This is a genomic window from Pedobacter riviphilus (assembly GCF_014692875.1).
In the GTDB taxonomy this organism is placed as follows: Bacteria; Bacteroidota; Bacteroidia; order Sphingobacteriales; family Sphingobacteriaceae; genus Pedobacter; species Pedobacter riviphilus.
Map to the genome: position 1 here is coordinate 3,285,622 of NZ_CP061171.1, position 57,671 is coordinate 3,343,292.

Here is a 57,671-nt window from a genome sequence, read left to right on the forward strand (position 1 = left end):
AATGATGGGTGTAGGAAACGAAAACTGGGGACCACAGTACCTGGAAAGGCTAGCGATTTTCACTAAAGCCATAAAAGCCAAATATCCTGATTTTAAACTGATCAACAGCTCTGGTACCGATCCCCAAGGCGACCGCTTTGACTTATTGAATACTACTTTAAGAAACAATAATGCAGATTTTATCGATGAACATTATTACCGCCCTGCCGATTGGTTTTTGAAAAATGCCGGCCGCTACGACAATTACCCACGCAACGGTTCGAAGGTTTTTGTAGGCGAATATGCTGTACATGCCAATGGTAATATTACTGGCAGCAATAAGAACAACTGGCAAAGTGCATTGGCATCGGCTTCGTTAATGACTGGACTTGAACGCAACGCAGATGTGGTACAAATGGCCTCTTATGCACCACTCTTTGCCCATATTGATGCCTGGCAATGGGCACCCGATATGATCTGGGTAGATAATTTAAAATCGTATGGTACACCAGATTATTATGTTCAGAAACAGTTTTCTACCAACAAAGGAACTGATGTAGTTTCGATTACGCTTGATGAGAAGAACATCACCGGCCAGGATGGCCTTTATGCTTCTGCTGTAACTGATCAGACGAAAAAAGAACTAATCATTAAAATTACCAATAACTCCGATCAGGCACAAAACATCGATTTCGACCTTGAAGGAAAATTAAAACTAAAAAGTAAAGGTATCAATGAGGAAATAGCGAACAGCAACCTGAATCAGCTCAATTCTTTCGAAAATCCTGAAGCGGTAAGCCCACAAAAAAATACAGTTAACCTAAAAGGCAAAAAGCTCAACATCACTTTAAAGCCTTATTCTTTTAATGTTATTAAAATCCCATTTAACCAATAGATTTAACGAGATCATGATGAAAAAACTTCTCTTATCTGCAACACTTTTCTGCAGTTCTATTTTAGTGCAGGCACAAAAAGAAACCCAGCTAACCATTAAACCTGCGGGCGATCAAGTGGTGAGCAAGCACATTTACGGTCATTTTTCAGAACATTTGGGCCGCTGTATTTACGATGGCTTTTGGGTAGGCGAAAATTCAACTATCCCCAATAAAGGAAGAATAAGATTAGATATTGTAGAAGCATTAAAAAAGATAAAAGTACCCAACCTGCGCTGGCCAGGTGGCTGTTTTGCTGACGAATACCATTGGAGAGATGGTATCGGCCCTCGAAACCAGCGTCCAAAAATGGTTAATACCAATTGGGGCGGGGTAACTGAAGACAATAGTTTTGGTACACACGAATTTTTGGATCTCTGCCAGATGCTCGATTGCGAACCTTACATCGCAGGAAATGTAGGCAGCGGAACTGTTGAAGAAATGGCCAAATGGGTAGAATATCTTAATTTTGATGGGGTAAGCCCAATGACGGCCATCCGCAGCCAAAATGGTAGAGAAAAACCATGGAAAGTTTCTTTCTGGGGCGTAGGTAACGAAAGTTGGGGTTGCGGTGGCAACATGACACCAGCTTATTATTCTGATTTATACCGCAGGTATGCCACTTATGCACGCAATTATCCAGGTGCTCCGCTAAAAAGAATTGCCAGTGGAGCCAATTCAAGCGATTACAACTGGACTGAAACCTGTATGAAAAATATTGGTGACCAAATGTGGGGATTAACCTTGCACTACTACACACTTCCAACCGGAAACTGGGGCAAAAAAGGGTCAGCTACTAAATTTGATGAAGCACAATACTTTTCGACCATGAAAAACTGCTTGCATATGGAAGAACTGGTAAGCAAACACGCCGCAATAATGGATAAATACGATCCTAAAAAGAAGGTTGCTTTAGTGGTTGACGAATGGGGAATCTGGACCGATGTAGAGCCTGGTACTAACCCTGGTTTCTTATATCAGCAGAACAGTTTACGTGATGCTTTAATTGCAGGTACTACTTTGAATATCTTTAATAATCACTCAGATCGCGTTAAAATGGCCAATCTGGCGCAAACAGTAAACGTTTTACAGGCTTTAATCTTAACTGAAAAGGACAAAATGATCCTTACGCCTACTTATCATGTTTTTGATCTCTACAAAGTACATCAGGATGCCAAATATTTACCAATTGCCTTTACCAGTCCCGATTATGTTGTAGGCGATCAAAAAATCCCAGCCTTAAACGTTTCTGCTTCGCAGGATGCCAGTGGTGCTATCCATATTTCTTTGGTCAATTTAGATCCGAACAAAAAAATTGCGTTAAGTACCGTTTTAGATGGTTTGAAATGGAGCTCAGTTACAGGACAGATTTTAACCTCAGCTAAACTAACCGATGTAAACACGTTCAACGATTTGAACAAGGTGCACAATGCAAACTTTACAGGTGCAAGAAAATCAGGCAGTTTATTAAAAGTAGAATTACCTGCTCAATCTGTTGTTGTTCTCGAATTAAAATAAACTTATGAATACAAAATAACCAGCAAAATGCTGGTTATTGCTTTCTCTATTCAAATGGTTAAGGAGTAAACCAGATACAAAACTGAAAATCAGCCCTTAACATGATGCCTTTGGGCGGTTTCGTAATTGCTGTAGAACAAAAACAAAACAATGAAAAAACTAATATACCTTTCCATACTGCTGTTATCAACAGTCTGTAATGCCCAGGTACAGTCTAAAAAAGACGTTTATCTCTTTGCTTATTTTAAAGGCAATGGTGAGGATGGTTTACACCTTGCTTATAGTAACGATGCATACAATTGGACAGCGCTTAAAAACGATCAATCGTTCCTTAGCCCTACTGTAAGCAAAGATAAGCTAATGAGAGATCCCTGCATTATACGTGGGGCTGATGGCTTATTTCACATGGTTTGGACAGTAAGCTGGAAAGATAAAGGCATTGGTTATGCCAGCTCGAAAGACCTGATTAACTGGAGTGAACAACAGTTTTTACCCGTTATGATTAAAGAAGATGGCGCCAGGAACACATGGGCTCCCGAAATAACCTACGATAGCAGTACCAAAACCTATATGATTTATTGGGCAACCACCATTACAGGCAAATTTAACGAAACAGCTTCGACAGCAGAAAACGGCTACAACCATCGCTTATATTATGTTACCACTAAAGATTTCAAAACCTTTTCTGAAACTAAACTGCTCTACGATCCGGGCTTTAATGTTATCGATGCTACTATTGTGAAAGAAGGTAAACAGTTTATCATGTTTTTAAAAGACGAAACCCGTGAACCTGCTCAAAAGAATATCAAAATAGCCTATGCCAATCAGTTAACTGGCTCTTACAGTAAGGCAGGAAGTCCAATTACCGGAAATTACTGGGCTGAGGGACCAACAACCTTAAAAATCGGCAATAACTGGATGGTTTATTTCGATAAGTACCGCGATCATAAATATGGGGCAATCCAATCTGTAGATTTAAAAAACTGGACTGATGTTTCAGATAAAATCTCTTTACCAAAAGGTTTAAGGCATGGCACCATATTAACCATCAAAGAAAAAGAACTTGAGGCTTTATTAAAGCAATAAGGGTTAAGAAAGCGAAGTAATACCTGATTCTACGTGGTCTGTGAGGACACAGACCACATAAAATAAATCTACTTCAGCAACCTTACTTCATATATATTGGCTATAGCAGATCCCTGATCGGCAACGAATTTCACTTCTAAATCTGTTTTTAACAACGTTTTCGGAATTTGATATTCCTGCGTATAAAAAACATCGCCCTTGCTCCCATCTAACTTTACATTTTCAACAGCAACGCCATTGATCAGGATAGAGAAGTTTTTATTCTTTTCCTTTCCGAAATATGTTAAACTCAGCTTGGTGCCTAATAAATCTTTGTTCTTTAACACATAACTAAACCATGCTTTCCCATTTCTAAAATGCCTTTCCCGATAGGTTCCATTATCGGTTTGCTCACCTTTAAAATTATGATCCGATTCTGGCTGTTGCTCTCCGGTATTAATCAGATCGATGGTTTTCTGTTCCATTTTCATCTTTTCTTCTTCAGCCAACTTAATCGCCATCGCGCGTTTCGATAATGCTTCAGGACTACTGTAGGGAAAATAAACCACATAGCGCTTTTCGGCCAGGCTGTAAAAAGGAACTAATTTTAAGGATTTGTATTTGGGTTGATAGATTGCATTTCGAGCATTGAAAGTAAAACTGTTTTTATCAATCAATGTAATTTCGTCTGCTAAGGCATTTTTAGCTCCTGTAACGAGTGGTGCATCGCTAATCGGGAACAGTGCTCCCGAAGCAATATGCCCCATCCTGCTGCCATCAGCGGTTAAATTAGGCTGACTTAAAGTATCCATTGCCGCAGCAAGTACAATCGGGCCATGCAGAAAAGCCACCCAATCAGAACCATCAGGCATAAATTCAGTAGTGGTGTGCATCGGTAATGAAATATTAAGCACATCGCCAGCAGCCCAAACACGGTCGATACTGGCATAACCGTTTTCATCACTTTTTACCATTACCTTTTTTCCATTGACCAACACGGTCATTTTTCCCTTTTCTATCCAGGCTGGCTGACGGAAATGTAAAGCAAAACGCTGTTTGTTTTTTAATTGAAGTTTGAGTGTCGTATTTTCCGCATCAGGAAAAAGCGTTTGTTGTGTAAGCTGAATACCTTTTTCTTTCCAATTTAAAGTAGAAGGGATAAAAAGATTTACATAAAGATCATTTCCACTGTGTGCATAAATTAATTCGCCATATTTACCATGGCTCTCCAATCCCGAACCTACACAGCACCAGAAACTTTCCTGTGGACTTGAATAGGTACGGTAATGTCCTGGCCGCATTGGTGTAAAATATACAAAACCACCTTCTGGCCTTTGCGAAGAAAGGATGTGATTATAAAGTGTACGTTCGTAGTAATCAAGGTAAGTGTTTGAAGGAGCTGCTAAAAATAACTGTTTAGTAAGCTTCAGCATATTGTAAGAATTGCAGGTTTCAGGTCCTTCGCGCGATTCTGTCATCGAAGAAAAATCATTGGCTGGATGAAAATGTTCTCTAACGCTATTTCCGCCAATGGCTACGGTTCTATGTTCCACCACTGTTTTCCAAAAGAAAGCAGCTGCATTTGCCCAGGAAGGATCTTTGTCCAGCAAGGCAATCTGTTCAAAACCAATCACCTTAGGAATCTGCGTGTTTGCGTGCAAACCATTCAGCGCATCCGTATTTTTTAATAGTGGCTTTAAGATAGATTGATCTGAAAACCGTTTGGCCAACTGAAGGTACTTTTGGTTGCCCGTTATCGCGTAAACATGGGCGAAAGTTTCATTTAATCCGCCATGTTCGCTCTTTAATAATTCCTGTATTTGCTGATCGGATAAATTGGAGACCAGATCTACGCACCAATCCGTTAGTTTAATAAGCATCTGCTTTGCTTTTGTATTGCCTGCAACTGCGTAAGCATCGTAAAGCCCGGCATAAATTTTATGGATATTGTAAAGGGGCACCCATTTTCCATTTAGCGAAAAACTGGATGATTTTATATTTCCGGCTTTAATCTCTTTCCAGATATCCTTGCCTCCTGGGATCCCCGCCAAATACCCATCACCATTTTTAAGCTGACATTTATCCAGTTCGGCAATCATATATTCCAACCGCTCTTTTACTTTTATATCTCCGGTAGAAGCATACATTAAAGCAAGGGCCGATAAATAATGTCCGCCGATATGCCCATCTAAACCTGTGTTTTCCCAGTTTCCGTAAGATGCTGCCTTAGGCTTTAGCCCCGCTTCTCTTAAATATGGCGCCAGAAGTCTATCCGCATCCAGCGATAGCATATACTTTTTATCGGTTTCCTGAGCCTGTTTAAAAGGTCCTTCGAGTAATCGAACTTCTGTTAAATTAAATGGCTGCAAACTGGTTTGCCCAAATGCCGCTGCACACACCGATGCAAATAATACCGCAATAACTATTTTTTTCATTTCTATCTCTTTAATTACCATCTGGTTTAACCACACTGCTTTTCGGACTTTCTGGCCAATGCCAATTTGCCGGGTTATCTGGTTTTGCAGGATCAAATTTTGGTAGATCATCTACCAAATATTTGGCAATTCCCAATTGCTGCTCTTTAATGCCTAAAATAACACATTGCGCAATTTCATAAGCGCCATAAGGATTAAAGTGCGTATTATCGGCCAAAGCTTTATCCTGACCAGGATAACTGTTTGCTGGGTAATGAACAAAGGCTTTTTTAGATGCTTCTTCACCCAGGGCATTAAATAAAGTCGATGTCATGGCATTCAGATCGATTAAAGCCACTTGCTCTGCGGCGGCTACCTTTCGTGCTGCAGCAGGGAAATCACCAAGAGAATTTATAATTTTCCCCTCAGGGCCAAAAGATCTTCTGCTGGTTGAGGTTACCACCACCGGGATTCCGCCTTTTTTCTTCACTTTCGAAATGAATGTTTTTAACCTTTCGGTGTAAGATTTATAAGCGCCATCGTTTGGTCCTTTATCTTTTTGATCGTTATGTCCAAATTCGATAAACAGATAATCACCAGGCTTCATCACACTTAAAATCTTCGCTAATCGCTTGCTCCCCAAAAACGAGCCCAGTGTTAGGCCCGATTCGGCATGATTGGCAATGGCAACCCCTGGCTTAAAAAACCGCGGGATCATTTGCCCCCACGATGCCCAAGGCTCATCATCCTGGTTCACCACAGTTGAGTTCCCGGCTAAGAAAACAGTAACCTGGTCTTCAACCTTCGTAATTTCGAGTGCCTGTAGTGCCGTTTGATGGTCAAATTCCAGGGTCAGTTTATCATCCCAATCGAGTTTGGTAAGTTCGCGTGGTTTTAACGAAACCAGTTGGCCGTCAGCAATGTGTTTATCTTTAACGTTTACGATAAATGTTTTGGCTAGCGATTGCCCTGCAGAGGTTTTCACATTTTCGAGCATCAACCTTCTCGATTCTGCTTTTACTGTGCTTAACGCAGGGCCTTTCGGATCGCCAAGTGTAACTGTTATTTTGTAATTTCCTTCAGGAACTGCAACCGAAAAATAAAAAGGTTTATCACTTTTCACCAGATCTGATGTTAAAAAATTCTTCCCGCCATAATCTACCCCTCAACTTTCGAATCAAAATCGAAACCATAACCCTTTTCTTTACTGTAAGCATCGTTAGGTAAAATCTGTATATAGCCTTTGGCAATCTTTCCTGGTCCGAAATCGAATTTGTAGCTGTTTCTTTCCTGTGCCTGCGATAGATTGACCATTAAACCAAGGAAAATAAATGGTTTAATAAACTTTTGAATGCTCATATAGTTTGGATTTGCTGCACGGTCTGTTTCAACAGTCTTATTTATTCAGACCATTTTCTCATAAAATTTGAAATCTGGTTAATTAAACGTCGTATAGACGGTTATAATACAAATATATAAAAACAATTCCCATTTAAAGGATATTGAACAGTTGATTTAAAATTTAAGCATTTTCTATTTTAAAAGACCATCTTCCCCAACACAAAAACAGCAAACACACAATATTTACTACTAATTAAACATACACAATAAAGTAATTTAGAATACTAGTAAAATTTCGGCAATTTTGAATTAAAAACCCTTAGCAAAAACAAATACAATTGGATAACATTAAAAACACTATTCTTCAGATCAAAACGAATTAAAATTTGACACTTTTTTAATAAAAAAACAAAAAAAACATCAACACAAAACATAATAAATCAACTAATTACAAAAATAATTCATAAATTAACCCATTATTAATATTAACCCAATGTAAGGCCGCTTCTTTTGTATATGAAATTAAAATAAACCATATTAAGAAGCATAATTAAATACATTAATGAGAATTTTGTTCATAAAATTCATTTTTTAATGAAAAAACAAGGCACTTTTCAAGCGCCTGTTCAGTTCATTCATTTATAAATTTTTGAAACAATTTGACTTAACCAAGTCGTATATTAGTCTAATTAATCATACACACTAATTGCAGCGCTAAAAACCTGTGTTATTGCGTATTACGGTGAGCATAAAGAACCATTATGCCTCACTTAAATCATCCACCAAACAGAAGATTAGAATCAAAATCTAAAGCCATGAACAAACACGCCATTATTGGAGTAACTCCCTTCGAAATCCCTGACAGTAGATTGGTTTCCAATTTACAAAAAGCAGATTGCTTTCCGGTTCTCAGTCTTGGACATAGTAAAAATGAAGCTGAAAAAGCCCTTCAAGCCCTAATAGAAGTAGGCATATCAGATTTCGGTGTTAGCATCAATTCAACAGAATTAGCAAATATTGATCTTCCAGCACAAGTAAGCTTAATTATTGCACCTTATGATTTCGTGCTGAAACGTAAAACAACTGCAAAAATTATCTATCAGGTTTACGACCTTCAATCGGCATTAGCTGCCCAGGCAAACGGTGCGGATGGAATTATTGTAAAAGGAAATGAAGGTGCCGGCCGCGTAGCATACGAATCTTCTTTTGTTCTTTTTCAGCGGATTATTAAAGAAATTTCTTCCATTCCGGTTTGGATTCAGGGGGGCGTAGGTATTCACACGGCAGCCGCTTTAATGGCACAAGGCGCAGCGGGAATCATTTTAGATAGCCAACTTACCTTATTTCCAGAATGTTCAGCTCCTGAAGATTTAAAAACTATTTGTGGTAAGTTAAGCGGAACTGAAACCAAACTGATTGATAATTGCCGCATATTGGCCCGTCCCAATTCACCGGCATTGGCAGAAGATATAGATTATAATGATCTTCAAAAGTACTTTAAAGGTTACGACCTGGAAACCAATTACCTTCCAATGGGTCAGGATATTGCCTTATCGATTGATCTGGTAACTAAATACAAAAAGCTCGATAAACTGGTTTTTGGAATAAAAGAGGCCATATATGGCCATTTAAAACAAGCCAAAGCCATCAATGTAATAAAGGCAAACAATTCGTTGGCCAAAGATTTAAATATCACCTACCCTATTGCGCAGGGCCCTATGACCAGGGTAAGCGATGTTGCTCCATTTGCTGATGCCGTTTCGGAAGCTGGAGCCTTATCGTTTATTGCCTTATCCTTATTAAAAGGAGCATCGGCAAAAGGCCTGATTGATGAAACTAAAAAATTGGCAGGCGAAAAAACCTGGGGGGTAGGTATTTTAGGTTTTGCACCACAAGAGCTTAGAGATGAACAACAGGAATATATCTTAAATGCAAAACCTCCTGTTCTGTTAATTGCCGGTGGAAGGCCTTCGCAGGCTAAACCTTTTGAAAAAGCGGGCATCAAAACCTTTCTCCATGTGCCCTCTGCCTCGCTTTTAGATATGTTTTTAAAAGAAGGTGCTAAACGCTTTGTATTCGAAGGTCGCGAATGTGGTGGTCACGTCGGCCCACTATCTAGCATGGTATTGTGGGAAAAACAGATCGAACGTTTGTTAAAAGAAGAAAATCCGGAAAATATTAGCGTTTTCTTTGCCGGCGGTATCCATGATGCTTTTTCTACTGCATTTATTTCGGTAATGGCTGCTCCTTTGGCCGCTAAAGGAATGAAAATTGGTGTATTAATGGGCACGGCATACTTATACACCAAAGAAGCTGTTAGTACGGGTGCCATTTTAGATAAATTCCAGCAGGAGGCTATGCAGGCAAACGAAACCGTTTTGCTCGAAACTGCGCCAGGACACGAAACCAGGTGTTTAAACTCTTCATTTGCCACTTTCTTTAACGAAGAAAAAAAGAAGTTACAGGCTGAGGGAATGGATAAAAAAGAAATCTGGTCGAAACTGGAAACATTAAATGTTGGCCGTTTACGTATTGCTGCAAAGGGTATAGAAAGACGTGGCGATGAACTGGTAAAAATCGACGAAGCTGAACAAACTGACCTGGGCATGTACATGATCGGCCAGATTGCACCTATGCATAAAGAGGTGATGTCGTTGCTTGATCTTCATCAGGATGTAGCCAACGAAAACTATACGCACATTTTAAATGCCACACTTCCTGCACCTCCTGTTAACAAGGCAAAAGCACTTGATGTGGCCATTGTAGGTATGGCCTGTATTTTCCCGGGCGCTAAAAACCTCGAAGAATACTGGCGCAACATTATTTTGGGCAAGGATTCGGTAACGGAAGTGCCGGATGAAAGATGGAATAAAGAACTGTATTATAACCCTGATTCTACTGATGGCGATATGTCGCACTCAAAATGGGGCGGTTTTATACCAAGAATAGATTTTGATCCTTTAGAATTTGGTATCCCGCCACAGTCGCTTGCAGCTATAGAACCCACCCAACTACTTACCTTAATGGTGGCCAAACAGGCCATGCAGCATGCAGGTTATGCTGATGGTGGTGTAGACAATGAAAATGTTTCGGTAATTATTGGTGCCGAAGGTGGAAACGACCTCGCCAACAGCTATAGTTTTAGGGGCTATTACAAGCAGATGTTTGGCGATATGCCGGCTGAAGTAGATGCTGCCTTACCAAAAACAACCGAAGATTCTTTCCCTGGTATTTTGGCGAATGTAATTTCAGGCAGAATCACCAACAGGTTAAACCTGGGCGGCAGAAATTACACTGTTGATGCGGCCTGTGCTTCTTCGCTTGCTGCAATCGATCTGGCCTGCCAAGAGTTATTTTTAGAGAAATCGGATATGGTTTTGGCTGGAGGAGCGGATTTGCATAATGGTATTAACGATTACCTCATGTTCTCGAGTACACATGCCCTTTCTAAAAAAGGAAGGTGCGCCACTTTTGATGCTGAAGCAGATGGAATTGCACTTGGCGAAGGTATTGCCATGATCGTATTAAAAAGATATGATGATGCTTTACGCGATGGTGATACCATTTATTCTATTATTAAAGGTGTTGGCGGATCGAGCGATGGCAAAAGCCTTGGTTTAACTGCACCACGCAAAAACGGACAGGTAAATGCATTAGAAAGGGCTTATAGTCAGGCTGGGATTACACCTTCTTTGATTGGTTTGGTAGAAGCACATGGTACAGGTACTGTGGTAGGCGATAAAACAGAAATCAGCGCATTAACCGATATGCTCAACCAATCGGGTGCAACCGCCGGACAAACGCATTTAGGCTCTGTGAAAACGCAGATCGGCCATACCAAATGTGCAGCCGGTATTGCGGGATTAATCAAAGCATCATTATCGGTTTACCATGGCATTAAACCACCTACTATTAATTTAAAAACCCCTAACAGCTTTTATAATGCACAAACCAGTCCTTTCGCTTTCCATACCGAAGCTGGTTTATGGATGGAAGAAAAAAGATATGCTGGCGTTAGTGCCTTTGGTTTTGGTGGAACAAATTTCCATGCGGTATTAGAAAGCGCAAAAAATACAGAAGATAAAAATTCGATATTAAAATCGTGGCCATCTGAACTTTTTGTTTTCAGGGGCAATACCTATGAGGAAGCTAAAAATCGCGTAATCTCGGTAAAAAATCTCTTAGAACTGAACGATCAGATCGAATTGAAAGATATTGCCTATAGTTTAGCAACTGCAGATACCAAACCTGTTCAATTGAGCATCGTTGCCAACCACGCGGAGGATCTGGTAATGAAAATCGATCTTGTTCTATCTGGTGTAGAAAGTAAAGATACTTACCTTACCCAAAAACAGGATGGCAAGGTTGCTTTCATGTTCCCGGGGCAGGGAAGCCAGCGGATAAATATGGCAAGGGATCTTTTTGTGGTTTTTCCTGAAATGAGAAAACTGTTGAAAGCTTATCCTGAATATGAAAAAATCCTTTTCCCAAATACTGTATTCAATGATGCAGATGCGAAAGCACAAAAAGAACGCATAAAAGATACCCGCATGGCACAACCGCTATTGGGTATTGTTGATCTGGCCATTGCCAACTTCTTAAAATCATTGGGTATTGTGCCTGATATGGTTGCCGGCCACAGTTATGGAGAATTACCAGCACTTTGTTTTGCTGGCGCTTTTGAGGAAGAAGCCTTGGTTTACCTGAGTGCAGAACGGGCAAAAGCCATTTTAAATGCTGTTGAAAATGGAGATCCGGGTACCATGCTTGCCGTGAGTGCAAAACCGGAAGATCTTGCGCAATACTTGGGCGATATTGCCTCTGTTTATCCGGTAAATTTTAATGCGCCAACCCAATGTGTAATTGCTGGCAGCACTGAAGCCATCGGAAAATTAGCAGCAGTACTAAAAGAAGCCAAAATATCTTTCCGCCCGCTTGAAGTGGCCTGTGCTTTCCACAGTCCATTGGTGGCCAAATCGAAACAGCTTTACCAACAAGTGCTTTCTGGCGTAAACTTTAATGATCTAAAAATTCCGGTATGGTCTAACACCACGGCAAAAGAATACCCAACTGAAGCTGCCGCTGTAAAAGAACGTTTGACCGACCATTTAATAAAACCTGTCCTTTTTGTTGATGAGCTTAGGGATATGTATGCTGCCGGAGCCAGGGTTTTCGTAGAAGTTGGCCCTGGCAAGGTGCTAAGCGGATTAACCAAATCCTGCGTCGGCAAAGACGAAGTGATTTTACATACCGAAGATCAAGGTCAGAACAAACTCAGCAATTTACTGGGTACACTTGCTGGCTACATGGCTACAGGTCGCGAAATCAAGCTCGAAAAATTATTCGAAGGGCGTTCAGTTAAAATCATCAATCTCGACGAACCCTCAATTTACAAAAAAAGTCCTGCCATTTGGTATGTAAATGGTCAGCATGCTGTTCCATCAACAGGTAAACTTCCTGCAAATGGTGCATCCCCTATTACTAAACCGATTATCCTTATGAATAACACCTCTACACTAACTGAAAATCAACAAGTTAATAACTCATCCAAAGACTTGATGATGCAGGAGTACCTGCACAGCATGAAAATGCTGATCCAGGCACAACGTGATGTGATGCTTTCCTTTTTAGGACAGGCGCCCGCGATGTCTACGCAAATCATTAATCAGCCTTTAACATCATATCAGGTGCCTCAACCGCTTCGTACCGAAAATCAGATCACGGTCAAACAGGAAATACCACAAATTGAGGTAATAACACCTGTAGCTGCACAAAAAGATTTAAAATTGGTGCTGTTGCAGATCGTGAGCGATAAAACCGGCTATCCGCAGGAAATGCTGGGTATGGAAATGGATCTTGAAGCCGACTTAAGTATCGATTCGATCAAACGCGTCGAAATTATAGGTGCTTTACGTACCGAACTGGGTGGTTTTTCTCAACTGAACCTCCCAGAAGATAAAATTATGGAACAGCTTGCCGGGCTAAAAACCTTAAGCAGCCTGGTAAACTGGATTACAGAAAACACCGAACAACCAAAAGCGGTTAGTACACCTGCCATAGCAGTAGCTCCAACAATCCAGGCAGAACAGACAAAATTTTCATTAGATCAGTTAAAATCAGCCATTCTTGATGTAGTGAGTGAAAAAACGGGTTACCCTAAAGAAATGCTGGGCATGGATTTGGATCTTGAAGCTGATTTAAGTATCGATTCGATCAAACGGATGGAAATTATCTCCTCTTTAAAAGAAAAAATTGGATTTGGTTCACAAAGCGACCAAGCTGATGATTTAATGGAGAAACTGGCCGCTATCAAAACCTTAAATGCACTGGTTAACTGGATTGCAGATGTTGAAGCAGAAAGCTCGGAGGTGCTTACCGAAGCAAAAAAGCTTATTGAGGAGAGCATCGATGATCAAACGGTTAAAGAAAAATTATCCCGTTTAAGATTTGAGCTAACTCCTGCTGCACTTACCATTACCGAAGCAGCTATTTTAAAAGGCCAGCGTTTTGCCTTAACCGATGATGGTGGCGGACAGGCGATCAAAATCAAGAAAGTGTTGGAAAAACATGGTGCCATTGCCGATCTGGTGAGCTTTGAAGACTCATTGGATGGCTATCAGGGCCTCATCATCTTGAACATGTTCGAAGCACAGCAAAAAGTAGGCATTCTCGATCATTTCGCAACCATTAAAAAACTAAATTTTGATACCGTAAAATGGGTGTACCTGATTGCAGATACCAAACAGTATTTTAACGATCAATCTGATATTTCTTTCTTGAGAAATTATCAAGGTTATTCGGGCTTCTTTAAAAGTTTAGACCGCGAATACGAGCATACCAAATGCCGTTTCATTAGTCTCGAAACCAAGATGTCGCCAGATGAAATTACCAATATTACCTTAAACGAAATCCTGAATCCAGATAAACCTTCAGAGATTATTTACAATGACCATAAAAGGCATATTATGGAACTGGTACCGCAACCTTTAAGTACCGAAACGGATGCCCACATCCATTTGGATAAAGATGCGGTAGTGATGGTTTTAGGTGGTGCGCAAGGTATAACCGCCGAACTGATGATCCATTTCGCAAAAGATTATCCTTGCAGGTACATTCTGGTAGGCCGTTCTGCAAATCCAATCGCCTCTGCAAATGAAGCCAGCTCCTCGTTAAAAACCAAAGATGAGATCAGACAGTACTTAATTAAACAGGGAGAGATTAAAAAACCTGCCGAGATAGAACAGGAAACAAATAGGATTTACAAAAACAACCAGATTTTACGCTGCATTGCAACTTTAGAAGAAGGTGGATCGACGGTAGTTTACGAATCCTTAGACCTTAAAGATGAAGAAGCTTTAACCCGTTTGATTAATCAGGTTTACGAAGATTATGGTCGCATAGATGGCGTGGTACATGGTGCAGGTTTATTGGAAGATAAACTATTCAGCAGTAAAACCTCTGAATCATTCGGACGTGTTTTCGATACCAAAGTAACCCCATTAAGGGTATTGGCTGAACAATTAAGGCCAGAAACCCAATTTGTAATCCTTTTCTCGAGCATTGCTTCTGTTTATGGAAACCGCGGGCAAACCGATTATGCAGCGGCAAACAGTGTAATGGATAAATATGCCTGGGCCTTGAAACAGAAGATTCAAGGGAAGGTAATGGCCATTAACTGGGGCCCTTGGAAAGGTGCAGGTATGGTTTCGCCAACATTAGAGAAAGAATACCAACGGAGGGGAATTGCCTTGATCCCTTTACAGGATGGGATGGAAACTTTCCTGAACGAACTTAAATATGGTAAAGAAAGCCAGGTATTAATTATGGCCGGAAACACCTGGACATAGAAAATCGCATAACCAAACAGCAGATGAAGAAAAGCGATGTAGCAATTATTGGAATGTCATGCATTTTTCCGGGTGCGAAAGATATGCAGACCTTTTGGGAAAATATTATAAACCGGGTAGATTCTACACAGCAGGTTCCGGCTGATCGGATTGATCCCGTGCATTTCGACAAAAACCTGGGTGGCGTTGATCGTTTTTATTGCAACCGTGGTGGCTTTATCCCCGATCATCAATTCGATCCACAGCGGTTTGGGATTTTACCTTTAGCAGTTGAAGGTACAGAACCCGATCATCTCTTAACCTTAGATCTGGTTCACCAGGCGCTGGAAGATGCGGCAGTATTTGAAAAAAAGTACTCGCTCGATAAAACAGGGATCATTATCGGTAAAGGCAATTATGTAGGTCCGGGTGCAACCCGTGCGATAGAAATTGTAAGGACAGGCGAACAGATTTCGAGTATATTAAAAGACTTGATGCCACAACTTACCGAAGCTGAAATTGAAAAGGTAAAACACGAGTTTCAATTGCGCAAAGGTCGTTTTAGTGCTGATACCGCAATGGGATTGATCCCTAATTTAGTAGCCTCGCTGGTAGCCAATCGCCTTAATTTAGGCGGCTTAGCCTTTACTCTGGATGCTGCCTGTGCCAGTTCACTTATTGCAGTAGATCACGGCGTACAGGAACTGAATAGTGGCCGCTGTGATATGATTATTGCTGGCGGTGTACATTTAGGTCAGAATGCAGCTTTTTGGAGTATATTCTCCCAATTGGGTGCTTTATCCAAACAGGAAAAAATAAAACCTTTCGATCAAAACGCTGATGGATTGATTATTGGCGAGGGTTGTGGTTTTGTGGTGCTTAAACGCCTCGAAGATGCCATCAGAGATCAGGATAAAATTTATTCGGTAATTAAAGGTGTAGGCATTAGCAGCGATGGCAGTGGAACCAGCGTAATGAGTCCATCGGTTAAAGGCCAGTTGAAAGCCATTTCCGAAGCCTGGAAAAATGCAGAACTGGAAAGTAAAAATATCGGCTATTTAGAAGCCCATGGTACAGGTACACCACTAGGCGATAAAACAGAGGTAGAAACCTTAAAGCAGTTTTTCGGTCAGGATGCCGATCTGCCGAAAGCAGGTATCGGCTCTGTTAAATCAAACATCGGCCATGCCATGCCCGCAGCAGGTATAGCAGGCCTGATCAAGTCGAGTCTGGCTTTATATCATGGAATCATCCCTCCTACTTTACATTGCGATGAACCTGTATCGCAATTGGCCGAAACCCGTTTTTCTGCCGTGCAAAAAGCGATAGACTGGAACCAATCGGGTTTACCCAAACTGGCGGCCGTAAATGCGTTTGGTTTCGGAGGGATTAACGCCCACGTGGTGTTAACCGCTTACGATGCTCCAAAAAAAGATGAGGTATTGGTAATTGCGAGACCAAGTCATGAGGCTTTGATCCAATCGCTCGAAAACGGCGATTATAGCGTTGGGAGTGGAAATTTCCGCTTGGTATTGTTTAACCCTAGTCCTGAAAGAATCAAAAAAGCCTTAAAAATTGTAGCTAAAAATTCTCCCTGGAGAAATAAACAGGACATCTGGTACACCAATGCACCATTATTGGCGAATGATGGTAAAATAGCCTTTGTTTTCCCCGGTCTAGACGGGCTTGCTGGCGGCGAAATCAAATCGGTAGCTGATTATTTCAACATTAGTATCGACGAAAACGAGAAACAAGATGGCCTTTTAAGCGAAGCACTCAATATACTGAACAAAAGCAGTGTTTTAGATCAGGCTTTAAAACAATTGGGCGTTAAATCTGATATGAACGCAGGGCACAGCCTTGGCGAATGGCTTGCGGCAAGATCTTCGGAATTAGCGGAAGAAAGTTCGGTAATGAATTTACTGAGCGTACTCAACCCCGAAACTTTCGAATTGAAAGACTCGCGCTTTATTGCTGTGGGTTGTGGTTTAGATACGCTTCAGCCAATTTTAGAAAGTATTCCCGATTTATATCTTTCAAACGATAACTGCCCGCAACAGGTAATTCTTTGTGGCAGTAAAACTGCATTGGATGAATTGGTTCCGATATTGAAGGTGAAACAGATTTTTCATCAGATTTTGCCTTTTCAATCAGGTTTCCACTCTCCATTTGTGGCCGATAAACTGGGCTTGATCCTCGAAGGCATGCAGGATATGCAGTTCCGGAAAACCACTATTCCGCTTTGGTCGGCGACCACTTTAGAAACTTACCCTGAAGGCTTTGAAGCTATCCGCCAGTTAAGTGCCGAACACCTGATTAAACCGGTACGTTTCCGTGAACTCACCGAAAAACTGTATGCTGAGGGTGCACGCGTATTTATCCAGGTGGGTTCTGGTGGTTTAGTTGGTTTTATTGACGATACACTGAAAGGGAAAGATTTTAGCACCATTAGTGCCAATGTGCCGATCCGTTCGGGCATTACGCAGTTGCAAAGGGTTTTGGCCGCACTTTTTATTGAAGGAAAAGAAATTGGCCTAAATTATTTGGGCAACATCAAATCAACTCCACCGCAAAAAAACAAAGGCATTAAACTCGAACTGGGTTCACCGATTATCCATAACCTGCAAACGCTTAAAGGTTTAACCATTAAACAAGCTCAGCCCATACAACCCAAAACTTTTGTGGAGGCTAAACATCCCGTTTTACAGGCCTTTAATGAGAATGTACTGGAAATGATCAACATGCAGAGCGAAATGATCGATTTGTTCGAAAATGCTGCATTCCAGATTGATCGGCCAAGCAATTGGGCACCTGCTAAACCAATAAAACCTGTCAGACAACCCTTTAGCCAAAAACTTGATGTAAGCCTGGATAACTGTCCTTACCTTATCGATCACTCGCTATTAAGGCAACCAAAAGGTTGGCCAACGGTTGAAGATATGGACCCGGTAATCCCGATGACCATGATTTTTGAAGTATTTGCCGAAATCGCCAATGCACAGTCGCCGGAAGAAAAGGTACAGAAAATCATGAACATGCGGGTTTTCCAATGGATGAACGTGGTTAAACCTTTCCAGGAAACCGTAACTGGTGAGTGGAAAGACGAGCAAAGGGTTTACCTTAATCTGGAGCGTTTTGCAAATGCAGAAGTGCAGCTGGCTGCGCAGTTAAGTACCGCTCCAAACAGAACTTTCGATATTGGAAAATTATTGGATATCGACCGTACTGCTGCACAGATTTATGATGCACACATGTTCCACGGACCAGATTACCAGGGCATCAAAAAACTGACCGCAGTTGGTGAAAAAGGAATCACAGGCATCATCGAAGCATCAGGCGGAAAAGGCTCATTGCTTGATAATGCAGGTCAACTGTTTGGTTTATGGCTGCAGCTCACTTTAGAAAAAGATAGGATTGCTTTCCCGGTTAAAATTCAGGAAATAGAATTCTTTGGCGATATGGCCGACCAAAAAGGACAATTCGAATGTACCTGTGTACTCACCGAAATTAACGATGAATTTGCCACTGCAGATATCGTGATGAAAAGAGATGGCATTACCTGGCTCATCATCACCGGCTGGCAAAATCGCAGGCTCGAGATAGACGAACCGCTATGGAACGTTTCGATGTCGCCCCTCCATAACCGTTTATCAGAAGAAGTTGCACCGGGTGTTTTTCTTTTTGGCAACGCTTATTCGCGTGTGGTTTCATGGGATTTTATTCTAAAAAGATATTTTAACCAGACCGAGAAAAAACACCACAATAACTTACTGCCGAATAAAAGAAGAACCTGGATGATCAGCCGCGTAGCCGCAAAAGATGCTGTACGGAATTTATTGAATACACAGAAAAATCAAGCCTGTTATCCCATCACCTTCGAAATTTATTCGGATGAATACCGCAAACCTTATGTTAAGGGCGGCTTAACAGATAACATCAATATCTCCATTGCCCATAAGGGAACTGATGCCGTTGGTATAGCGCGTTTTAACGAACCGGTTGGTATCGATATCGAACATATTGAAGAACGGAGCGCGGGTTTCTTTGATCTTGTTTTTAACGATCATGAAATGGCTCTGTTAGAAAGCCGCGAAAAAATAGAATGGGCAACCCGCTTTTGGGTAGCCAAAGAAGCTTATGGGAAATACCTGGGCAAAGGCCTACAAGGCAATCCAAAAGCTTATACCATTGAAGAAATCAATGGCGAAGAATTACGCATCAACAACATCACAATCAAAACAATCAAACATAAAAATTATATCATCGGATGGACACTATAACTACAAAATTAAGCAGCGAAGAAATTTTCAACCTCATGAAACAATTTATCACCGAAGTAATCGGCGAAGAATTTGTTGAAGAAATGGATATCACCCCTGAAAGTTCTTTCACCAAAGATCTGGAAATGGATAGCATCGAAATTGTATCCTTCTCCGAAAAAATCAAAGCACACTTCGGTGATCAGATTGATTTTACTGGCTGGTTATCTTCAATGGACTTAGATCAGCTGATCAACTTAAACTTAGGCATGATCATCTCTTATATCGAAGAATGCCAATCATAACAGTAAACGGCAAATCGGTTCACGTTCAGGAGCTCAATAAAGAAGCTGCTGAAACCATCATCTTGGTTCACGGGATGTTCAGTAACCTATCTGTCTATTATTTTAATATTGCACCGCTTCTGGCCACAAAATATCATGTAGTACTATATGATCTAAAAAGCCATGGCATGAGCGAAAAGGCATTAACAGGCTACGATCTGCAAAGCATGACCAACGATCTTTTGGCACTAATGGAGGCATTAAACTTACAACAGGTGCATTTAGGTGGTTATAGTTTCGGTGGATTGATTGCCTTAAAAATGGCTATCCGTTTTCCTGAGCGGATCAACAAGCTTGCTGTAATAGAAGCACCGGATCCGAACGATGATAAAACAAGGGGCATCATTGATGAGTACAGCCGCGAGTTTTTGGAGCATTACGTCGAAAATTTTACCGATACCACCAAAGTGAAAATGGGCAAAAGGCAGATGGAGCGCAACCACCGCATGTACGAGTACCTCTTTTATCAAACATCGATTAAAACCGACATGGTGCTTGAAAAAGATTTTTTTGGCAGTAAGGCAATTGAAACGATAAAAAAGAGTACACTATTGCTTTATGGTACCGATTCCAATTGCCTTAGTGCAGGCAAACAATTAGATGGATTGATTGAAAATGCTTCGTTAATTGCTGTACCCGGCGATCATAATATCCCCATTCAGCAACCACTAGTTATTGCAGAATCATTATTAAACTTCTTCCAGGAAACATAAAACTAAACACAGATGGCAAAATTCGTATTTGTAGTTCCTCCCTTACCGGCCATATCAACCCAACTTTAAGCATGGGTGCAGCTTTACTGGATAGAGGCCACCGTGTAGCATGGATTACTTTAGATCAATCACTAGGCGATAAACTTCCTGAGGGCGGCGAGTTGCTCGCAATCAGCTACGACCAGAACGACCAGCAAAAAAAAGATTCAGAAAAATACCTCGATATCATCACGAAAAAGATTGTTTACGGCATTGATAGTATCAAATTCCTGTACGAAGAGGTACTGATCCCCTTAAACAGGCATAGTTACGAAGGCATTGCCGATCTACTCGATCAGTTTAAGCCTGATCTGGTGATTACCGATCATCAGATGTTTGCAGGTGCCATTGCAGCAACCAACAAAAATTACCCTTATGTTACTTCTGTTACTGCTCCGGCTGCTATAAAAGTAATGGATGAATTACCGAAAGTGCACGAATGGGAAGTGAACCAGATTGTAGCCCTGCAAAAAGAATTCGGTATCACCACGAGCAGCTCCATTGCCTGTTCTGATCTCGCTACATTGGTATTTACCTCCCGCGATTTTTTCGGGGAGATGGATTTACCTGAACATTTTAAATTTGTAGGACCTGTTTTTAACCGCCGCAAAACCTCTATTCCTTTTCGCTGGGAAGCATTTCATACCAGTCAGCCTAAAATATTGGTGAGCATTGGTACCACCTTCGATCACGAACATAAAAAAGCTTTTTTTGCCAAGGTAATCGAAGCTTTTGCAAATGAAGACCTCCATGTGGTGGTGGTTTCCGATCCCGCTTTATTTGAAGCATGGCCTGCTAATTTTACAGTACAGCGTCAGGTACCGCAATTGGAACTTTTGCCTCACCTAGATGCGGTAGTTTGCCATGGCGGACACAATACCGTTTGCGAAACCCTAATGAATGGCCTGCCCATGGTGGTTATCCCGATTGCCTACGATCAAAGCCATGTTGCCGGACGTGTTTTTAGGGTTGGTGCTGGAGAGCGCTTAAATTTTAACCGTTTTAAAGCCAGCCATCTTAAAGAAGCGGTAAATAAAGTGCTGCAGAACGATAGTTATAAAATCGCTGCAGAACAGATTAAAAAATCCTTTATTGAGGCCGGCGGAACAGAAAGTGCTGCCGATTTACTGGAAACATTAAGTAACAAAACATCAAACGTATTCATCAGTTAAATTATACATTATGTCAAAATTCCTTTTCGTTGTCCCGCCTTTTTTCGGTCATATTAGTCCAACATTAAGTATTGGCGCCAGTTTATTGGCCCGCGGCCATGAGGTAAAATGGTTGGGTATTACGCCTCTTGCACAGGTACATTTGCCAGAAGGTGGCGAATTTATTTATCCCGAAGAAGATTTGGCTGAGTATGCTGGTGAAATACAACGCATTTTAAAACGCCAGGATGATGGCCCTGCGTGTTCTGGTCCGGAGGTAATGAAGCTTGCGCTCGAAGAAACCTATGTTCCTTTTGCCAAAATGATGATGAAAGGACTGAACAACTTTGTTGACGCCTGGAAACCCGATGTAATTATTAACGACTGTATTACCTTTGCAGGCGCTTTAAGTGCACATTTAAAAGGCATACCATCTGTTACCACTACCCCAGTGCCACCAGATGTGATGGGCGATACAGCAAACAGCGCCCCTAAAATATTCGAGTGGCAGCAAAATCTGATTAAAGGTTTACAAAGAGAAGTGGGTATCTATAGTGATGATATCCATATCCATTCTCACCAGTTAAATATGGTTTTCACTTCACAGGCATTTGCAGGGTTTGAAGAAAAACCACCGCACATGCATTTTGTTGGTCCGGTAAAAGGCCGGCCAAATTTAGCCCCGTTCGATTGGGAACGTTTAAGTCAAGCCTCCACGCCTAAAATATTTGTATCACTGGGTACTTTATTGGTTGATATCCGTAAGGAATTTTTCCAGAAACTGATTACCGCCTTCGAAAACGAACCTGTAACCATTGTAGCCGCAACCAATCCTGATATTTTCGAAAAATGGCCTGATAACTTTATTGTAAATGGTTTTGTGCCACAATCAGAATTGATGCCGCATATGGATGCCGTAATCTGCCACGGCGGTTTCAATACGGTAAACGATACTTTTACCAATGGTTTACCAATGTTGATTACCCCTATTGCTTACGACCATTTTCACACTGCAAAATTAATTGAGCAGGCAGGTTGTGGTATAAGTATCCGTTACAAGCGTTTACGCATTAGCGATTTAAGAAATACCGTTTTTGAGCTTTTAGAAAACCCGAAATATCGCCAGGCCGCTCAAAAAATAAAAGAAACATTCATTGCAGCTGGCGGTAACGATAAGGCCGTGCAACTGTTGGAAGATTTTGCAAAAACAGCCCAAGCTGTGGAAACGGCTTAATGGATAGTTGTCAACTTTAACAATATGGTCGCTAAGGACGGTCGTCATGCTGAACTCGTTTCAGCATCTTTCCTGCTATTAAGATCCTGAAATAAATTCAGGATGACGAAGCGCGTAAATTCGGGATGACGAAACCTTTATAATACTAAAAAATGAAAAGAAAACTGTTATTTGGCGAAAGGATGTTATACGGGGATGGAAAAAGTCCGTTTAACATTGTAATACCTTTCAAAATCAGGGGAGAAATCAAGGAAGACGATTTAAGGTTTGCCTTATTCAAAATCCAAAAAAAACATCCCTGGTTAACCGCCGCAATACGTTTTGACGAAGATAAAAGGCCTTGGTTTGTCACCAATCTTACCGAAAATTTTAGAATCCCTATTCGCATTGTAGACAGGCTAAATGATGAGCATTGGGAGGAAGAATCTACCTATGAATGGAAAACCGTTTTTGATGCTTCAATTGCACCACTTTGTCGCATTACATGGGTTAAAGGTAAAGAGGTATCTGAATTTTTGATGGTTTATCACCATTGTCTTTGCGATGGCACTTCGGCGCTTTCTATTTTAACAGAACTGCTTCAACTTTTGGACAACCCTGATACCGATATTGGCAAAGAAATTCCAATTATGAGTGTAAAAGATGTGATTCCGAAAAAGGTATTGAACAGTTACCGCAACCGAACCAAAAACGGACTGATTGGCAAAATTGCCACTTTAGCGCTTTGGATTATCCCCATCAAGAAAATAGCTGTAGAGCGAAAAAAAGATTTTATGCTCCGCTGGAAATTTGATCAGGATTTCACTACACAGATCATCCAGTTTTGCAAAGCCAATCAGTTTACGGTAAATACGCTCTTAAGTGCCGCAGTTTTAACGGCCTTTAAAGAAGTGAGAAAAGAAAAAGCATTTAATAAAATATCACTTCCGGTCGATATCCGGAACTTTAATCCTATTATAAAAAAAGACCACATTTTTGCTTTCGGATTAATGATTGTACTTTCCCTGCTGCCAGAAAAAGACTTTATTGATAATGTGAAGGCCTTACAAAAAGATGTGAACGATAAATCGGCCAAGCTAAATCCATATAGTTTAATGATGATGATGGAAGCATGCCACCCGGCCTTAAAAAACTTCACCAATTTCTTAAAGTATGGAAAATCAAGTAACGATTGTATGTTTTCCAACCTGGGGAAAATAGATATCGAGTACCAATATCAAAACTTTGAGGTAGAAACCATATTCAGCCCTTCGGTAATGGGGCCATTAGGCAACACGACCACCATGATTGCCTCGACCTACCGCAATCAAATGGATTTTACCTTTGTGGCTAGCGAAGGTTATGTTCCTTTTGTAGAAGCAGAAGCCATAAAAGAAAAAGTAATAGCTATCCTTAAAGAACAGGTTGAAAAACCAATCGAGATTTTAACTGCGACCGCATGAAAAGAAGATTAATTTTAGGAGAAAGAATAATGCATGTAGATGCCAAAACACCATTAAACTGTGTTTTTGGCGCTAAGATTTCAGGCAAAATCATTGAAGAAAATTTGCACAAGGCACTGTTTAAAATCCAGCAGAAACATCCACTGCTGCAAATGAATATCGATGCTACAGGTAAAACACCATATTTCGTACGTAACGAAAACATCAGAAAAATACCGGTTAGAATTGCTGATCGTTTAACGGAGGAGGATTGGTTAAAACAATCAAAAATAGAGTGGTATAAACTTTTTGATGCCCCAAACGAGCCATTAGCTAGGTTAGTTTGGTTAAAAGGCGAAATCGAATCAGATCTTTTGCTCGTGCTTCCACACTGTATTTGCGATGGAACAACCATTTTAAATCTGATGCGTGAGCTAATGGCCCTGATTGATAATCCTGAACAAGATCTGGCTCCATATCCTTCATTTCTTTCTGTTCGCGACCTGTTACCAGAAGATTTTGTAATCAGCAAGGCGGGCCATTTTAAAGGGAAAATTTTTGCAGCGCTCGGTCGTTTGTTTTTCTTTTTTAAATCTACTTCAAACAATAACATAGAGAGAAGCAACTATGCTGTTCATTGGAAAGTTAGTGCAGAGGACACCAAAAACCTATTAATTAAGTGTAAGGAAGAAAATACTACTGTTCACGCCGCCATCTGTGTGGCCTTTATGGAAGCTTTTAAACATGTACAAGGCAGCAAAGCCCATGGCAAGGTGATCTGTCCGGTTGATATCAGGCGATTTGTGGAGGCCATAAAACAAGATACCATGTTTGCCTTTGCACCCATTGTGGAGTTAAAACTAGCGCAAGGCGAAAATGATTTCTGGACAAAAACCAGAAGCTTAAAAACCGATCTGGAAGCAAAAGTAGCAGAAATGAAAGTTCACGACTTGTTAAACATGAGCGAGTATTTCCATTCATCGGTAAATAAAATGATTGGCTTTTTGAAAACAACGAAGGGTACACACGATGTTACACTCAGTAATATGGGGCTTTTAAACATCCCTAAGGATTATCAGAATTTTTCTATTGAAACTATTTATAGTCCCACGGTTGCTTTTCCATGGAAAAACGCCAATACTTTAGTATGCAGCACTTTTAACGGACAGCTGGATTTCTCTTTTATGTCGAACGAATCGTTCCTTCGGGAATTTGAAGCCTGGCAGATCAAAGACAGGGTAATAGAATTGATTAAGGAAAATTTAAATGAGTTGGCCAATGTCTGATTACGTAGAGTATGACGAGCAGACAAAGGTTTCGAATTGGCGGAAATTTGTGCGCAAAAACTTGCTTTTACACCTTATTCCAAATACGGTATTAAATACTGTAGTGCCTTATTTTGCTTTTAAAGCACAAAATTCGGTACACTTATTTAGTGGTGAGCAAAATCTGGCCAGGTTTTTATTGCCCATGTCGTTATTGCTACCGTTTATGATTACACTTGATATTTTAAAGAAAATAAAAGAACTGCAGCATTCAGGCGCCATAAACTATAAAATAGACGAAAAAATTACGGGCTACCCTTTTATATTGAAAAAAGCAGGATTAAATGGTTTGTATAGTATTTTGGCTGTATTTGCTTTGATGCTTGCACTACACTTCTCTTTCCCTAAAAATCACGATTTCGGGATTACCCCATCAGCGATATGTGCAGGATTGTTAGCGGGTTTATATTCTATTACCTTTTTCTATCTCGCTATTAGAAGGTTTAAAGATGATGCGGTATAGTAATTGTATATCACTCATATTGATTTTATAAAATAAATTAACCCTCAAGGATGACACAGCGAATAATGAAAAACCATTATTCCAACCAAACCATTTGTGTAAAAGCACCATTGGTAGCAATATCCCAGGCCTCTACCCTTACCCAATGGCGGCCTTTTAAATTTACCGACCAACTAAAATTCTTTTTGCCAAAAGCCTGTGTAGCATTCAAATTAATACGGTTTCGGTAAACCTTTGCTCCATCGCCCGATACAATCTCGACAAAACTTAAAGGGAATGTCCAGTTGAGCTGCATATTTATCTTTGCTTTTCCGCTATTATCAACCTTCAAAGTCTCTCCTGCACCTCTTCCATTAACATTAAAACTCGGGATTAGTACCTCACCTGTCGACACAAAAAACTTCCCCTTTCGCATTACATCTAAAACTGGCTGCCAGCCATCGGCATAGTTGGGTACATTATCCAGCTGTAAATAATTCACGTTTAAGTGTGCATACATTTCATTTTGCTCGGTGATGGTAAAGATATCAGCCTCCGAAATAATGTGTTTTTTCAAACCCCAGTTGGCCATATCATCCATCAGGTTCAATACCCTTTTACTTAAGGTTGGTAAAGAAAGATCGCCGGGAATCGCTTTCCATGCAGCCCCCATAAAAGTCTCCGATTTAAAAAAGTCTTCTTCTTTATATTTGTCAGGATAACCGGTTGAAGCCTTTGTTCGGGCATGGGCTGTCCAGGCTAAACCATGTTCTTGTTCCAGTAATTTGAGCATTTCTGCTTTATCATTAATGCGGTAAACTTTACCATATTTCGGGTCCTTGGTTTCGAAAGGCAGTTCGCTTTTTCTAGACATAATCCAATAAATTGGTTTAGGAAAAAATGCCAGCCAGTGTCCACCATAAAAATTATTCACTTCTTCTCCCGGCAGCAATAAAAAATTAGGATCAGATAACCTTTTGGTCTGTTTAAATAAGGCATCTAATTCTTTTAAACGAACAGAATCTGGTCCTTTAGGATGTCCTGGTCCATGAAATTCGGCAAGTTTAACAATATTTAAACCCGCTTTTTTCAATACGTCAACAAATTCGGGCTTTTCTGGTACGGTTTTTCCGCTCAGCACTACGTCCGAAATAAACTCATTATGGAAATGGCTGGCCATTGTTTTATAACCAGCTAACGGCACGTAAGTATCGTTATGCGTAAACCTTTTAACCTCCTCTAAGGCTGTATCTGCTTTTCCGCCACTCAGTAAACAGAAAAAATTAAGGCGCTGTTGGGTATTTGGGGGTGCATTAAACCAGGGCACATAACGTTTATCTCCTAAAGGATCTTGACGGATACCGATGCCAAAATCGGGAATTAGATTTAAGTAGTTGCTCCCTTTCCAGGTAAATTTAAGGTTAAAGGCTTCATCTAAGGGATAAAAATATTGGTGCGGGGCAGGAAAAACAGCCAAACTTCCACCTGTATTTTCGCCAATAACTGTGCGGTATTTTACTTCTAAATTTTTACTTGGATCTGCTTGTGCTGCCTTTTCGCGCTGAAGATTTCCTTTTACGTCAGACCAAACCACGTTAGCCCAGGTCTCTTTTTTGCTTATCAATCCGGCATCGTATAAAATAGCAGTTGAATCTTTTGGGGTAGCTACCACAGCAGCTACATTAAACAAAGGGCTTCCGTTGTAAAATGTTATTTCCAAAGCACCATTAAATGTTTCGCATTGAACTCCATTTATCCGCACTACAGTTTGTGAGCCTTTCGTAGAAACACTGGTTGCACCTTTTGCAAACTTTACAATATTTGTGGTATATGGCCTTGTTGGAACCCGATCAAAAAAGACGTTCCAGCCTCCACTGTTTGAATTTAAGGTGCGTTTACCTATTCTCAACACAAATGCAGGATCGAGATGGGCAGCCACTTCTTTTAAGGCTCCTGGCTTACCTAACCGCAAACTTTTAAACAATGGTTTGCTATTGTCGAGGTCTAAAATTACTTTACCAAAGGCCCCTTTACCAGCAGGCCAGGTAAGCACGAGTTCTTTTTGATTGGAAGAAACGGTAGCACCGTTGATTTTAAATGCTTTTAGATTTACCTGGCTTTGCGCGTAAAATGCCGAAAAGCATATTATCAATAATATAGAAATACTATTTTTCATTCAACTTAATCGTTTTAGTAAGATATAATGCAAGATAACAATTAATACAAAACATAAAACAGTTGGCAAATAGTAATGCATTTCGTTCATTACTTATTTTATTTTAAAAAAATAAATAACATTACTTAATTTGATATAAAATTAAAACCAAACATTTTGCACCCTATACTCCTCAGAAATAACGTAAAAATCCTTGGCGAAGGTAGTCAGGTAATCGTATTTGCCCATGGCTTCGGCTGTGCGCAAAGTTCTTGGAAATTTATTACTGACGCTTTTCTTAAAGATTATAAGGTGATACTATTTGATTATGTCGGCTCGGGCGATTCAGACCTAAGCCAATACGACCAGCGAAAATATGCTACACTGGAAGGATATGCCTGCGATATAATCGATATTATAGAAGCGCTTGATTTGAACAATATTATATTTGTTGGCCACTCCGTAAGCAGTATGATTGGCATGATTGCCGCATTACAGATGCCAGAAGTATTTAAAAAACTAGTTTTTATTGGTCCTTCGCCAAGATATTTAAATGATCATGATTATATCGGTGGATTTAATATAGGAGACATTGAAACCATATTTGAGCATATAGCAGATGATTATGTGTCCTGGAGCAAACAATTGGCACCAGTGGTGATGAATAGCCCTTTAAAACCCGAATTAGCTGATTTTTTACAGGAATGTTTTGAGGCTACCGACCCAAGCGTGGCCCTGGCCTTTGCAATGGCTACCTTTAAGGCCGATTATAGAGACAAATTAAAAAACCTCGAAGTGCCAAGCCTTACCCTGCAAAGTTCGAACGATATTATGGCTCCCTTATCAGCCGGCGAATTTATCCATAAAAATACACCCGAGAATTTTTTGGTTGTCATGAAAGCCACAGGTCACTTTCCGCACATTAGCGAACCAGAAGAAACAATAAGAGAAATAAAAGATTTTATTGAAGATATCAGCTTAAAATCAGCATCAGATCATCTGTATACCCCCTAAAAATTTGCCCATCAATAGTAAAACAAGGAAGAAGTGCAGGTTATTGTTCTAAAAAATGCCTGCGCTTCTTCTTTAACCATTTTGCATGTCTTGACAATCAATTCTACCCGATACCCATATTAATCTGTACTTAAGCCACCTTCCTCAATAGATTGCAGATGCAGATTTAGCTAAGTGCTTAGTTATTACAGAAATGGCTGAAAGCATTTTGCGCAATACGTTTTAGTTTTTCATATTCTCCGGAAGGCTAAATTTCGATAAGCTTTGCTTGCACTTTCGTGTTCATTAGTCAATTTCAATGTTGGATCAATCTTTAAAGGCGACTTATTATACACCTGACGATTACACGGTCACCAAACGATTAAACAACTCATAATCAGATATCATTGCAAATAAAATCAAGCATAACTATAGAAAAATTTTTCGTAAATAAATAATGAACAAAATGAATAAATATTATATTTGCAAAAATTATTCCCCATTTTTCAACGAGCGTATTCCCTATTCGTCTAGGTTTTTCACCTTCTTAAAGACTAGATATAGTCGAAATAACCATAAATAAGTAGATTTTAAAGGATTAAACAAAAATCACAATCGTAAAAAATTAAAAAAAATAAAATGAACAAAATTAAAACAATTGCACTTGCTACACTAAGTATTTTATCGATTTACCATGCAAAAGCTCAAAATTTTAAGGAGCCTGTTAGCTTTAAACTTAAGAACGGCATGAATATCATTATTTCTGAAAATGACCGTTCACCAAAGGCATATACTAGCTTTACATTAGATACTAAGGCCTTTGAGGGCAAAAAAGATGGCATTGTGGAGTTGTTGAATGCGGTTTTAAACGAAAACTTAAATAAAAATTCAAATATTAGCTTTAAAGATAACAGCGGTAAGTTGGCTACATTAAATGCTGATCTTGAAAAAGACCTGTCAACAATGGCTTCTGTAATTCAAAATGCAAGCTTCGATCAAAAAACTTTTAATACAGCAAAAGCGAAGTTAATTGCCAGTATAAAATTGCAGGATTACGATTATGACCAAACGGTAAATGAAAATTCTATCAATGCATTAACCTTGGACGATGTTAAAAACTTTTATAGCCAGATTTCTCCTGACAAAACATTTTTAACCATTGCAGGAGATGTTGAATTAAATACGGCTAAAGCTTCTGCGAAAAAAGCTTTTGGCAACTGGAACCGAACTCAAGAACTTGCATCAACTGTGGCAAGGTAATATTAAAATTAAGTCTAGGCCCTTTGATTAGTTTCAGAGGGCTTTTTTTATGCCCAAAATGTTACAAGGGATCGGGTTTTAGCTATCCGTATTCCAGGAATCATTCAATATATTCGTTTTAATAAAATCATCATTTTCCGAAAAAACCGACTAATGAAAAAAATCTACACCCTTCTCCTTTTTGTTCTTTTAAGTTTATCTCTACAAGCTCAAGTTGTGGTTAACCGAAATCAGGATATCGATAAAATGGTTAAAGCGGTGAACCAGGATTCGCTAAAATCGTATATCAGTAAAATGATTTCTTTTGGAACAAGAAATACACTTAGCGATATTAAAAGTAAAACAAAAGGAATTGGAGCAGCCAGAAATTGGGTACTGAATAAGTTTAATCAATTTGCAAAGCAAAGCGATGGCAGGCTTACGGCATACCTGGATACCATTACATTTAAACCTGATGGCAAAAGAGTAGATCAACCTACGCTTTTAGGCAATGCTGTAGCCATGCTTAAAGGCACTGATACAAACGACAAACGTGTTTATGTGGTAAGCGGGCACCTCGATAGCCGTGTTACTGATGTAATGAACAGAACCAGTGATGCACCAGGTGCCAATGATGATGGCAGTGGTGTTGCCGGTGTAATAGAGGCTGCACGGATTATGAGTCAATATAAATTCTCTGCAACCATAATTTTTGTAGCTGTGAGTGGTGAAGAGCAATCTTTATTGGGCTCTGGTTTTATGGCGGCAAAAGCAAAAAAAGAAAACTGGAATGTAGATGCCATGTTAAACAATGATATGATAGGCAGCAACAACAGCAGCGAAACACAGATCATAGATAATACCAGGCTACGTGTATTTAGCGAGGGTTTACCCAGCTTCGATCTGGATAAAAATGCGAAGAGCATCCGTCAATTTGGTTTGGAGAACGATGGCAAAAGCCGCCAGCTGGCCCGATATGTTAAAGAAATAGGCGAGCGTTATGTAGATCAGCTAGAAGTTAAACTAATTTACAGAAACGACAGGTTTCTCCGTGGTGGAGACCATACCCCATTCGTAGAAAATGGCTTTACTGCGGTGCGCATAACCGAAATGAACGAAAACTTCGATCACCAGCACCAAGACCTTAGAACAGAGAAAGGTGTTAGGTATGGCGATCTTCAGGAATTTATGGATTTCGAATATTTACGTAAAAATACAGGTGTAAATATTGCTGTTTTGGCCAATCTGGCCAAAGCCCCATCAAGTCCTACCGAGGTAAAGGTTGATGTAAAAAACCTGAGCAACGCTACTTTTTTATACTGGAAAGCACCTACTAATGGTTCGGTAAAGGGCTATTATGTTTTGATGCGCGAAACCAGCAGTGCAGTTTGGGAAAAGAAATTTTTCACATCTGCCACCGAATTAAGATTACCCTATAGTAAAGACAATTATTTATTTGCGGTACAAAGCATCGGGAATGACGACACTGAAAGCCTACCGGTAGTACCAGCTATTGGCAGATAATAAAAACATTTAAGATTTGCCGTTGTTTAAACTCAAATTTAGCGCAATGAAATTTAAACCTCTGGCTTTTATCATTAATATAGCCATCACACTGGGTGTTGGTGCTTTAGGCGGATGGGCAACGGCACAATCGGTTAAAACCTGGTATCCAACATTAAATAAACCATCCTTTAATCCACCAAACTGGCTTTTTGCACCTGTTTGGACTACACTTTATATACTTATTGGTATTGCGGCTTATTTAGTGTGGATCAGACGCGATAAAATTGTTCATTTCCCGCGAACAGTGGCCATTTACCTTATCCAGTTAATTTTAAATTTAGGCTGGTCGTTTATTTTCTTTTACCTGCACGAGATAGGTTTTGCCCTGGCCGAAATTATTTTATTGTTGGTTATCATTATCATCAATGCATCCATATTCTATAAAATAAACAAATGGGCAGGTTTAATATTTATCCCCTATATCCTTTGGGTAACTTTTGCATCATTTTTAACCTACAACATTTTCATATTGAATTAATTTTAAAAGAAAACCCCTATTTTTAAGGGTGGTAACTTTTAAAAGATTTTTGCTGATCCTCTTCGTTCTGTGCTGTAACCAATTGCAGGCGCAAAAGGTAGGTCTTGTATTTAGTGGTGGCGGTGCGAAAGGATTGGCCCACATAGGCACATTAAAGGCTTTGGAAGAAAACCACATTCCTATCGATTATATTACCGGCACATCGATGGGCGGCATTGTTGGTGCCATGTATGCTGCAGGTTATAGCCCTGCGGAAATAGAAAAAATTGCATTGAGCAACGACTTCCAAAATTGGGTAAACGGGCGATACACCAGCGACTATACCTATTATTTCCAGAAAAATGCAGCCAATGCCTCTATGCTTACTGCAAAAGTGGCCATTGATACAGGTTTTCATTTTAGTTTCCGCTCTAACCTCATTAATGATATTCCCTTAAACTTTGCTTTCCTTGAGCTTTTTTCGCAGGCTTCTGCCGTTTCTAAAGACAATTTCGATAATCTTTTTGTTCCCTATCGCTGTATGGTTGCAGATGTACTTTCGCAAAAAAGCATAACGGTAAGCAAAGGAAGTTTGGCAGAAGCTGTAAGGGCAACCATGACGGTGCCTATTATCTACAGACCGATTAAATTAGATGGAAAATATGTTTTTGACGGTGGACTCTATAATAATTTCCCTGCCGATGTAATGGAAAGAGATTTTAAGCCCGATTATGTAATAGGCGCCAATGTTTCTTCTAAAACTTATAACGAGTACCCTAAAAACATCGATGATCGTTTAATGAACCGCTTTTTGGTATATATGTTTCTATCTAAATCAGATTCTACCATGATCGGTAAAAACGGCGTATACATCCAACCCGATTTAGCTACCTATAGTGTAACTAATTTTGCACCTGTAGAAGAGCTGATCAAAAAAGGATATGATGCAACAATGGCCGATATGCCAAGAATTAAAGCTTTAATCAGTAAAAGAGTGAGCGATAAAGAATTGGCAGAAAGAAGAGAAAAATTTAATGCGAAAAAACCAGATCTAAAGTTCAGTAACATTATCGTAACAGGTGTAAACAGTCAGCAGAAAAAATATGTAGAAAGGCTTTTCAAGAGCGATAAAACTACTTTTAACCTGCAAGATATCAAACGTGGGTATTATAAGCTGGTAGCCGATCAAACCTTCGAAACGGTGTATCCTAAAATTTCTTATCAAGCTGCAACAGACAGTTATACTTTTGAGGTAGTGGCACAGCCAAAAAAGAGCTTTAAACTCGAATTAGGTGGCAATATCTCTACAAGACCGATCAGTAATGTGTTTTTGGGTGCCCAGTACAATTACCTCAACCAAAAATCTTATACTTTTGGAACGAGTTTTTACTCTGGTCGTTTTTACGAATCGGTACAGGTAAATGGACGGGTAGATTACCCAACCAGGCTCCCCTTGTTTCTTGCCGCCGAATTAACCTATAATCACTGGAATTTCTATAATACCAGCCAGATATTTATCGAAAACCCGCGCCCTATTTACATCGAACAATCAGACCGGAAGATTGATCTCATGATGGGAATGCCTTTAAATTACAATACCAAAATTGTTCTTCATTCTACATTTATAAATAATAACGACCGCTATAGCCCAAACAATACCTTTGCCGTAGGCGATTTATTAGACCAAACCATATTCAACGGTTTCAGGGGCTCGTTAAACTTCGAAAAAAACTCACTGAACAGAAAACAATATGCCACCAATGGTCAAAGCTTTTCGTTAAGTTTTAATTACACTACTGGTCGCGAAAATTACAATCCGGGTAATATTTTCCGCAACACCCCAGGTTTTGTGAAAATTCCGGGTAGTAGCCGGCTACACCAATGGGGCAGCATTAAGCTCACCCAGGAAAACTATTTTTTACATCTTAAAAAATATACTTTGGGTTATATTGTGGAAGGTGTAATTTCGAACCAGCCCTTATTTAGCAACTATTACGCAACACTTTTAACTGCTCCGGCTTTTTACCCCCTGCAAGATAGCCGTTCGCTATTTCTGGATAAGTTTAGGGCAACCACCTATGCCGCAGGTGGAATAAAAAACATTTATAATGTCAAAAAAAATCTTGACTTTAGATTAGAAGGTTATTTATTTTTACCCCATAAAGAATTTGAGCTGAATAATTTTCAGGATATAAATTATGCAAAGCCCATTACAAAATTACGCTATGCTGGTACCGCTGGCCTGGTTTATCACTCCCCTTTGGGACCGGTTAGCCTAAGTTATAATTTATATAATGATGCTGTTAAAAGAAATGGTGTATTATTGCATATCGGTTATTTAATTTACAATAAACGTTCTATCGAATGAAACGAATCTTACTCTTACTTTCGCTGTGTTTAATCGGGCTTTTCAGCACTGCACAAACCGCAGCAATCAATAATTTTCTGGTAAAAGAGAATTTGCTTAAAAATAATAAACTGGCCATTATTGCAGCCGATTCGCTAAACAATCCTAACGAAAATATAAATGGAACGTATACCTTCAGTGTAAGTGGTTTTACACAGGTACTAAAGTTTAATGATGGCATAGCCGTGCTGCCTTTACCGATCGATAAATCTACCTTCGTTTATATTAAACATCAAAACGACTCCGGTACGCACAGCAAACTCGTGTATGTGTACAAAAAAGATACCGATTTAAGCCCGTATGCCATAAATAGTTTATGGCTTTTCATCATTCCGATCATACTGGTTATTATTGCTTTTGCCTTCCGCAAACTGATCATATTTGTGGTAATTGTATTTCTGGTATTTGTATATTTTAACCACAGCAATGGCTTAAACCTATCTACCTTTTTCGAAAGTATATTTGATGGATTAAAGAACCTCGTCTGACGTTTTTGAATTAATTTTTCATCACGAATCGTCATCCGATAGCTATAGTATGCGAGGCTGGACAAGCGCGAGCCGAAGCAATCTCATGCAATAATTTTTTTTTATTCTTTTTAGAAAAGCAATTCCTGTGGTGCTTCGGTTCTACCCGTCCCGCCCTTTGCTTAACCCCGATAAATGTTCAATAAGCTAAATTACGCTTAAACCGGGGTAACGCTGTCGGTCGGGTTTAGCTAACGTAGGTTCGTCTAAGCTCAAATGAAAATAGGCTCCTGGGCACACGAATTCCGGGGGGCGGTGGGTTTATTTTACCAGCAATAGCAGCACCGCATTAGGTTCTTAAGCCCGATCGAAGTGGGATCCTGATATTTTACGCTCACGCTCGTTTCCAACGAGTGTGAAAATAACAAATCGTTTTTTAAAGATTCATTATTACTTTTTTTTACTAATATTTTTAGTAAATTTGATCTGTGGAAAATCTATTTTTAGTGTGCCTAGTCCCACCTATTTCTATTGTAGAAGATATCGATGAAATTAGAACATACATATCGGAGAAGTTTAATGTGCATGAATCATTAAAACGGCCGGCACACATCACCTTATATCCACCGGTAAAACTATCAGCTTACAATGCAGAAAAAAGATTTTTTAAAGCTTTAACAGATGCATCTTTCAGTCAGCCCTTTACCCAGGTGCTCAGAAATTTCAGTTCATTTCCGGAGCATACCTTTTATCTCGATGTTGAACAAAACGATGGGTTAATGAGCCTAGAAAAACAGATAACCAAAGCATTACAAGCTTTAAAATTGATAGAAAAAAAAGAAAAATTCAATCCACATTTAACTTTGGCGTTCCGAGATGTAAAACCGCCCGTTTTCAAACAGATTTCTGCTGAATTTAAAGACCGGAAATTTAAGCGGGAATTTCAGGTTTCATCTTTTTCTGTTTACAAACATATGGATAAAAGATGGCAGCCCTTTAAAGAATTCCATTTTAAAGATCCCGGTACAAAACCTAAAACTTTAAGTCTTTTTGCTTAATTAAAACGGCATGCCTATGCCAAAGTTATATTGTAGGAAACGATAGGTATCGGGCCCATGTGTGGCGTTATAACTATTTTTAAAATCTCTCGCCCCAGATAAAAACTTACCGATAACCCATTGATCCGAACCTGTAAACTGAGGATCTTTGAGTTTCAGACCAACATCGAACCGAAATACAAAGTATTGTACATCATATCTAAGGCCTACACCTGTACCAATAGCCAGCTGTTGTACAAATCTGTTTAACTTAAACACGGTTTGCTCATCAAGTGTCGGGGTTCCAACGAGAATTGATTCGCCTTTACGGAGATTCCATACATTACCCGCATCAATAAAGGCTGCACCTTTTAATGTTGCACCAAAAAATTTCTTGGCCACGGTAAAACGGTATTCAAAGTTGGTTTCGATGCGCATGGTTCCAAGTTGATCGAGCCCGAAAAATGCTTTCCTCAGGGTATCACTCCTTAAAACACCTCTATCGTAATTTCCGGGGCCAATGGTTCTGGCCTGCCAGGCTCTTACGCCGCTCGATCCGCCAGCAAAAAACTGTTTCTCGAAAGGTATACCTGTTAACACCGAATTTCCATAGGCATAGGCTACACCTGCGTTTAAACGTGCTACAAACTGTCGCTCTCCACCTAAGTGTTTGTACCATCTTATGTCAACCTCGGGGCGCATATATTGGTTAAAAGGTAAACCCAATATCTTTGCAGCATTGTTCACAGTATCTTTTTTGGCACCCGTTAGTTTAGATATGCCCTGCAACATATTACCCGCAATATCCATTCCCGCCCTTAAATAAACAAAAGACCGGTATTCATTTAGCTTATTTGCATTTAAGGTATAGGTATATTTCATCCCAAGGGTTAAATCTTTACGCCCCAACAATGTTGAGTAATAAAGGTTATTCAATACGGTTTGAGCATCAACATTAGGGTCTAAATTGCCAAAACGGTATTCGAAATTCAATGGGGTAAAAGAGTGTAGCTTAGATTTGGTTTCAAACCAATCGTAAGTAATGGAATTGATAAAAATCCTTCTTACGGATACATCTTTCTGCAAAGCATAAATATAACTGCTTGAAAAAGTAGTATGCGGCATTCCATTACCGCCCAAAACCGGATTGTAGAAGGGAATCATCAACCTGGGCACCGTAATGCTTGCACTGATCGAAAAATCGCGCTGATAAATATCACTAAAAGGTTTAGCCCCGTTGCCTATTCTTGATTGCAAACCACCTTTCACCTGAAGTTCAAATCGCTCTGCTCCTCTGAAAATATTGTTGTTGGTATAGGTATTTCCGATGGTAAACCCTACTGTACCTCCATTAAACGGTACCTCTCCTTCCACGCGGTTAGTCATTACCTTTTGTGGAATAAGCTGGATTACAGCATTTACTTTATTGGAAGTACTGTCTCTTCTAAAGTAATCGATCTTTACATTTTTAAAAATATTGAGTTCATACAATCGATCGTAAGTAAGGTTTTCATTCCGGATATCATAAAGTTCGCCCTGTTTCAGAAAATCATACCTTAGAATCGGGTTTCTGCGGTAACGTTTGGAAAAATCGGTGAATATGACGCCATTAACCGTGTCTTTACTCAGTTTATAACGCACCGAATCAGGAAAACCATCAGGGTTAGGTGCAATAATCATGTGGGTATACCCAATATTAAACTGCTTATGCTCGCTTTCGTTTGGGTCGGTTACATTTAGGTTCAGATCAATTTTATTGGTTTTAGAAGTAGGTTCTGCACCATAAACGTCGAAATTTACATATGGCCTTAAGAAATAAAAATATCCGTTTTCTTTCATAATGCGGTAAATCTGCTCCCTTTCATACGTTAAAGAGTCTTCATCGTACTGCATTCCTTTGTGTAAATGGGTTATTTTAGCCTTATTCGATTCGTAAAGGTTTTTAATATTTCGATTTGGTATCGAATCTGAAAGTTTATCGATATAATAAGCAGGCCCAGGTTTTGCACTAAATACAATTTCGGCCTTTTTATCTGCAATCTTTATGGCAGAAGTTACTTCAGCCTGGCGGTAACCCTTACTTTTTAAAAACTTCTGTATCTGTGTTCTGGAAATTTCGACCAATGTGCTATCTAAAATAGCCGGTGGCGTACCAAATGGCTTAATATCACTGGTTTTATACCTACCATCTTTGGTATTGAACAAATTGTACAGAGGCACATTGATACTCAATTTCGATGCCGGCCTGATATCTTTCTGAACATAATTATAAGCCTGTTCTTCAAATTTAGCATCTATACTGTCAATAGTTACCTTCTTCACTATCGATTGATAGTCGGGAATGTACTTGGTTGATGAGCAGGCCTGAATTAAAACAATAATAAATAGTAATATTGCAGTGCTTTTCAGTTTAATATTTATTGAGTTTTGGTATGCTTTCAAAATCACAGATTAGTTTTATAAAATCGTTACATCAAAAAAAATACCGTAAAGAACATGGTTTATTTATTGTTGAAGGTATAAAATCCATAAAAGAATTTTTCCAATCAAGTTACCAGATCCATACTATATTTTACAACAGCGAACAATACAATTTGTTACCCAAATTGCCTGCAAATATAAACTTATTTGAAGTAAAGAACGCTGAATTAGACAAGATTAGTACGCTACAAACACCACAAGGCTTTTTAGCGCTCATTCATATCCCAAAAAATAAAGAATTAGCTTTAAAAGAGCTAAAAAATCAGTTCACTTTGGTTTTAGATGGTGTTCAGGATCCTGGCAATATGGGTACCATCATTAGAACGGCAGATTGGTTTGGTTTTAAAAACATCATTTGCTCAGCCGACTGTGTAGAAGTATTCAATCCAAAAACAGTACAGGCCACAATGGGCTCTTTAGCACGGGTAAATATTTATGAAACAGATTTACCAGCATTATTAGAAAAAAATACCATACCTGTATTTGGGGCGTTGTTAGATGGCGAATCGATTTACAAAACGCAATGGGGAGCTGAAGGATTAGTGATTTTAGGGAATGAAGGAAAAGGAATATCGGCAGAAGTAATCAAAAAAATAAATAAACCGGTAACCATTCCGAGAATTGGGGAAGCCGAATCGTTAAACGTGGCCGTAAGCGCAGCAATCTTTTGTGCTGAGTTAGTGCGAGTTCGAAATTAAATTGAGATATTATTTGCGGGCTAACTAATAATTGCTATTTTTGCAGCCTTGAATTTAAGGGTCGAGTGGCCGAGTGGCTAGGCAGAGGTCTGCAAAACCTTCTACAGCGGTTCGAATCCGCTCTCGACCTCCATTTGTACAAATAAAATAATTAAAAGGTTATTACCATGGCAGTTACCAGATTAAAAAGAAAAGACAGAAGAAATAAAAATACAGCTCACCAAGAGGTAGCATTTTTAAAGAGAGCAACTAACATCGAGTTAGGAAGCCGCTCTGCACAACCTAAAAATGATCAATTAGCTAAAAACAATGCTGTTTTAGCTACTTTGACAAAATAGTTTTTAGAAATTCTTCTTAAAGATTTAAAGCATCCTTCTGATCAAAGGATGCTTTTTTTATGTCCAAAAAAATGCGGATAATCTTTAAATTTGAAAACAGGGAAAGGCAAAACTATGAATCTTACAGAAACCCTATCAAAACTAGAATCGCTCGGCGAAGAGAAAGTCCGCGCCATGCACATTAAAAATGGCGCAAGAGAAAACATTTTTGGCGTTAAAATGGGTAACATTAGAGCAATAGCCAAAAAGATCAAAACCGATCATGAACTTGCACTCAAACTTTGGGAAACCGAAAATATTGATGCCCGGCTGTTGGCTATCCTAATCCTTAAACCAAAAGCACTATCGGCAGCAGAAATCGAGCAGATGGTATATTCAGAAAATTTTACCTGGGCTGCAGATTGGTTTTACAATTACATCGTTAAAGAATACCCTGATAAAGAACAATTCCGCGAAAAGTGGATGAATTCAGAAAACGTGATGCTGGCCCGTGCAGGCTGGAGCTTAACCAGCGGACGTATAACCAGAGAACCTGAGGGAATAGATATTCCGAGAATTCTTGATCGGATTGAAAAAGAAATGCCTAAAGTAGCACCAGAAATCCAGTGGACTATGAATACCGCATTGGCCCAGATTGGGATTAATCATCCTGATTATAGAGAAAGAGCCCTCGCCATTGGAGAAAAACTTGGCATTTACCGCGATTATCCCGTTTCTAAAGGCTGTACTTCCCCATTTGCACCCATATGGATTAATGAAATGGTAAGCAGGCAGAAGTAGTTATTTAGCCCGTAGCGAATGTAGTTAAGTTAAGGAGAAATATTACCAGCACAAACCTTTCATTACAAACCCGATAGTAGCGTAAAACCCGCAGGCGAGGAACGAGCCAAGGCTTTGAAGCGATAGCGGGACTATCACAACCCATGAAATACTGACATTCATTTCCAAAACCTGAAAATTAAAAATGATCTGGTTACAATGCTTTCAAACTAATCAGTTTAAAGCCTAGATTACACTTAAACTAACTCTTTACAGATACTTTTAATCAATCCAGGTCCCTCGTAAATAAAACCAGTATACAACTGAACCAGACTGGCGCCAGCATCCAGTTTCTCTCGTGCATCTTTAGCCGAATGAATACCTCCTACCCCAATAATCGGGAAAGCTTTATTTGATTTTTCTGAAAGATAACGGATCACCTCGGTTGAGCGTTCTTTAACAGGTTTTCCGCTTAGGCCTCCGGTTTCCGCTTTTAAATTCTGCTCTGCAGCCAGGTTTTCCCTGCTGATGGTCGTATTGGTGGCAATAATACCTGCAATTTTTGTTTCTGCCACAATTTCAATGATATCATCTAATTGTGCATCAGTTAAATCGGGCGCAATTTTCAATAAAATCGGCCGTGAAATATTATTTTTAAGATTGCGCTGCTGTAAGGTATTCAGAATTTTTTTCAGAGGTTCTTTTTCCTGCAGCTCGCGTAAGCCCGGGGTATTGGGCGAACTTACATTCACCACAAAATAATCTACTACATCAAAAAGACGGTCGAAACATTTAATATAGTCGCGTACTGCATCTTCATTCGGCGTAGTCTTGTTTTTACCGATATTTCCACCCACTACAATATCTGGATGTTTATCTTTTAACAAGCGCAAACGCTCGGCCATTACATCCACCCCCTTATTGTTAAAGCCCATCCGGTTGATTAAGGCTTCGTCATTAGGTAAGCGGAACATCCGGGGTTTATCATTTCCCGGCTGTGGCATTGGCGTTACCGTACCCACTTCGATAAAGCCGAAGCCTAAATTACTAAGTGGCTCTACATATTCACCGTTTTTATCAAATCCGGCGGCCAACCCAACAGGGTTTCTGAATTTTACGCCAAAAACCTCACGTTCCAAACCTTTAATATGTACATCAAAGCTGCTACGGATAATGGTTTTACCCAGCGGAAATTTATCATTAAACCACTTTAACCGCTTTACTACAAAATAATGTACGTTCTCAGGATCAAATTTGAAGAATATTGGTTTAATAATGCGATACATGCCACGAAGATAAGAACTTATAGGTAAATATGGAAAAAGGATTTAGTCCATTAGTTCAGCAACCATAGGTTCATTAGTCAAGAGATAGTGCATAGCCGATAGCTTCATAACGATAAACCAACTAGCCATCAGCCCCAGGCAACCTGTACATTCGCCAATGAGCTAATGACTAGTGAACCAATTTTTAGTATGCCGCTGTAAACTGCTCCTGGTGATGTGCATTATTTTCCAGCTCATCGGCAATAACAATTGCCAAATCTTCTACTGATAAAATAGAACGGCCTTCTTCATTAAAAACCGGGCTTGTTTTACCCAAACGATATTTTCCGGTACGGCCAGTGGTAATGCCTTGGTGCATCTCAATTGCCGGGCTAAAAAACAACCAATCTAATTCCTTCTCCTGTTTCAATGTATTAAAATAATCTCTTACTGCTGTTGCACCTGGTTTGTACTCGGCAGGGAAGTTCGGCCCATCTACAATTTGGTGACCATCTATCTGCAAAGTACCTGCTCCTCCAATAAAAACATAACGCTTAACGCCCGATGCTTTTACTGCAGCCTGAATGGCTTTTGCTCCCGCTACTGTATCGTTATATAAATTTGGATTGGTCCAACCGGCGTTAAAAGCACTTACCACCCCATCGGCACCTTTTATAACCGCTGCTAATTTTTCAGTGTCTAAAACATCAACTGCAATTTTAGTCACAAGATCATCGTTACTTTCAATTTTAGCGGTATCGCGTGCAATGGCGATCACTTCATTTCCACGACTTACTAATTCGTTTAAAATGGCTTTGCCTACAAATCCAGAGGCTCCAATTAATGCTACTTTCATGTTATTTAATTTTTAAAATTTATAATCTAATTTAAATTGTAATATTTTTTATTACAGTTATACCCAAATTTTTTTATTTAAAACCTGCACTAAAATCTTTTAATGTTTTAGAAGAAAGATTTTTAACCAACGCAGTTTCAGCTTCATCATATAAATCTGTCAGGTGTTGAGTGATCTGTTTTCCCACCGGACAATCAGGATTAGGCTCATTTCTACTTTCGCCCAACAGGCTTTTTTGTTTAACCGCCCTATACACGTCGCCCAGATTAATATCGGCAGGATTTTTCGCCAATGTAGAGCCCCCACCCTTTCCTTCCTTACTCTGTACAAAACCATGTTTATGCAGGTTAGCCAATTCTTTCCTCACCAAAACAGGATTACAGTTAATACTTCCGGCAATGTATTCAGAATTCAATAGCTGCCCTTTCACCTGGTCGAGGAGTGTAAGAATGTGAAGCGAGATGGAAAAATGACTGCTATTCATACTGTAACTATTTTTATTACAGAACAAAGGTATAAATATATTTTATAATACAAAAATGTTAAATTTTTATTCCTAATTCATCTAAAGACTATCTTTGTGCCCAATTCTGCACTTAAATTAAAATCTTGAAAAAATTCTTAACAATATTCGCGATTACGATCATTTCCTTAATAGCCCTCCTAATTGTTATTCCATATGTAATTCCGCAGACCATTACCAAAGAAATTACACAGGTTATTAATAAAAACATAAAAGGCGAGGTAAAGTTTGAAAGCACCAATATTTCCTTTTTCAATCATTTCCCTTCACTAACTTTAAATTTAAACGAGTTTTTACTGAAAGGCTCAGCTCCTTTTCAACAGGATACGCTTATTTACACCAAAAAACTAGCGCTGGGCATAAACCTGCTCTCGTTATTCTCTAAACAGGTTAAAATTGATCAGTTCTACTTAGACGATGCCCGCATTAATATCCTTAGCGATGAAAAAGGTCATGCAAATTATAATGTTTACGAAAGCAAAAAGGAAAATACGCAAAATACAAGCGAAAGTAATACTGCCATAAAGATTGAAGGAATTTTCATCAACAATAGCAACCTTACTTATAGCGACCATTCAATTCCTATGCTCATCAGGACCAAGGGGCTTAATTATACCGGAAAAGGCGACCTCAGCAACGCGATATTTGACTTAAAAAGCAATCTTTCTATCCATGAAATGGATGTTTATTATGCCAACACACCCTATTTAATCAAGAAAAAAATAAATGCCAATCTGATCACAAAAGTAAATACCAACTCACTTAATTTAATTTTCGATGAGAACAATTTAATGATCAATTCACTTCCAATCCATTTTGTAGGGCATTTTTCATTTTTAAAGGATGGTTATGATATTGATTTCAGAACCAAGGCAAAAGAGACAGATCTACAGAACATTTTTACTGCACTACCCTCAGAAATTGCTGATAAACTGGAAAAAACAAAGGTAAAAGGTTATGCAGAGATTGATGCTTCTTTAATTGGAAAATACATTGCTGCCACGCATAGTATGCCTACACTCTCGTTTAACATGAAAGTAAGAGATGGATCAATTTCTAATCCAAACGCTCCAGAGCCGATCAGCAACCTGTTTTTAAACTTAAAAACAAAACTTCCGGGCTTGAATACGGATAGTCTATTAATTAATATGGACAGCCTTTACTTTAACATCGGAAAAGACTATGTAGCCTCGGTTACCAAAATAAAAGGTTTATCCGCACCCGAAATTTACACCGATACCCGTTCCAATATCGATTTAGCCAAATGGGCCAAAGTGGTAAATATGGACAACCTGAAACTGAAAGGCCGCTTAAACATTAACCTCAAAGCCGATGGTAAATACACCAAAAAGGTACAACACTCGGGCATTAGGCAGGTAGATACGGTTATTGCCACTGTACCTAAATTTTCGTTAAAAGCCAGTCTGACGGATGGTTATTTTAAGTACCCTGTCCTCCCCGCTGCTATTGATAAAATTAACTTTAACATTACCGGTTCTAATACCGATGGCGATTATAAAAGCACTAGACTGGCTATCGAAAATATCGATATCCGGGCATTGAACAACTACATCAGGGGCTTTGCTAAAATTCAAACGGCAGCGCATATGCCGGTAGATATCCAGTTGAAATCGCTGATTAACTTTGCCGATATCAAAAACATTTATCCGGTTAAAGGTTACGAGTTAAGCGGCATTATGGATATCGACCTGCAAAGTAAAGGCCCCTACAATAAAATAAAGAAACTTTTCCCGGTTACCACCGCCAGCATTAAGCTAAATAACGGCAGGATTAAAACGCCAAATTTCGATCAACCTTTAGAGCAGATTAAAATCGATGCCGACCTGATTAACAGTGACGGAACTTTAAAAAACACTAAACTGAACATTAAACCCATTTCATTCCAAATGGCGGGGCAGCCCTTTATGATGAAGGCCGATGTGCATAATTTCGAAAATATTGCTTACAGTGTTTCATCAAAAGGCACAATAGATATTGGTAAAATGTATAAACTGTTTGCAGTAAAAGGCTATCAGGTTAATGGAGTTATTTTAGCAGATGTTTTATTTAAAGGCTCACAAAGCGATGCATTGGCTCGCAGATATAACAAATTGCAAAATAATGGCACCATCAGGATTAAAGACCTTAATATCCAGTCTGATTTATTCCCCAAAAGCTTTTTAATCAAAAACGGTGTATTTTCTTTCCGTCAGGATAAGATGAATTTTGATGAATTTAACGCCACCTATGGCCAGTCTGATTTTAAACTGAATGGAAGCCTGAACAATGTAATTAATTATGTTTTAAATGATAAAGCTAAACTGGAGGGAATTTTAAGCTCAGCAGTAAGCAAATTTTGGCTGACGAATTTATGGTTTATGCAGATGGTGGCACCGCAGCTTCGGCCCCTTCAAATGGTGTAATCTTAATTCCCGATAACCTGAACGTTATTTTTTCGGCCAATGCTGCCGAAGTAAAATATAATGGTCTCCTTATTAAAAACGCGAAAGGCACCATGCGCATCAACAATGGGGCATTAACCTTACAACAAACCGGTTTCGATATCGCAGGCGCACAGGTGGGTATGGATGCGAACTATAAGAGCACGAGTACCAAAACTGGCCTATTCGATTTCCATCTCACCGCTAAAGAATTTGATATTGCCAGGGCTTACAAAGAAATTAAACTATTTAGAGAAATGGCCAGCTCGGCATCAAAAGTAAAAGGTGTTGTTGGCTTAGATTATCAACTCTCAGGCAAACTGAATGCTGAAATGTTTCCGGTATATCCATCACTAAAAGGAGGAGGCGTATTGAGCTTGAAAAAAGTAAGCTTAATGGGCTTTAAAATGATGAATGCTGTGAGTAAAGCCACAAAAAGAGACAGTTTAACCAATCCGGATTTATCTGATGTTCAAATAAAATCGACCATTAAAAACAATATCATTACCATCGAACAAACCAAAATGAAAGTAGCGGGTTTCAGGCCACGTTTCGAAGGTCAGGTGAGCTTTGATGGTAGGTTAAACTTAAGCGGCCGCTTAGGCCTCCCTCCTTTTGGTTTATTTGGCATCCCGTTGAGTATAACGGGTACACAGGAAAAACCAATCGTGAAACTGAAAAGGAACAAAGAAGGTAAACTGGAAGAAACAGGAGAAAATAAATAGCTCCATTGATAAAGGACAAACATTGAGGATTAAAAGGTTGCTGTATTGCTTTTCCAAAAAGTTAAAGCAAAACCACTGGCTTATCCTATTTGATTTTCGACCTGAAAAAAGCCTTTAAATTTCGTACTTTTGCAGCCGAAATGATTTCAATAAATAATTTAACTTTCCTGATTGGCTCAAGGGCCTTATACGACGACGCGAACTGGCACATAAAACCTGGCGACAGAGCAGGTTTAATTGGCGCAAACGGAACAGGAAAATCAACACTTTTAAAAATAATTGTAGGCGAATATGCACCTAGTTCGGGTACTGTTTCCATGTCTAAAGACTTGAAAATTGGCTACCTAAACCAGGATTTACTTTCTTACGATTCACACCATAGCATTTTGCATGTGGCCATGGAGGCTTTCGAGCGCCAAAACCAATTGCACGATGAGATTGAAGAACTGCTAAAAAAAATCGAAACAGATTATAGCGAAGAGGTTTTATTCAAATTAAGTGATAAACAGCAAGAGTTTGAAGCTTTAGATGGATATAACATCGAATATAGGGCAAACGAAATTTTAGCTGGTTTGGGTTTCAGTACTGCAGACCAACTGCGCCCGTTAAATACTTTCTCGGGAGGTTGGCGGATGCGTGTAATGCTGGCTAAGATTTTATTGCAAACGCCTGATATCTTATTACTGGATGAGCCTACCAACCACATGGACTTACCTTCCATTAAGTGGTTAGAAAACTATTTAATGAGTTTTGAAGGTGCCATTGTAATTGTATCTCACGATAGGTATTTCTTAGATAAGATTGTAAATCGTACGGTCGAATCGCGTAAAGGTAAGTTAACCGTATATGCGGGTAACTATAGCTTCTATGTTGAAGAAAAAGCTTTACGTGGCGAAATCCAAAAAGGTGAATTTAAAAACCAACAGGCTAAAATAAAGCAGGAAGAGCGTTTAATTGAGCGTTTTAAAGCGAAGGCGAGCAAGGCTAAAATGGCCCAATCGCGGATGAAAGCTTTAGATAAGATGGAACGGATTGATGATGTTGATGATGATAACCCAACCGTAAATTTTGCTTTCAAATTCTCTAAACCATCAGGCAGGCACGTGGTACGTATAGAACACGCCAATAAGAGTTATCCAAATGTACATATTTTGGATGATGCCGAGGGAGTGATCGAAAAAGGCGATAAAATTGCCTTGATCGGGGCAAACGGCAAGGGTAAATCTACTTTATTGAGAATGATTGCCGGAGCCGAAAAATTTGAAGGTTTCTGCGAAACGGGGCATAATGTTACCACCACTTTCTTTGCGCAGCACCAATTGGAATCACTGCATTTAGAAAATTCAATTTTAGAAGAATTACAGGCATTTGCACCAAAACATAGCGACACGGAATTGAGGAGTATTTTAGGTTGTTTCCTTTTTACCGGCGATGATGTTTTCAAAAAGATCAAAGTGCTTTCGGGAGGAGAAAAATCGCGTGTGGCCCTGGCTAAATCTTTAACAACAGACTCGAATTTCTTGATCCTGGATGAGCCTACCAACCACTTGGATATCCAATCGGTAAACATCCTGATTCAAGCATTGCAGCAATTTGAAGGCACTTTTATTGCCGTATCTCACGATAGGTATTTCTTAGATAATGTGGCCAACAAAATCTGGTTTATCGAAGGCGGAAAAATTAAAGAATACCCTGGCACCTATGCCGAATATGAAGAATGGAACAGCAAAAGGATAATTCCTGTGTCTAAACCTATTCCGGTTAAAATGCCAGAAAAACAAAAAGAACAGCCAAAAGCAGTTACGCCCAATACGGCTAGCCAGTTAAAAAAGCTCAACGATGAACTGCAAAAAACAGAAAAGCTGATTACAGAGCTAGAGCAGAACGTTAAAAATATTGAAGCAGAATTGGCAGATGAGCATGTTTATGCCAATGCCGATAAACTGGCGGAAGCCAACAAACGTTATTTAGCGACAAAACAGGAGTTAGACAATAACCAAGGTAAATGGGAAAGTTTAGCTGCTGAAATTATGGAACTGGAAGGTTAGATTTTAAACACCAATAAGCATGATATATAGCCGTTTCGATGTAAAATCGGGACGGCTTTTTTGTTTAAAATTTGCCACGGAAACGCAGAAACACAGAAGAAGGTTTTTGTTGTTAGAATCCACTAGCTCGGTCGTCATTGCGAGGAGGAACGACGAAGCAATCTTTCATGCTAGCGATTCTTGCTATAAAGATTGCTTCGTCGGCTGAAAAAGCCTTCTCGCAATGACGATTCAACGAGAAGGTACATAAAGTTAAATCCTACTATCAACCATATTGATTTTTCTACAATAAATTATTTCTGGAAACCGCGGTACGCTAGAAATCTTCTGCGTCCATCCGTGTTTCCGTGGCTTATTTTCAAAACAAAAATAGGCTTGTGTCAGATAGGAATATCTGACACCACGAATAGTGGCAACCATCCACAAGTCCATTTTGCCACTTCCTAATAAAACTTTACTTTTAGCCATGCAGAAAATATTAATTCCGGTTTTATTTTTCATCTCTACCATGGCCTTTGCCCAAAACGTTCAAACGTTTACCAATGAGAATAAAATTTATCTTCCAAATATTAAAACTGTACTCTGTTATAACAGCAATAAAGAGCAGAGCTTACCTGTAATTATGCTCAATTCGTCAGAAACAATAACTTTTTCTTTCGATGACTTACTTGCAGGTACCCAAAACTACTGGTATACCATTGAACATTGTACTGCAGAATGGGAAACTTCTAAAATCTCGAGCATCGATTATTTAGGAAGTTTTAATGACGACCGCATCATCAATTACCACTATTCTTCCAACACTGCCAGAAAATATACACATTACGAAATTAGCTTGCCCAATACTCAAATTCAACCTAAAATTGGAGGCAATTACGTATTAAAAGTCTATTTAGATGGCGACAAAAACAAACCGGTTATTTCGCAACGCTTCTACATGCTCGACAATCAGGTTGCCGTAGCAGCAGAAATAAATAATTCCATGCAGGTTGAAAACAGGAATTACAAACAAAAAATCAACTTTACCATTAACCATACCTTTCCCATCCCGAACCCCTATCAGGATATAAAAGCTATAGTAATGCAAAATTTTAATGCTAATACTATCCAGCTTAATACCAAACCCGCATTTGTAAGACCAAACCAATTGGTTTATAACGACCTTACTACGAACGATTTTTGGGGAGACAACGAATTTAGAAAATTTGATACCCGTAGTTTAAGGTACAAAGCCGATAATGTTAAAGGCATATACCGCGATAACGAATCGGTAAATGTGATACTTTTTCAGGATGCCCCCAGAACGGTAGGTGCGTTTGCCAACCAGTACGATGAAAACGGAAACTTTTTTATCCGCAATACCGATGGGCGGGACGATAAAACAGAAGCAGAGTATATGAGTGTTTTATTCACTTTAAATGCCCCGGCACCCAGCCCTAACGGCGATGCCTATGTTGTTGGCCGATTTAACAATTATACCATGAGCAATGAAAACAAACTGCTTTATGATCCCAGCAGGAAACAGTTTTATGGCAATGTGATACTTAAACAAGGTCTCTATGATTATGAATTTGCCTGGTATAATAAAGATACCAAGGTAATGGAAACCAAACCTTTCGAGGGTGCGTTCTTCCAGACCGAAAACAGCTATCAGATTTTTGTTTATTATCGGCGCCCGGGCGCACGCTGGGATACCCTAATTGGTTATACCAATTTAAGTAATAAAGTTTCAGACAGAAGGTAACCAGCTGAACCGAAGCACAATATTAATTGTCAATTTGACTTTTAATATTACAATACTTACCTTTATTGTTACATAAATTTTCTTTGTTTTAATTGTGGTTATTTACTTTAGCGTTTCAAAAAGTAACCAAATAAACACACTAGAGAATTAGGTGTATCTAACCAAAAATTATGTTTAAAAAGTTAATTGCCGTAGCATTAATAGCCTATCCATGTGCACAGGTTTTAGCACAAAAACCAAGTGATTCGTACACACAATCCATTAACGGAACCAAATTAAAATTCGATATGCAGGCTATACCAGCAGGCAAATTTAAAATGGGAAGTAAAACAGGAAAACCAGATGAGCAACCCGTTCATGAGGTTAAACTCGATGCTTTCTGGATTGGAAAACATGAGGTAACATGGGATATTTTTGAACCATTCCTCTATCGTGATTATGAAAAACAAGCTAGCACAAGCGCCATTCCGGCTGAAGTAGATGCCGTTACCAGACCTACCAAACCCTATCTCGATATGACTTTTGGTATGGGTAAAGAGCACCAACCAGCGGTGGCTATGACTCAATATAATGCCATCCAATTTTGTAAATGGCTTTATATGCGTACAGGGATTTTTTATCGTTTACCAACAGAGGCCGAATGGGAATACGCCTGCAAAGCCGGAACTGAAACCAAATATTCTTTTGGCGATGACGCTTCTAAATTAGGCGATTATGCCTGGTATAAAGATAACAGCGATAATAAAACCCATCAGGTAGGTTTAAAAAAACCAAATCCATGGGGATTATTCGATATGCATGGAAACGTTAGCGAATGGACCTACGACCAGTACCTTGCCGATTTCTACGGTCAGAGCAAAGACAAAACTGCAGAAAACCCTGTGGCAGTACCCGAAAAACTTTACCCAAACGTAGTTCGCGGTGGCTCTTACGACGAAACACCGAATAATTTAACCTCAACAGTTAGATTAGCATCTGATCCATCATGGAAGCAATTAGATCCACAGATTCCGAAAAGTAATTGGTGGTTCCCTGAAGCACCTTTTGTAGGCATGCGCTTGGTACGCCCCGTAAAAACGCCTTCAAAAGCAGATATAGATGCATATTACAATAAGCAACCTATAAAAGACTTTTAAAAACACAACCCTAACCAAAATAAAAAACTTAAACACATGAAAAAACCAATTAACCAACAAGATCGTCGCGATTTTTTAAAAGCAACAGCCATGCTGGCCGGCGGGGCCATGTTAAGCAGCATTCCGCTGGCAGGAGCATATGCATCCGGATCGGATACAATTAAAATTGCCTTAATAGGCTGTGGCGATCGTGGTACAGGAGCAGCTTTCCAGGCACTAAGTACCAAATTTAACATTAAACTGGTAGCCATGGCCGATGCTTTTCAAGATCGTTTAGATAGCAGTTACCAATCATTAAGTTCGAAATTTGCGGCAAAAATGGATGTTCCAAAAGAACGCCAATTTGTAGGTTTCGATGCTTACTTAAAAGCCATTCCATTAGCCGATGTAGTGTTGTTAACCACGCCTCCAGGCTTCCGTCCTATCCATTTCGAAGAAGCGGTTAAACAGAATAAACAAATTTTCATGGAAAAACCTGTTGCTGTAGATGCACCGGGCATTAGAAAGGTATTGGCCGCAGCCGAAGAAGCTAAAAAGAAAAAATTAAACGTTGTAGTAGGTTTACAGCGCCGCTACCAGACCAACTATCGCGAGTCGATGAAACGCATTAACGATGGTGCTATTGGCGATATCATGTCTGGCCAGGTATACTGGAATAGCGGTGGCGTGTGGGTACGTCCGCGTAAACCAAACCAAACAGAAATGGAATACCAAATGAGAAACTGGTATTATTTCAACTGGTTATGCGGCGATCATATTGTAGAGCAGCATGTGCATAATATCGATATTGCCAATTGGATAAAAAACGGACATCCTGTTTCGGTACAGGGAACGGGTAGCCGTGCCTGGAGAACGGGAAAAGATTATGGAGAGATTTATGATAACCACTCCATCGAATTAACTTATGCAGATGGCGCAGTAATCCATAGTCAGTGCCGCCATTTCGAAGGCACTGCTAACCGCGTGGATGAATCCTTTCAAGGCACCAAAGGTAAAATTTATCTTTCAGGCAGCAACCAGGCCATTATGAAAGATTATAGTGGTAAAGAACTATATAACCACAATACCAAAGGAAACGCAAATCCATACCAAACAGAGCACGACGAACTGTTCGATGCGGTTTCTAAAGGAGAATATAAATTCAGTAATGTAGACTATGCTGCAACCAGTACATTTTCGGCAATTATTGGTCGTTTTGCTACTTATTCTGGTCAAACCATTAAATGGGATGAGGCTTTAGCTTCGAACATCAGCTTAATGCCTGAACGTTTCGCATGGGATGCTAACCCAAGGTTAATGCCTGATGAAAATGGCTTATACCCTATCGCCAGACCGGGACAAACAAAAGTGATATAAAACTAAATTGATGCGTTATAGCTTTTTGTTTTTCATTTTACCATTGATTTTAGCTTTTTCCTTAAAAAAAGAAGTGAAACAGTATAAAATTGATGGTTTTGCACAGGGAACCGATTATGCTATCATGTACTATGCTACCGATAGTTTAGCGACTAAGGCAGGCATAGATAGTTTATTAAACCAAATTGATTTATCGATGTCGCTTTACAAAAAGGGATCATTGATAAATCAATTTAATGCTACCGAAAAAGAGATTAAAACCGATCGTTTCATAAACGACGTGCTTAAAAGGAGTTTCGAAATTAATCAGGATACTAAGGGTATTTTCGATATTACCGTTGCCCCTTTGGTACAGGCCTGGGGTTTTGGACCGAAAGAGGCTAAAAAAGAACCCGATCCGGCAGCCATTAAATCGATATTGACCTGTGTAGGCATGAAAAACCTAAAACTCAAGAATGGTTTATTAAGCAAACTAAAGCCCTGTGTACAGATTGATTTAAATGGAATTGCACAAGGTTACAGTGTCGATTTAATTGCCGCTTATCTCGAAAAAAAAGGAATTAAGCAATACGTAGCCGAACTGGGCGGCGAAATCCGGATTTCAGGACCTAAACCCAATGGCGAAACCATGAAAATTGGTATTGAAGGTCCGGATAAGGATGGGGTTCCGGTAATCAGGCACATCGCTTCCATAAATTCAGGCGCAATCACTACCTCTGGTAACTATAGGAAATTCCATCAGAGCGGAAAGAAAAAAATTTCTCACCTGATCGATCCTAAAACAGGCTATCCGCTAGATAATGAAATGATTAGTGTAACGGTATACGCCAAAGATGCCATTACAGCCGATGGTTACGACAATGCCTTAATGGCCATGCACCTTAAAGATGCTATTGCCTTTGTAGAAAGCAGAAAAAACCTCGAAGCTTATTTTGTGTACCACCAAAAAGATGGCAAAATAGCCGACACCTTAACCACCGGATTTAAAAAATTAATTACTCACCAATAACCTAAAACCTCACCGATGAAAAGAAGCGAATTTATAAGAAATAGTCTGCTAACTGCCGGTGCAATTACCACAGGAGCAGGAATTACCGATACTTTTGCCGCTGGAAAGCCCAATACAGTATTCAGTGATAAAACTTTCAACCTCGATTATGCACCGCACCAGGGCATGTTCCAAAATCATGCGGGTAAAAGTTTTTTAGATCAGATCCAGTTTATGTACGATAGAGGTTTCCGTTCAATTGAAGATAACGGTTATTTAGGCCGCCCTGTTGAAGAACAGGAAAAAATCGGAAACCTGTTGGCAAAATTGGGCATGCGCATGGGGGTTTTTGTAGTAGACGGTGGCGACAACTGGAAAACCTCTTTAACTACGGGTAAAAAGGAATTTAAAGATAAATTTATCGAAACCTGTAAAAAATCGGTCGAAGCCGCAAAACGCTGTAATGCCAAATGGCTTACCGTAGTGCCCGGCTTTTATGAACGCAACCTACCATATGGCAACCAGTTTGCTAATGTAATCGATGCTATGCGTGCAGGTGCAGAGATTTTTGAACCCCATGGTTTAATTATGGTTTTGGAAACCCTGAGCGATACGCCAGAACTTTTTCTCCAAAAAACCAATGAAACCTATGCCGTTTGTAAAGCGGTTAAAAGCCCTTCGTGTAAAATCCTTTACGATATTTACCACATGCAACGTACAGAAGGCGATTTAATTAAAACCATCGACCGCTGCTGGGACGAAATCGCCTACATCCAGATAGGTGATAATCCTGGCCGGAAAGAACCTACAACAGGAGAAATCAATTATAAAAATCTATTTAAACACTTGTATAATAAAGGTTATAAAGGTGTAATGGGTATGGAACACGGCAATTCGAAAGGTGGAAAAGAAGGCGAACTGGCTGTAATTTCGGCTTATAGGGCTGAGGATAATTTTTTGTAGATATATATTTGATTGATCGTCATTCCCAACTTGATTGGGAATTTTAAAGCATTAAGCGGGGCTTGCAAGCCGCATTAAGATCCCGTCTGCACAGGAATGACGCATGGTTTAGATGCAATCGTCATCCCCAACTCGATTGGGGATCTTAAAGCGTTAAACTGGGTTTACAAGCTGCATTAAGATTCCCCTCTGCAGGGGAATGACGCATGGATGAGATGAGATCGTCATCCCCAACCCAATTGGGGATCTTAAAACGTTAAGCGGGGCTGATAAACTGCATTAAGATTCCCATCTACATGGGAATGACGCATGGATGAGATGCATTACGCTACGTTTTAGGGCTCCCATCTTTAAAATCACAAATCCTCATTAAACAGATCCAGCCATTGAGGATTGTTATCGCTGATCAACTTAATTTTCCAATCCCTATTCCATTTCTTTAATTTCTTCTCTTGCGCGATCGCTTCTTCAATGCCAGAATAGAACTTAAAATACACCAACTTCATGCAATTGTATTTGGCAGTAAAGGAAGTTGGATATCTTTTGCATTTGTGATCAATTACTCTTGAGTGTAAGTCAGAGGTAACACCGATGTAATAAACCGTGTTAAAGGCATTTGTCATAATGTAAACACAACCACCGCGTTCCATATCTTAAAAATACATTTTTTCTCTTAAGATTTATGCTCTAAATAAAAGGAAGTTGCATTAGATTCCCTTCTGCACGGGAATGACGCGTGGTTTGGATGCGAACGCCATTCCCAACTCGATTGGGAATCTTAAAGCATTAAACCGGGTTTGTAAGCTGCATTAAGATTCCCGTCTACACGGGAATGACGCGTGGATTAGATGCGAGCGTCATTCCCAACTTGATTGGGGATCTTAAAGATTAAGCTGGGTTTGCAAGCTGTATTAAGATTCCCGTCTGCACGGGAATGACGCACGGTTTAGATGCGAGCGTCATTCACAACCCCGCGCCGTGGTCCGTGTCTTCACAGACCACATGCATCACCTCTTCACCTACCCCACCTTCAATACCCAAACCGATACACTTCCGGCGTTGCAGTGAAACTCCGCCCAGCCATTTTCATCAATAATTACTTCCTGCTGGCGATAGCCAAGGGCATCAACAAAGGTTTTTCCGGCAAAGTGTTTACCGATCTCCATTTCTTTATAACCTTCTTCTCCTGTGCTTAACAATACCGCTAAGCCACTATTTTCATGTTCCTCATCACCTGCGCGGGTCCAGCCAACGCAAATGCCATGGTCAAAATAATCACGTTGCTCACCGTAGGCTAATGCTGTACGGATTTTACTCATGGTTTCTATTACTGGGATGGCCACCAGCTCAACGTGTACCTCATCACCTTCTTTGTCTTTATCGTCATAAATCCCTCCGTACAGATCAGGGAAGAACAAACAGGGAATACCTTGTATACGCAACAGGATCATGGCATAAGCCAGGGGCCTGAACCAAAAATCGACGTATGATTCCAGCGCCTGCAAAGGTTGCGAATCATGATTATCAACAAATGTTACCGCCAGATCGGGCTTCACCTGAACCAAAGTTCCGTCAAAAATCGTTCGCATATCAAATTCCTCGTCCTTGCTCGCCAGGAAAAAATTATGGTGCAAAAGCGAATCGAATATTTGTGTCCTGCCGCCGGTAATTTCAATATATTTCAATTGGCCTTCCCTATCTACTACATTCCAATCTTCGGCCACAATAAAAAACTGGCGATTAAATTTCTGGTTCAAATGATCGATCCACTCGACAATAAAATCTGGATTGATGTGTTTAACGGCATCCAACCGAAAACCGTCTACTTTGGTGGTTTCTACTATCCATTCGCCCCAATATTTTAACTCTTCAATTACAGCCCTGTTGCGGTAATCGATATCGTTAAACATCAGGTAATCGTAATTCCCAAATTCAGTAGAAGGAACCTCTTCAAAACCTTCGCCTAAATAATTCTGAATCGAATAGATCGCAGTTTTTTTGAGGTCTTCGGCCCAGTCTACCCCACTAAAACACTCGTGATTCCATATAAATTCAGAATATTTCCCCTGCCGCCCCGGAAAGGTAAACTTTGTCCAGGCCTGTATTTCGAAAACATCGCTGGTAAATTCAGTTCTGTCATCAGGATTTACCGTTCTAACGGCTATTTTTTCCAGTTCATCGCCACCTGCCTTGTGGTTAAAAACGGCATCTGCTAAAGCTCCGATCCCATTCTCGTGTAACGCCTCAATAGCTTTGATATATTCATCTTTGGAGCCATGTTTGGTATTCACACTTCCTTTCTGATCGAACTCCCCCAAATCGAAAAGGTCGTAAACCGCATAACCAACATCATAAGCTGCATTATTAGATTTATAGGCTGGCGGCAACCAAACAGCAGTTATCCCAATTTCTTTTAAATGACTCGCTTCGGCAGCTACTTTAGTCCACAAATTTTGCTCTTCGTTATAATACCAATGGAAAAATTGGATCAGGGTCTGGTTCTGCATTAATTCGATTTTTTTTGTTAGGATAACATGATAAAAGATGAATTGTTTTTAAATAACACGCTCCCAAATCTATTTCCCGCTGATTTCGCAAATCACCGCAGAAAAGCAAGACAATCCATAAGCGGTCGTCACCCTGACCTGTAGCGAAGCGAAAAGCTACGAAGTAAACCGAGCCTTAAGCGAGCTCACCGAAGGTAATTTATTTCAGGGTCTTCTTTGTTATTAAAAATAAGTTGAATCTAAAACTGCAGTTTACGCGTAAGTATTTTTTTCCCGCTCTATGCCGCGGTGGCATGGTACTTTGTCGCGCCAAAGTACCCAAAGCGCTTTGTCAATCCAGCAAGGTGGCTCCGCGCAGCCCAAGCAGATCAAAAAACAGCGGCGCTTCGTTTTGTGTCCGAATTTCCAGCAAAGCTCAAATTATCCTTTATGAACACAAAACCACTGCGTTTAAGGCTTGATAGTGCGGTCTTTTCTTTTGTGCACCTGTTTTTTGATTTCCCCACCACTTGGGATTGA

40 protein-coding genes and 1 tRNA gene (1 of these 41 running past the window's edge) are annotated in these 57,671 nt (G+C 39.7%); 31 read left to right on the forward strand and 10 right to left on the reverse strand.

Annotated elements, in window-relative coordinates; translation table 11 throughout:
- The 3 genes from H9N25_RS13390 to H9N25_RS13400 all read left to right on the forward strand — a co-directional run.
- Positions 1 to 874 carry the 3' portion of an alpha-L-arabinofuranosidase C-terminal domain-containing protein gene (locus H9N25_RS13390; protein ID WP_190326224.1) on the forward strand. Its footprint begins 1,130 nt before the window's first position, so 874 of the gene's 2,004 nt are visible here — the last part of the coding sequence; its start codon lies beyond the left edge, outside the window; its stop codon occupies positions 872 to 874.
- A 13-nt stretch (positions 875 to 887) separates the two neighbouring features.
- Positions 888 to 2,429, forward strand: coding sequence for an alpha-N-arabinofuranosidase (locus tag H9N25_RS13395; protein ID WP_223833377.1), 1,542 nt, complete (start codon positions 888 to 890; stop codon positions 2,427 to 2,429).
- Between the two features lie 150 nt (positions 2,430 to 2,579).
- Positions 2,580 to 3,515 (forward strand): glycoside hydrolase family 43 protein, encoded by a 936-nt coding sequence (locus tag H9N25_RS13400; RefSeq protein WP_190326225.1) that lies wholly within the window; start codon positions 2,580 to 2,582, stop codon positions 3,513 to 3,515.
- 68 nt (positions 3,516 to 3,583) lie between these two features.
- Here H9N25_RS13400 and H9N25_RS13405 read toward each other — a convergent pair whose 3' ends face one another.
- Genes H9N25_RS13405 through H9N25_RS24650 form a run of 3 tightly spaced genes read right to left on the reverse strand, consistent with a single transcriptional unit; the run spans position 3,584 to position 7,267 of the window.
- Positions 3,584 to 5,929 (reverse strand): glycoside hydrolase family 127 protein, encoded by a 2,346-nt coding sequence (locus H9N25_RS13405; RefSeq protein ID WP_190326226.1) that lies wholly within the window; start codon positions 5,927 to 5,929, stop codon positions 3,584 to 3,586.
- A 10-nt stretch (positions 5,930 to 5,939) separates the two neighbouring features.
- Positions 5,940 to 7,031 (reverse strand): rhamnogalacturonan acetylesterase, encoded by a 1,092-nt coding sequence (locus H9N25_RS13410; protein WP_223833378.1) that lies wholly within the window; start codon positions 7,029 to 7,031, stop codon positions 5,940 to 5,942.
- A 35-nt stretch (positions 7,032 to 7,066) separates the two neighbouring features.
- Positions 7,067 to 7,267 (reverse strand): hypothetical protein, encoded by a 201-nt coding sequence (locus H9N25_RS24650; RefSeq protein WP_223833379.1) that lies wholly within the window; start codon positions 7,265 to 7,267, stop codon positions 7,067 to 7,069.
- A 743-nt stretch (positions 7,268 to 8,010) separates the two neighbouring features.
- Here H9N25_RS24650 and H9N25_RS13415 point away from each other — a divergent pair.
- The 9 genes from H9N25_RS13415 (at position 8,011) to H9N25_RS13455 (ending at position 26,024) form a co-directional block, all read left to right on the forward strand.
- Positions 8,011 to 15,096: a type I polyketide synthase gene (locus H9N25_RS13415; RefSeq protein ID WP_223833380.1), complete on the forward strand. Its 7,086-nt coding sequence runs from the start codon at positions 8,011 to 8,013 to the stop codon at positions 15,094 to 15,096.
- Between the two features lie 23 nt (positions 15,097 to 15,119).
- Positions 15,120 to 19,355 (forward strand): type I polyketide synthase, encoded by a 4,236-nt coding sequence (locus tag H9N25_RS13420; protein WP_190326227.1) that lies wholly within the window; start codon positions 15,120 to 15,122, stop codon positions 19,353 to 19,355.
- A 35-nt stretch (positions 19,356 to 19,390) separates the two neighbouring features.
- Entirely contained in the window at positions 19,391 to 19,639 is a 249-nt protein-coding gene (locus tag H9N25_RS13425) for a phosphopantetheine-binding protein (RefSeq protein WP_223833381.1), read from the forward strand.
- Entirely contained in the window at positions 19,627 to 20,391 is a 765-nt protein-coding gene (locus H9N25_RS13430) for an alpha/beta fold hydrolase (RefSeq protein WP_190326228.1), read from the forward strand. The genes H9N25_RS13425 and H9N25_RS13430 overlap by 13 nt, the downstream gene beginning before the upstream one ends.
- 71 nt (positions 20,392 to 20,462) lie before the next feature.
- A complete protein-coding gene (locus H9N25_RS13435; protein WP_255524464.1) occupies positions 20,463 to 21,602 on the forward strand; it encodes a glycosyltransferase in 1,140 nt (379 codons plus the stop codon).
- Between the two features lie 10 nt (positions 21,603 to 21,612).
- The gene (locus H9N25_RS13440; RefSeq protein ID WP_190326229.1) at positions 21,613 to 22,815 is read left to right on the forward strand and encodes a glycosyltransferase; all 1,203 of its coding nucleotides are present in this window, start codon (positions 21,613 to 21,615) and stop codon (positions 22,813 to 22,815) included.
- Positions 22,816 to 22,967: 152 nt separating this feature from the next.
- Positions 22,968 to 24,257 (forward strand): condensation domain-containing protein, encoded by a 1,290-nt coding sequence (locus tag H9N25_RS13445; RefSeq protein ID WP_190326230.1) that lies wholly within the window; start codon positions 22,968 to 22,970, stop codon positions 24,255 to 24,257.
- Entirely contained in the window at positions 24,254 to 25,522 is a 1,269-nt protein-coding gene (locus H9N25_RS13450) for a hypothetical protein (protein WP_190326231.1), read from the forward strand. The genes H9N25_RS13445 and H9N25_RS13450 overlap by 4 nt, the downstream gene beginning before the upstream one ends.
- Positions 25,515 to 26,024, forward strand: coding sequence for a hypothetical protein (locus tag H9N25_RS13455; RefSeq protein WP_167295265.1), 510 nt, complete (start codon positions 25,515 to 25,517; stop codon positions 26,022 to 26,024). Before H9N25_RS13450 ends, H9N25_RS13455 begins: the two co-directional genes overlap by 8 nt.
- Before the next feature lie 76 nt (positions 26,025 to 26,100).
- Here H9N25_RS13455 and H9N25_RS13460 read toward each other — a convergent pair whose 3' ends face one another.
- The gene (locus H9N25_RS13460) at positions 26,101 to 28,179 is read right to left on the reverse strand and encodes a CehA/McbA family metallohydrolase domain-containing protein (RefSeq protein ID WP_190326232.1); all 2,079 of its coding nucleotides are present in this window, start codon (positions 28,177 to 28,179) and stop codon (positions 26,101 to 26,103) included.
- Positions 28,180 to 28,335: 156 nt separating this feature from the next.
- Between H9N25_RS13460 and H9N25_RS13465 the strand changes: the two genes are divergently transcribed.
- The 7 genes from H9N25_RS13465 (at position 28,336) to H9N25_RS13495 (ending at position 36,345) form a co-directional block, all read left to right on the forward strand.
- Positions 28,336 to 29,172, forward strand: coding sequence for an alpha/beta fold hydrolase (locus H9N25_RS13465; RefSeq protein WP_169502420.1), 837 nt, complete (start codon positions 28,336 to 28,338; stop codon positions 29,170 to 29,172).
- A 618-nt stretch (positions 29,173 to 29,790) separates the two neighbouring features.
- Entirely contained in the window at positions 29,791 to 30,411 is a 621-nt protein-coding gene (locus H9N25_RS13470) for an insulinase family protein (RefSeq protein WP_167295268.1), read from the forward strand.
- Positions 30,412 to 30,564: 153 nt separating this feature from the next.
- Complete coding sequence (locus H9N25_RS13475; RefSeq protein WP_190326233.1) at positions 30,565 to 31,914, forward strand: M28 family metallopeptidase; 1,350 nt, start codon at positions 30,565 to 30,567, stop codon at positions 31,912 to 31,914.
- Positions 31,915 to 31,960: 46 nt separating this feature from the next.
- Complete coding sequence (locus H9N25_RS13480) at positions 31,961 to 32,434, forward strand: TspO/MBR family protein (RefSeq protein WP_190326234.1); 474 nt, start codon at positions 31,961 to 31,963, stop codon at positions 32,432 to 32,434.
- A gap of 49 nt (positions 32,435 to 32,483) precedes the next feature.
- Positions 32,484 to 34,781, forward strand: coding sequence for a patatin-like phospholipase family protein (locus tag H9N25_RS13485; protein WP_223833382.1), 2,298 nt, complete (start codon positions 32,484 to 32,486; stop codon positions 34,779 to 34,781).
- On the forward strand, positions 34,778 to 35,308 hold the full coding sequence (locus tag H9N25_RS13490; protein WP_167295271.1) for a hypothetical protein: 531 nt from the start codon (positions 34,778 to 34,780) through the stop codon (positions 35,306 to 35,308). The genes H9N25_RS13485 and H9N25_RS13490 overlap by 4 nt, the downstream gene beginning before the upstream one ends.
- Positions 35,309 to 35,775: 467 nt before the next feature.
- The gene (locus H9N25_RS13495; protein ID WP_190326235.1) at positions 35,776 to 36,345 is read left to right on the forward strand and encodes a 2'-5' RNA ligase family protein; all 570 of its coding nucleotides are present in this window, start codon (positions 35,776 to 35,778) and stop codon (positions 36,343 to 36,345) included.
- Here the strand turns inward: H9N25_RS13495 and tamL are convergent, their stop codons facing one another.
- Positions 36,346 to 38,766, reverse strand: a complete 2,421-nt coding sequence (tamL, locus tag H9N25_RS13500) for a translocation and assembly module lipoprotein TamL (RefSeq protein WP_190326236.1) — start codon at positions 38,764 to 38,766, stop codon at positions 36,346 to 36,348. It lies immediately after the preceding gene.
- Here tamL and H9N25_RS13505 point away from each other — a divergent pair.
- The 4 genes from H9N25_RS13505 (at position 38,757) to H9N25_RS13520 (ending at position 40,621) form a co-directional block, all read left to right on the forward strand.
- Complete coding sequence (locus H9N25_RS13505; protein ID WP_167295274.1) at positions 38,757 to 39,503, forward strand: TrmH family RNA methyltransferase; 747 nt, start codon at positions 38,757 to 38,759, stop codon at positions 39,501 to 39,503. The two genes, tamL and H9N25_RS13505, sit on opposite strands and share 10 nt — an antisense overlap.
- Positions 39,504 to 39,562: 59 nt before the next feature.
- A tRNA-Cys gene (locus H9N25_RS13510) sits at positions 39,563 to 39,636 on the forward strand.
- 34 nt (positions 39,637 to 39,670) lie between these two features.
- Positions 39,671 to 39,841: a spore protein gene (locus H9N25_RS13515; RefSeq protein ID WP_167295275.1), complete on the forward strand. Its 171-nt coding sequence runs from the start codon at positions 39,671 to 39,673 to the stop codon at positions 39,839 to 39,841.
- 114 nt (positions 39,842 to 39,955) lie between these two features.
- Positions 39,956 to 40,621, forward strand: coding sequence for a DNA alkylation repair protein (locus H9N25_RS13520; protein WP_190326237.1), 666 nt, complete (start codon positions 39,956 to 39,958; stop codon positions 40,619 to 40,621).
- Between the two features lie 236 nt (positions 40,622 to 40,857).
- On the opposite strand, the gene H9N25_RS13525 is transcribed toward H9N25_RS13520, so the two are convergent.
- From H9N25_RS13525 to H9N25_RS13535, 3 genes are all read right to left on the reverse strand, one after another.
- Positions 40,858 to 41,886, reverse strand: coding sequence for a quinone-dependent dihydroorotate dehydrogenase (locus tag H9N25_RS13525; RefSeq protein ID WP_190326238.1), 1,029 nt, complete (start codon positions 41,884 to 41,886; stop codon positions 40,858 to 40,860).
- A gap of 184 nt (positions 41,887 to 42,070) precedes the next feature.
- Positions 42,071 to 42,721, reverse strand: coding sequence for an NAD(P)-dependent oxidoreductase (locus H9N25_RS13530; protein ID WP_190326239.1), 651 nt, complete (start codon positions 42,719 to 42,721; stop codon positions 42,071 to 42,073).
- Between the two features lie 73 nt (positions 42,722 to 42,794).
- Positions 42,795 to 43,205 (reverse strand): Rrf2 family transcriptional regulator, encoded by a 411-nt coding sequence (locus tag H9N25_RS13535; RefSeq protein ID WP_167295279.1) that lies wholly within the window; start codon positions 43,203 to 43,205, stop codon positions 42,795 to 42,797.
- 125 nt (positions 43,206 to 43,330) lie between these two features.
- On the opposite strand from H9N25_RS13535, the gene H9N25_RS13540 reads away from it, so the two are divergent.
- The 8 genes from H9N25_RS13540 to H9N25_RS13575 all read left to right on the forward strand — a co-directional run bounded on the left by H9N25_RS13540 (position 43,331) and on the right by H9N25_RS13575 (position 54,645).
- Entirely contained in the window at positions 43,331 to 45,667 is a 2,337-nt protein-coding gene (locus tag H9N25_RS13540; RefSeq protein WP_190326240.1) for an AsmA family protein, read from the forward strand.
- The gene (locus H9N25_RS13545) at positions 45,601 to 46,410 is read left to right on the forward strand and encodes an AsmA-like C-terminal region-containing protein (RefSeq protein WP_190326241.1); all 810 of its coding nucleotides are present in this window, start codon (positions 45,601 to 45,603) and stop codon (positions 46,408 to 46,410) included. The genes H9N25_RS13540 and H9N25_RS13545 overlap by 67 nt, the downstream gene beginning before the upstream one ends.
- 140 nt (positions 46,411 to 46,550) lie before the next feature.
- Positions 46,551 to 48,458 (forward strand): ABC-F family ATP-binding cassette domain-containing protein, encoded by a 1,908-nt coding sequence (locus H9N25_RS13550; RefSeq protein ID WP_190326242.1) that lies wholly within the window; start codon positions 46,551 to 46,553, stop codon positions 48,456 to 48,458.
- Positions 48,459 to 48,924: 466 nt separating this feature from the next.
- Positions 48,925 to 50,202 carry a type IX secretion system plug protein gene (locus H9N25_RS13555; RefSeq protein ID WP_190326243.1) on the forward strand — a complete coding sequence of 426 codons (1,278 nt, stop codon included), beginning with the start codon at positions 48,925 to 48,927 and terminating at the stop codon, positions 50,200 to 50,202.
- Positions 50,203 to 50,372: 170 nt separating this feature from the next.
- The gene (locus H9N25_RS13560; RefSeq protein ID WP_190326244.1) at positions 50,373 to 51,338 is read left to right on the forward strand and encodes a formylglycine-generating enzyme family protein; all 966 of its coding nucleotides are present in this window, start codon (positions 50,373 to 50,375) and stop codon (positions 51,336 to 51,338) included.
- 36 nt (positions 51,339 to 51,374) lie between these two features.
- The gene (locus H9N25_RS13565) at positions 51,375 to 52,694 is read left to right on the forward strand and encodes a Gfo/Idh/MocA family oxidoreductase (RefSeq protein ID WP_190326245.1); all 1,320 of its coding nucleotides are present in this window, start codon (positions 51,375 to 51,377) and stop codon (positions 52,692 to 52,694) included.
- Positions 52,695 to 52,767: 73 nt separating this feature from the next.
- A complete protein-coding gene (locus H9N25_RS13570) occupies positions 52,768 to 53,703 on the forward strand; it encodes an FAD:protein FMN transferase (protein ID WP_223833383.1) in 936 nt (311 codons plus the stop codon).
- A 15-nt stretch (positions 53,704 to 53,718) separates the two neighbouring features.
- Entirely contained in the window at positions 53,719 to 54,645 is a 927-nt protein-coding gene (locus tag H9N25_RS13575) for a hydroxypyruvate isomerase family protein (protein WP_190326247.1), read from the forward strand.
- Positions 54,646 to 55,001: 356 nt separating this feature from the next.
- On the opposite strand, the gene H9N25_RS13580 is transcribed toward H9N25_RS13575, so the two are convergent.
- Positions 55,002 to 55,295 carry a GIY-YIG nuclease family protein gene (locus H9N25_RS13580; RefSeq protein ID WP_190326248.1) on the reverse strand — a complete coding sequence of 98 codons (294 nt, stop codon included), beginning with the start codon at positions 55,293 to 55,295 and terminating at the stop codon, positions 55,002 to 55,004.
- 369 nt (positions 55,296 to 55,664) lie between these two features.
- The gene (locus tag H9N25_RS13585) at positions 55,665 to 57,152 is read right to left on the reverse strand and encodes an alpha-amylase (RefSeq protein WP_190326249.1); all 1,488 of its coding nucleotides are present in this window, start codon (positions 57,150 to 57,152) and stop codon (positions 55,665 to 55,667) included.
- Positions 57,153 to 57,671: the final 519 nt, after the last annotated feature.

Excerpts from the sequence above, each read along its gene's own strand:
- H9N25_RS13430 (WP_190326228.1), top strand. The coding sequence starts at position 19,627 with ATGCCAATCATAACAGTAAACGGCAAATCGGTTCACGTTCAGGAGCTC.
- H9N25_RS13470 (WP_167295268.1), top strand. The coding sequence starts at position 29,791 with ATGAACAAAATTAAAACAATTGCACTTGCTACACTAAGTATTTTATCG.
- H9N25_RS13400 (WP_190326225.1), top strand. The coding sequence starts at position 2,580 with ATGAAAAAACTAATATACCTTTCCATACTGCTGTTATCAACAGTCTGT.
- H9N25_RS13535 (WP_167295279.1), bottom strand. The coding sequence starts at position 43,205 with ATGAATAGCAGTCATTTTTCCATCTCGCTTCACATTCTTACACTCCTC.
- H9N25_RS13420 (WP_190326227.1), top strand. The coding sequence starts at position 15,120 with ATGAAGAAAAGCGATGTAGCAATTATTGGAATGTCATGCATTTTTCCG.
- H9N25_RS13580 (WP_190326248.1), bottom strand. The coding sequence starts at position 55,295 with ATGGAACGCGGTGGTTGTGTTTACATTATGACAAATGCCTTTAACACG.
- H9N25_RS13480 (WP_190326234.1), top strand. The coding sequence starts at position 31,961 with ATGAAATTTAAACCTCTGGCTTTTATCATTAATATAGCCATCACACTG.
- H9N25_RS13475 (WP_190326233.1), top strand. The coding sequence starts at position 30,565 with ATGAAAAAAATCTACACCCTTCTCCTTTTTGTTCTTTTAAGTTTATCT.
- H9N25_RS13575 (WP_190326247.1), top strand. The coding sequence starts at position 53,719 with ATGAAAAGAAGCGAATTTATAAGAAATAGTCTGCTAACTGCCGGTGCA.
- H9N25_RS13445 (WP_190326230.1), top strand. The coding sequence starts at position 22,968 with ATGAAAAGAAAACTGTTATTTGGCGAAAGGATGTTATACGGGGATGGA.
- H9N25_RS13550 (WP_190326242.1), top strand. The coding sequence starts at position 46,551 with ATGATTTCAATAAATAATTTAACTTTCCTGATTGGCTCAAGGGCCTTA.
- H9N25_RS13530 (WP_190326239.1), bottom strand. The coding sequence starts at position 42,721 with ATGAAAGTAGCATTAATTGGAGCCTCTGGATTTGTAGGCAAAGCCATT.
- H9N25_RS13435 (WP_255524464.1), top strand. The coding sequence starts at position 20,463 with ATGGGTGCAGCTTTACTGGATAGAGGCCACCGTGTAGCATGGATTACT.
- H9N25_RS13450 (WP_190326231.1), top strand. The coding sequence starts at position 24,254 with ATGAAAAGAAGATTAATTTTAGGAGAAAGAATAATGCATGTAGATGCC.
- H9N25_RS13565 (WP_190326245.1), top strand. The coding sequence starts at position 51,375 with ATGAAAAAACCAATTAACCAACAAGATCGTCGCGATTTTTTAAAAGCA.
- H9N25_RS13520 (WP_190326237.1), top strand. The coding sequence starts at position 39,956 with ATGAATCTTACAGAAACCCTATCAAAACTAGAATCGCTCGGCGAAGAG.
- H9N25_RS13560 (WP_190326244.1), top strand. The coding sequence starts at position 50,373 with ATGTTTAAAAAGTTAATTGCCGTAGCATTAATAGCCTATCCATGTGCA.
- H9N25_RS13425 (WP_223833381.1), top strand. The coding sequence starts at position 19,391 with ATGAAACAATTTATCACCGAAGTAATCGGCGAAGAATTTGTTGAAGAA.
- H9N25_RS13460 (WP_190326232.1), bottom strand. The coding sequence starts at position 28,179 with ATGAAAAATAGTATTTCTATATTATTGATAATATGCTTTTCGGCATTT.
- H9N25_RS24650 (WP_223833379.1), bottom strand. The coding sequence starts at position 7,267 with ATGAGCATTCAAAAGTTTATTAAACCATTTATTTTCCTTGGTTTAATG.
- H9N25_RS13455 (WP_167295265.1), top strand. The coding sequence starts at position 25,515 with ATGTCTGATTACGTAGAGTATGACGAGCAGACAAAGGTTTCGAATTGG.
- H9N25_RS13405 (WP_190326226.1), bottom strand. The coding sequence starts at position 5,929 with ATGAAAAAAATAGTTATTGCGGTATTATTTGCATCGGTGTGTGCAGCG.
- H9N25_RS13555 (WP_190326243.1), top strand. The coding sequence starts at position 48,925 with ATGCAGAAAATATTAATTCCGGTTTTATTTTTCATCTCTACCATGGCC.
- H9N25_RS13515 (WP_167295275.1), top strand. The coding sequence starts at position 39,671 with ATGGCAGTTACCAGATTAAAAAGAAAAGACAGAAGAAATAAAAATACA.
- H9N25_RS13415 (WP_223833380.1), top strand. The coding sequence starts at position 8,011 with ATGCCTCACTTAAATCATCCACCAAACAGAAGATTAGAATCAAAATCT.
- H9N25_RS13585 (WP_190326249.1), bottom strand. The coding sequence starts at position 57,152 with ATGCAGAACCAGACCCTGATCCAATTTTTCCATTGGTATTATAACGAA.
- H9N25_RS13395 (WP_223833377.1), top strand. The coding sequence starts at position 888 with ATGATGAAAAAACTTCTCTTATCTGCAACACTTTTCTGCAGTTCTATT.
- H9N25_RS13505 (WP_167295274.1), top strand. The coding sequence starts at position 38,757 with ATGCTTTCAAAATCACAGATTAGTTTTATAAAATCGTTACATCAAAAA.
- H9N25_RS13440 (WP_190326229.1), top strand. The coding sequence starts at position 21,613 with ATGTCAAAATTCCTTTTCGTTGTCCCGCCTTTTTTCGGTCATATTAGT.
- H9N25_RS13490 (WP_167295271.1), top strand. The coding sequence starts at position 34,778 with ATGAAACGAATCTTACTCTTACTTTCGCTGTGTTTAATCGGGCTTTTC.
- H9N25_RS13525 (WP_190326238.1), bottom strand. The coding sequence starts at position 41,886 with ATGTATCGCATTATTAAACCAATATTCTTCAAATTTGATCCTGAGAAC.